Here is a 57671-nt window from a genome sequence, read left to right on the forward strand (position 1 = left end):
ACGATGTCAACAATATGATATTACTTAAAGCTAATCAAGAATATCTTAATTTTCAAGATTTTCCTTTCAGTAATAGTCAAAATATTCTAGGTAACCCAATCGCAGACACTATAACAGATTTTGCAGGAAGTAATTCCAAAGCAATTTTTGACACCGTTCTTGAAACTCAAAAGACTAGTTATATAAAAGATTTGAAATATGAGAAATCTTCAAAAGGTATAACTTACTGGGAATGTATTATATCACCTATATTTGAAAATAAAAAAATAAAATACATTTTTGTATATATTACCGATGTTACTCAAAGTGTTTTGAGTAATGAAAATATAGAAGTTCAAAATAAGATAATACAGCAGCAAAAAAAACAATTAGAGAGTCAAAATATGCAATTAGAACAACAAAACACGCGTTTAATTAATGTACTTGAAAATTTATCTGAGGGTGTACTTTTTGTGGACAACAAAGGCAAATTTTTAATGGTAAATCCAGAAGCAAAGAGATTAGTGTATAAAAACGACATAGGAAGTTATTTATATGACGCACTTAAAACCACTAAGATATTCGACATGAAAGGCAATGAGATATTTTATGAAGATTTTCCATCTGTTAGGGCTTTAAAAGGTGAAATAGTAAAGAATCTTCAACTGCTTATAGTACATCCTGAAAAAGAGTATTTCGTTGAAATTAGTTCTATCCCAGTATATGATGCTTTTGGAAATCTATCTATGGTAGTAACATGCTTCCATGACATTACGCAGACAATTAAGCAATCTAAAATAATAGATAATTGTAAAAAGGAATTAGAAGATATTATAGAAAATATAGCTGATGGTATTACACTATTTGATAAAAAAGGTAATTACACATTATTTAATAAATCAGAAAGAGAAATGTTTTACCCATATAGCAAAAACATTGAAAATATTGATGATTGGTATAACTACTCAAGACTTTATAATATGAATGGAGATAGATTGGCCTTAGAAAATACTGCCACTCATAGAATTATGAGAGGTGAAAAGATTACAAATATGAGAATGACAGTAAGTTTCCCTAATAAAACATTTGATGTAGATGTTAGTGGTACACCTATCTATGATAGCGAAGGAAACTTTTCTTTAGGTGTACTTTGTAGTAGAGATATGACAGGCTATTATAAGCGTGAAGAAGCTATAAATAGCCGTTTTCAAATTTTGAACAGAATTATAGATACTTTTGATTTACCTGTTGTCAGATTATCATGTCCAGATTTGAGCATTGTAAATATTAATAAAAAAGCATTTAATATCCTTAAGTTAATCAGGCCAGATGTTAAATCACTTGATCAAATAAGAAATACTAACATTAAAGATTTATATGATAATTTTAAAACAAGTGAATGTTATCAGTTTATCGTTGAAACCTTAAAAGAAAATAAAACTAAGCATTTAAATAAAAAAACCTATTGGATTAACGAGAAACAGGTATATTGGAATATTATTTTTGAACCCGTTGGTGAAGTAAATGGAAAAGCCCAGGAGCTATTAATTTTAATAATAGATGTTACGCGTGAGATAACATGTAATATAGAAATGGAAAAAGCTCTACAATTACAGGGAGAATTTCTCGTTAATATATCACATGAACTTAAAACGCCACTAAATGTTATATTTGCAACAGCTCAATTATTTAATGTGTATTGTACTAAAGGATCCCTAGATAAAAATAAGGACTCAATTATTAAATATATAGAATCAATTAAGCAAAATTCATATAGATTATCTAAAATGATTAACAACATAGTTGATTTATCTAAAATTGAAGCAGGATTCTTTAAATTGAACTTATCAAACAAAAACATAGTTGAATATGTAGAAGAAATAGTGACGTCCGTAACTAATTTTACTGACAGTAAAGGCTTAAATATTACTTTTGATACAAATATAGAAGAAAAAATTATTGCTTGTGACCCTGAAAAAGTAGAAAGAGTAGTTTTAAATCTTATATCGAATGCTATAAAATTTACAGATGTGGGTGATGAAATACTTGTAACTGTAAAGGATAAAGGTAAATTCGTGGAAATATCAGTTGAAGACAACGGCATTGGTATTGAATACAAATATTTGAATATGATATTTGATAGATTTAAGCAGGTAGACAAATCGTTATCGAGAAATGCTGAAGGTACAGGTATCGGTTTAAGTTTAGTTAAATCAATTGTAGAATTACATGGTGGTACTATACATGTTGAAAGTGAATTTGGTAAAGGTAGTAAATTCACATTTACACTTCCATCAATTAAGGTACTTAATGAGGATAACTTATATAATAGTGAGGTCAGAAGTGGTAATCAAAACATACTAGTAGAACTTTCAGATGTTTAATCTTACTACCCCAAGTAACAAAATAAGAAACAAGCATAATCATGCTTGTTTCTCACATGGATTTTATATATATTTAGTTTTCGTTTTATCTATAATATCCGTGATCATATCTTCTTCTTCTTCTTCTCCTAAGTAAGTTCCTAACAATTAAGATTCTTGCAAGATCCTGAAATCCACGTCTTCTGCCATAGCGACGTCTTTGCCTTGTATCATTATCTTCATTCTCATCATAATCTTCTATTTCATCGCCTCTATGATGCTCCTCGCATTTGTCAGCTATATCTTTACACATACGCTCCATATCAATCTCGCTAGGGCAATGTCTATGCCCGTGCTTAGCTTCCATCATATCACAATGAAGTTTTACCATAGGATACATTCTAATATAAATCCTAGGATACATGGATTTTAAATCTTCTTCATTATCCATGCATGGCATCATTGGCATCATTGGCATCATTGGCATCATTGGCATTGACATATCCATCATTGGCATATCCATCATCGGCATATTCATCATTGGGTTATCCATCATCGGCTTATCCATCATTGGCTTATCCATCATTGGCTTATCCATCATCGGCTTATCCATCATTGGCTTATCCATCATTGGCATATCCATCATTGGCATATCCATCATTGGCATATTCATCATTGGCATATTCATCATTGGCATATTCATCATTGGCATATTCATCATTGGCATATTCATCATCGACTTACATTTTTCCATCTTATCACAATTTCTACAAGGGTAGTAATACATAAGTACCTCCAAAATAATATTTACTATCCATATTATTCGGAAGTTCAATGTTTTGTTACCATTAATTATGTATTAATCATACTAAAATTAAAAATCGAATACCTAACAGTAATCGATCTTTGTTTCACATAAATATTTTAACATATCTTTAAACACTAACTATATCTACATCTATCTATATATTATAACTATATAATATTTTTAAACTACAACACTGTCACAATCTAAATTATCTACGGTATTTTCAATCGCATCTACTTCATATTCCTTACATAACAATGCTCTAATATATCCCCTATCATTGTTTGTTGATTTAATATAAAAATGTCTTCCATAATAAAATCTTATAAGTGAGAACATTCTTGATGAAGTATGAAGATATAAATAATGAACATTTAATTCTTCCATTAAGTTATCAACTGCATTCATGAGTATCTTCCCAATACCATTGTTTTGGTGGTCTTCTGAAACACCAAATCTAGTTAAATAAGCAGTATTATCCGTTTTAATTTCTATTCGAACAGAACCAATAATTTCATTGTTAAATAAAGCTACAAAAACATTAGTATTCTCTACTGCCATTAATACATCATCGTATGTTTCCTCAAAAGGCACAACCAACCCTGCAATTGATGCACTCTTGGCATACATATCAAAAGATTTTTTTGAAAGTATTCGTATTTCTTCAATATCGCTTTTAGCAGCCCTTCTAACTTCAAAGAACATGTTTTCCATGTATCTACCCCCCAATATCATATTAATTTATAAATTAACTAGTCATATTATTGTATCAAAAAACATCCTATTGGATTGTTAAGAATGTGTTAAAAGTAATAACCAATAAAACGATTAATCTTTCTTTACTATTTTTTTAATTAGTACCTTGCTTATTCTTTTACTATCACACTTTAGTATAATAAATTCGTACTTCTCATATACAACTTTATCGTAAATTTTTGGATAAGACTTCAACTGTGAATAAATCCATCCGCCAATTGTATCTATATTTTCAGACTCTATTTCTATATCTAATAATTCAATGGCATCCTCAATAAGAACTTTTCCATCTACAAGGTAGCTACCATCTTCGGTCTTAATAATTTCATTTCCTTCTTCATCAAACTCATCCTGGATTTCGCCAACGATTTCTTCTAAAATATCCTGAACGGTTACGAGTCCAAATGTTCCACCATATTCATCAATAATTATAGCCATTTGCATTTTTTCTATCTTGAATACTTTTAGCAATTCACTTATAGAAAGTGACTCTGGAACAAATTTAATTTCACGAATAATATCTGCTATATTTTCACTATTACCTTGGATTTTCTGTTTATACAAATCCTTAATGTGTATAAACCCGATAACATTATCCTTATTATCTTTACATACTGGATACCTTGTATGTTGCTGATCTATAGTAAATGCAATAACATCTTCAAACGAATCCTCAACGTAAATACAATTCATATCAGTTCTTGGTATCATTATTTCTTTTACTGTTTTCTCAGAAAAATCGAATATATTATCTATAAATGTTAACTCAGTTTTATCTATTAGTCCATATTTATAACTCTCTTCAACCAATAACTTTATTTCTTCATCAGTATGCGCAACTTCGTGTTCATCAACTAGTGACACACCAAAAACCTTTAAAACTAAACTAGTACTATGGTTAAATGCCCACATTATTGGGAACGTTATATTATAGAATATTACAAGTGGTAGCGCTGTATACATTGCTATCTTCTCTGTATTTATAATTGCTAGGGATTTAGGAACTAATTCACCAAATACAATATGAAAACCCGTTATAATAGAAAATCCCACGATAAATGAAATTGAGTGTATAGCACTTTCTTGAAGATTAAATAAGCCAAATAGTGGAGATAGCATATCTGCAACAGCTGGTTCTCCTACCCATCCTAGTCCAAGCGACGCTAAAGTTATACCTAGCTGACATGCAGACAAGTATGAATTTAAATTTTTAACTACCTTTGAAGTGTATTTTACATTTGGAGCACCTTCATGTACTAATGTTTCTATTCTAGATTTTCTTACCTTTACCATTGCAAATTCTGTAGCAACAAAAAAAGCATTCATAAATACAAGTAAAAGTACAATAATGATGTTAATAAAAGTAATCAATTGTAAAGCCCCTTCCAATTAAGCATATCTATTCTTCATTTAGTATTATCCACACTTATCACTATAATATATCATAACATACTTTTTATTTTTGCATAATATCAAATGTACCAATAAATATAAACATATGCATAAAAATGCTCTACCTTTGAAGTAGAGCATCTTTTATATACATATTTTTATTCTTTCTATTCTTCTTTGTTTAACTTCCTCTATTTTGAATATCACATCACCATACTCAATAGTTTTATTTTCATTTATCTTTGGAATACATCCCATAAGACTAATTAAAAATCCTCCTATTGTATTGTAATTTTTTGAGAACAAATTTAAATCTAGATTGTCATTTAATTCGTCTAAAGAAAGTAATCCGCTCACTATATAAGTATTATTATCAACTTTTCTTATATCAGGTTCGTCATCATCATATTCATCTTCAATATTTCCCATGACTTCTTCAACAAGGTCTTCTATAGTAACTATTCCTGAAAATCCACCATACTCATCTATAAGTAAAGCCATATGATTTTTAGATCTTTGTAAGTCTTTAAATAATTCATCTATATTTTTACTTTCATAAACAAAATAAGGCAAATGTAATATATTCTTTATATCTACATTTTCAAAACCATTCTTTCGTGCCTCGATTATAAAATCTTTCATATAAAGTACTCCTATGATATTATCAACATCATCATCATAAACCGGTACTCTTGAATACTTTTCTTCTAATAATTCATCTAAAAACTCAGTGACAGGTTCATTAACATCAATTAAAAATACATCTGTTCTTGGAGTCATAACTTCCTCAGCTGATTTATCATCAAAGTCAATAATGTTATTTATCATCTTTTTTTCAGTTTCGTTTATAATACCGTGTTTTTGTCCTACTTCTATAATTGATATTATTTCCTCTTTTGATAACTTTTCTTCTACCTTACAACTATCAAGGCCAGTAATCTTAACTAGCATATTAGTGGATGCTGAAAGTAAAATTGCGAAAGGAGCAACCACCTTAGATACATAGAAAATGGGTTTTACTGAAAACATTGCTATAGCTTCTGATTTTTGATAACCTATACGTTTTGGAAATAATTCACCAAACACAAGCGTTATAAAAGATAAAACAATAGTTATACCAACTAATGCGAATTGTCGACTATAAGGCACACTTAAATTTTTTAAGTAACCTCCTAAATAATTAGATATAGTAGTAGCAGCTATTGCACTAGATAAAAATCCAGCTAGAGTTATTCCAATTCTAATAGTCGATAGAAATTTTGTTGGTTCCTTAATAAGTTTTGCGAGTAACAAAGCTTTTTTATTGCCCGATTCGGCAAGCGTCTTAATCTTATTTTTGTTAAGCGATACTATTGCCATTTCTGCTGATGCAAAGAATGCATTTATCAGTGTTAAAATAACAATTAGTATTAGTTGCACCATTATATCGTTGGGCGCGGGGTCTGAATCCATTAAAAATTCCTCCTCTTAAATAAAAACATTTACTCTTCTAATAATATCACAAAAGTTAATTACTTTATTGATATTATGAAAAATAATTTGAAATTATATCTATATATTATATATAATTACTAATATTTGTTACTTTTATATTGTTTTTATATTATTTACGAACTTTTTTTATATTTTCTTTGTAATATTTTTATATTGTTTTTATATTATTTTTATATTATGATTAAAAGTGCTTATTTTTGTGTATTTTTTTTATAGTATTCTTAATAATAGATATCAAAATATATATTATTAAGTAAGCAATAAAAAATGCTGAAAATCCCCATAGTCCTGCTACAATATCTGAAAATTCCATATGCCCACTTCCAGTGATTTTCTGCTCGATTTCAATACCAAAAACGATAACGATAAGCACAGTTATTGTATATATAAAGGATAAGACAGAAATGCTATATTTTGAAAGCGCCTTAAATAACTTATCAACCACCAAATATATGATCATTCCAAGTACACCTATTATAATAAAATGAAGCTGCTTATCAGTAAATACTACACCAAAGCTGTCAAAAAAAGCAGTAAGAAAATCATGTAGTTTATTAATAATTACAATACCAACGTTTAATATATTAATCATATATTTCCCTAACCCCTTCACTTGTTCGATTTGTTTTTCTGTAAAATAGTATATATATCATATCAAAAATTTCTTATATTTACAACACTCTAATTCTAATAGTTTGAAAATAATAGTGTAAACTTCACAAGGTTAAACTCAAAGAAAACTACTGAATATATTTCAGTAGTTTTCTTCATTAAATCTGTGGAGTTGTAGGGATTGGCTTTATATCTTCGTAAATAAAGTCATGAATTTGGTTTATAGATGTCTTCATGTCAGTAACCAAATACCACACTCCATCTATTGTTTTACCCCAGCAATATCCGTCTACTGGAAATCTTTCTTGAACTAAGGTTGTTGATTTTGAAGTAATTACCTTGGTGCCAAGCTTTAATATGTCTACATTACTTATGCTTGTCTCAGTAAGTGGAATAAGTTTAGAAACAACGGATGGAAACTTTGTTGCCCCCAAAGACTGAATTTTTGTAAGCATTGCTGTTAATACTGTTCTTTGCCTTTCAGTTCTCTTAAAATCTCCTCCGGCAGTATAACGTACTCGTGCATATGCTACAGCCTGAAGACCATTTAAAGTTTGTGGTCCCGAACTTGTCACATGAGTTACTGCTTTATCCTCGATTTTTGCAGTTTCATCAATATAACCATTCATTAAACTGATTTCATTTTGGTCGACATCCACTGTTACTCCGCGAATGGAATCTACTATCTTTTCAAGGTCAAAAAAATCAACTGTAACATAATTTCTAATATCCAAGTTAAAATTCTCATTAATAGTTCTTATGGCAAGTTGTGGTCCACCATAAGCATATGCATGGGTAATCTTTGTTTGACCATGACCTTTTATTCCTGCATATGTGTCTCTCATAATAGAAGACATTTTAATTTTCTTGTTTTTTGTATCTATAGAAAGTACCATTATAGAATCTGAACGACCTGGTTCATCCTTGTTTCTTCTATCCACACCAAACAAAGCAATATTTGTTATACCATTTGTACTATCCTTAGTAGATGATACTGTAGAACTAATTCCTAAATCCTCATTAGATCCTGATATTTTCACTGTTTTTATTTTACTAAGTTGATAAAATGTATAACTAAGGGCTCCCCCCAAAACTAGTGCCCCAAGAATAATTACGCTTAAAACAACCTTTTTAATTTTTTTTTTCTTTCTCATGTTTTCACCCTTCCACCTTAAGTTGTATTAGAATCTCTATAATAACTTCTAAAACACTTAATTTCTCATTCCATTATGCATATTATATCTTTTTTTCCTTCTTTATGCAATAAATATAAATACTTTCAAATGGATCGTTTTACATGGTATAAATGTCCAAATCTATTTAAAAGTAAGCAATTTACCTAAGAAAATTAATTTTAATTTTTAATTAAATTTTATTAAACTATATTAAAAATACTGCAGAATTTAGAATATGTTTTATTTAACATAATTAAGCAAATCTATTGTAAAATTTCTGCAATAGTTTTATTATTGTAGATATATATTCCATATAAAAATATATATGAAAAATTGTTAATATTGATTAAATGAAAAGGGGCAGAAAACATGGGGTTAGACGTGGTTATAGAACCAGAAAAGCAAAAGAAAAAGAAGCTAAAACCTGCGAAAATAATAGCAGGAGTAGTAGGATTACTAGTGGTAGTTCAAGGAATTATTATGTATTCTACTGTATCAAAATACGAAACTAAGATATATCCAAAGGTGTGGATAGAGGACATAAATTTAAGTGGTCAAACTAAGGCGGAAGCTACAAAAGCTATTATACAAAAACATAATAATATAATTGCTAAAAAAAATATAACAATAAAGGTTAATGGGAAACAATATACAATTGATGCCTCTAAACTTGAAATGAAATATAATTATAGTGCAATTGTTGATAAAGCTTATGCTATTGGCAAACAAGGTAATATATTACAAAAATATTTTGCTATAGCATCCCCTGGCAAGAAAAAATTCGTACTATCGCATTCATACAATTATGGTCCTGTAGACACAGTTCTTAAAAATATTGTTAAAGATGTTAGTAAAAAAGCAATAAATGCTACTATTATTAGAAACAATTCCGGGGCACTAGTTGTTACCAAAGAAGCAAATGGTCGTAGTATTGATTCTGCAAGTTTGAAAAAAGATATACAGAGTAAGATTAATAATCTTGATTCAGAAGAAAACTTATTAAGCCAACCAAAGCTCATAAGTGTAGCACCTAAAGTTAAAGGAAGTGATTTAACAGGTATAAATACAGTAATATCTAGTTATACTACTAACTTTGGCACTTCAAATTATAATCGATCAACAAATATTATAATTGCTTCGAGCAAAGTAAATGGGCATGTAGTTATGCCAGGAGAAATTTTTAGCTTTAATGATGTTGTAGGCGCACGATCTATTGCCAATGGATATAAAATGTCAATAGGAATTATAAATAATCAAGATGTACCTGATATAGGTGGAGGCACTTGCCAAGTCTCAACAACACTCTATAATGCAATGCTTAGAACTGATATAGTTTCTAGGGAAAGATATGCGCACACTTTGCGTTCTACTTATATTGGTAGAGGACTAGACGCTACAGTTGCTTACGGACTTCTAGATTATAGATTTAAAAATACGTATTCATATCCAATATATATAGAATCTTCATCACAAAACAAAACTTTAACATTTAGCATCTACTCAAATGCAGCTCTTAACAATAAACACTATGAAATAATTAATGACGTAGTAGGAAGTCACGTACATGTATATAGAATAACAACCAGTGGTAACCAAACATCAAGAGTTTTGCTTTATACCGATAGCGTTGTATAATAAAACTTAATAATAACTAAACATATCTTAACTAATTAGTTGAGGTATGTTTTTTGTTTAAGTAAATTAATTGTCTAAGAGGAGTGATAAAATTGGAATTTGTAATTGGCGTTACAAGCGAATTTTATAATAAACCATCATGTTATGAAGGTTTTGGATCAATTTGGGATTACATATGACAAAGGCAAACGGTGGAATGGATAACTAAAAAAAGAAATCGCTATATAAGCGATCCCTTTTTAGTATATATTTGTATTAATTTATAATTTTTTATTTAGCCACAGGTTTTATATCGTCATATATATATTTATGAAGTTGGTTTACAGTAGCCTTCATGTCAGCAACTAAATACCATACACCACTCATCATCTTACCCTCCCAATATCCATCTACAGGAAATCTTGCCTGATCGGAGGTTGTTGACTTAGATGCAATCACTTTTGTACCAAGCTTCATTATATCTATACTATTCATGCTTGTCTCAGTAAATGGTAGGAGGTTAGAAACAACTGATGGAAATTCTGATGCCTCTACTGACTGAATTTTTGTAAACATACCTGTAAGTACTGTTCTTTGTCTTTCAGTTCTTTTAAAATCATCACCAGAAGTATAACGTATTCTTGAATACGCAACAGCTTGAATTCCACTTAAATTTTGTGGCCCAGCACCTGTAACTTTAGTGAATGATTTTTTCTCAATTCTAGCAGTTTCACTCATATAGCTATTTATTAAAGAAACTTCATCTTGCTCTACGTTTATTTTTACTCCACCAAGTGCATCTATTAACTTTTCAAGATCATAAAAATCAACTGTAACATAATCTCTAATATCTAAATTAAAATTTTCATTAATAGTTTTTATAGCGAGCTGTGGTCCACCGTAAGCATATGCATGTGTAAGTTTTGTTTGACCGTGACCATCTACTGATACATAAAAATCTCTCATTAAAGAAGACATTTTTATTTTCTTATGCTTTTGATCTATTGATAAAACTATCATAGAATCAGAACGACCTGCATCACTCTTATTTCTTCTATCTACACCAAATAAAGCAACATTTGTTATATCAGTACTCTGTTCTACTTTTGTAATTGCTGTACTTTTTATACCCAAATCAGCATCAGTCTTTGATATCTTTGTAGTGCTCATTTTACTAAGCTGATAAAATGCGTAACCAAATCCACCCCCAACAACTAATACACAAATAACAAATAAACTTAAGACAATTTTCTTCCATCGTTTCATGTTTACATCTCCCCAAATAACATAATTAACCCTAAAGTTTTTAATCCCCCTATTTACCCATGTAACTATAAATATACTTAATTTGTTGCGAGTCCTAAAATTTTAACTGTCCCACCTTTATTTACAGATGTTACTTGAATTTTAATTTTGTGTTGTCCTACTAAATTCTCAGATATTAATTCTGAATAACTTGCTGTATAAGTTGAATTAGTATCTATTTCTTTTACAAGATTACCATCTAAATATACATTGAATTTTCCACCATTTGGTTGACGTAAATAATGTATAATTGCTAAACTATTAGTTGTATTAAACGTTAAAGAACTCGTAAGCTTGTCCCCAACTATCTCATCATTTATAGTAAATCCATTATTTAAGTTCGGAGTTTTATTAAAAATAAATGCATTTAATTTACTAGTATCCTTGTATAAAACATTATATTTAATATTTGTTTTTTTCTTAGCCTTATAATTATCATCAATAACTTTTTCAACTGTTTTTGCATAGTAACTATATCCTTTGTCATTAGGAATTTCTACATCTGTTGTTAAGTTTTCATATGACTCTGATGCCCCAATAAATGTAAGTATAGTATCTGCAACTTGAAGATTATAATGCTTTGATAATTCTTCTATAACCTTTGAATAATTATTATGTTCTCTAAACGAACTTTCTATGATTGGTATTATTTCTATGTTTGGATTCGTTTTTTTAAGTTTGATTATAATACCTTCGTAGAAAATTCCAAATTGTTCAGGAGTCATACTCCATTGATCCTTTTGTCCGAAACACATATATGCTACGTCATATTGTTTTGTCGCCTTATCATTATTTAACTCAACCCAGGCACGTATTCCTGTAGTACCCCCGCCTGTAATTAAATCCGTTGTTATTGTTGATTTATATTTGGTTTTAACATCTTTTGCTATTAGATTATACCACTTGGCATTATCACTAGATGAACCATTACTTTGGCCTATACTGTCTCCTATTACCAAAGCATTTATGTCTTGTTTTTGCGTAAGATCCTCGTAAACATTCATATTTGACGCTACTTCATCCTCAATCTGTCCTTCCTCTCTGTGCTGTTGTGCAATTGCCGTAAGTCTTTTTTCATTATTCTTTTCACGAGTTACGCCAACTCCAATTCCATAAATTGCCACCATAATTAAAAGTATAGATAAAGTTACTAAAATTTTCTTCATATTCTATCTCCCCTTAAATACAAAATACCTACAAGCAATTATACTGTTTTTTTTACTAATTTACTATTATTTTCCGAAGAATTTGTAATATTTATCGTATTATGGGTTAATATCATACTAACATGAGTCTTTTCACAACAAATATATAATAAAACAAGAACTACCCAAATCAATAACTAATCATTGTGTGAAGTATGAGATACTACTTTTTCACCATAAAAACCACTAAACTGAAAATAATAATATCAGTTTAGTGGTTATAATAGTCATTAAAATTATTAATACTACCCTATATTAATCATGTATATCATTTATGGTTTTGCATGTACTATATTACTCCAATAATTTCCGTACACTCTTGCTTTTCCAACATTTCGGTATGACCTAACTTTATAGTAATAAGTTCTACCTCTTACCAAACTCGAATTTGTATAGTACGAACTTGTCATTCTAGATAACATGCTATATTTCCCTCCACTTGAAGTAGCTCTAAATACTTCATAACCACTTGCTCCAGGTGTGGATTTCCAAGTAACTTTAATACTTTTAGAACTAGTACGAGTCGCTTTAACATTTGTTGTTGCTGCCGGTACTGGCTTTGAGCTTACTATTGATGATAGATAACTGTAAACTTTAACAGTTCCAACCATCCTATATGCTCTAACTTTATAGTAGTAAGTACTATTTGTTGTAAGTCCAGTATTGTTATAATTTCTTGCAGTAATCGTTGATATTAAATTGTATTTACCCTTACTGGACGTTGATTTGTAAACTTCATATCTACTGGCTCCATTTACACCATTCCAGCTAATATTAATGCTATTGTATGAAGATGATGCTGCTTTTAAACCTGTTGGTATTCCAAGTGTAATAGCTTTCCACTTTGCGTATAAAGTAGTATTTGCTATTACTTTATTAGTTGCAAAATTCCATGCATTTGAGCATCCAGCTTCTTTGTACCAACCACCAAATGTATAGCCTGTTTTTGTTGGTGAACTCGGCGCTGTTATTGTGCTGTTATACGCTGTTGTCTTACTGGTTACTGCAGTTCCACCTTGACTATTAAACTTAACTGACATTTTAGGTACTGCTATAACCTTAACAGTCATAAAAGCTGACTTTACTGAAGTAACTTCTGCGCTGCTCGCTCCATATAAGTCTGTTGTTGCTTGTATAATTGCATTTGCAGCCCCTTGAAAATCTATGTCATAACTAAGATAATTATATGCATTATAATAAATTTTAGCCGTTTTCGCCATACCTATAGATTTAGCTATTAAATAAGCTGCCTTATTTGTTATACCACTATTTGTATGAACTCCTCCGTTATCATTATAATCATCATCTGGAAGATTGTTATAGTTACTCATATTGTCCGGTTGCTCATAAAGAGTAGGATTTGCTAAGCTTCTTAAAGCATCCCCAGAAGTATAAGGTGTATAAATATCATCTCCTATTACCCAGTCTGCTGCGTTAAATTTCCATGTACCGTTGTTTTTAACATTGTATTTGTTATATGTCTCAATTAAAACACCAAAAACGTCAGACATTGACTCGTTTAATGCTCCTGATTGGTTATGATAATATAGATCACCGTTAGCCTCCGTTACTCCGTGAGTCATTTCATGTCCTACAACATCAAGATCTCCACTAAGATAAGTAAACCTCGATCCATCTCCATCACCATACCACATAGCAGAACCGTCCCAAAATGCATTATTATAATAGTAACTCAAGTGTGCTACAGAATATATTGGCATTCCATTTCCATCAATACTGTTTCGATTGAAGAGATTTTTGTAAAAGTCGTATACTATACCAGCATTATAATGTGCATCCACAATTGCTTTACCATACTCCGATGTAAACGCTCTAGAAGAAGAATAATACCTATACAATACACCTCCATATCCGTTGTCTGCAGTAAGTGTTGTAATATTATTAGAGTTTGACATTGGTTTAGTCAAATCTGTCATGAAATAATTTACTCCGTCAACTAAATCTAGGTTTAGTTTCTTAACTTTTCCATCTACCCCTATACCCGTTCCTTCTGCAGGAGCATCAGAGTACCTAATATTGCTCTGCTTATCTATTACTTTTCCTGAACTTGTTTCCACATAAACATTCCAATTTCCTATAGTTGGGGTTGTATATTTTATATTTACTGAATATACCTCATAAACTTTCTTGTTTATAACTAAAGCTATTTTTTTCACTGTTGGTTCGAGACTTAGTATAGATGCAGGAGCCTTTAACAATTTTTCTATATTTTTAGTGGAAGAACTTAATCCTGATTCAACCTTAGAAGTTGAACTATCAGTCATCTTGAATTGACTTTTGGCAATTGAGATAGCCTCACTTTCAGTTATCTTCTTATTAGAAGATTTTTCAAGAGACGAAACAGAAGATGAACTTCCTGGAACTGCATTTCCACTAACTGAGGTTATAATACCTTCTTTGTTAAAGTGAACTGTTAACTGCTTGCCCTCAACTGGTGACCCAGATAAATATTGGTGTAATTTTACATGGGTATAACCCGCACTATCAATTGTTATTTTAGCATTTTTAAAATTATTAGTAACATTTCCTAATCCAAGTATTACTTTGTTTTGCTCTAAAAATTTCAATGCTTCTTTTTCGCTAGGAGATTTCTTATCTGATAAGATGCCCGATATAAAAAGTTGTCCATTATTTTGATTGCTCACATCTACCTTAACCTTACTTTTATTATACTTTTTCAAATTATTTATTAGATTATTCTGTAACTCACTATCTGAGGAATTCTTAGATCCAGTATCAATCTTTGTAGCCGCCGACACCACATAACTTTGCATCGTAAAGTTTGATAAAACCATTAACAAAGAAATAGAAATAGCAATAACATTTTTGACACATTTATTTTTCCCCATTCTCCCACCCCTGATTATTATTTAACTCAGTATAACTATGATAACCTTTCCTTAATTATGCATTATATAAAATTAACTGTAAATTTTACTCATTGTAATATTGTATTGGGGGGTTACTTCTTTGGTACTCTATCTTTTATAAAAGATCATTTTTCTTATATGTTGATAGTTATAATAGCTATTTCAGTCTTACCAGGTTTGATACTGTTTATTAAAGAGAAAAAAAATAAAGGGGAAAATAATATCCCCAATACAGTAAACTAAAACTTTATTTAATTATTTTAAAGGTTCTACGTTGCTTATCGGATCGGTATCTGAATTTGTTGTCGTAGAACTTTCTATTTTAGAGCTATCCGTAGTAATTTTATCCACAGTACTTTGCGTATTTGTTGTCTTATCCACATTATGTATTAACATATCCCCAATAAGGTCTTGTTTATCCACATCTGTTATCTCATCCAGAGATGTACTAACTATGCTTTCTTCAGGCTTACTTACATTTATTGTTTTTTGATCTGGTGTAATAACTTTACTACCAATTCCCGTTTCTTTCTGATTATTATTAGAATTGTTTTCCTGAGAACAATAACTAGGGGTCAAATGGTCTTTTCCTGAAACATAGCCTTCGCCTTCATTAATACCTAAATTCAACTCTTCTAATTTAGTTAATCCCTTTAAAGTTTCTGTATTATCAATTTTATTAGTAGATAGATCCAAATCAGTCAAATTAGTTAATCCTTTTAATGCTTCTATATTGCTCATTTTGTTAGATGCTAAATCCAAATCAGTAAGCTTTGTTAATCCTTTTAATGGTTCTATGTTACTCATCTCATTAGTATCTAAATTTAAGCTAGTAAGCTTTGTAAGTCCTCTTAACGCTTCTATGTCACTGATTTTATTAGTATTCAGATCCAGATCAGTAAGCTTTGTCAGTCCTTTTAATGATTGTATGTTACTAGCCCTATTAGTATTTAAATTCAAACTAGTAAGTTTTGTTAGTCCTCTTAGAGGCTCTATATTACTGATTCTATTAGTAGCTAAATTTAAATTAGTTAAGTTAATTAATTCCTTTATTGGTTCAATGTTACTAATTCGATTACTACTAAGGTTTAAGCTTACAAGGCTAGTTAAATTTTCTATCCCTGAAAGATTCTTTATTTGTCTGTTTTGAGCGTTTTGAAGGTCCGTTATATTATCAACATCATCTTTTACAATATCACCAATCGGATATTGTATTTTATCTCTTATTGATCTTTCTAAATTCTTATCTGGGAATGTAATAACTGTACTCTGCGTAACTTGTACACTTACTAATTGTTCCGGATCATTATTTGAAGACACACTTTTTAAGGAACTACACCCAGAAATACTAATAGTTAATAAAGATATAACTAAAAAGTATGCCCACTTAAATTTAATATAAAATTTATTTTTCAATTTGTAATCCCCCAGTACTAATAATTAAACTATAACTTAAAGTGAATAACATCTGAGAGTTCCACTCGTATGGTTTCATCTTCATCCCTAATTTTGTTACTAATTATATCTTTCTTAAGTAATTTTACTGAAGGAATTGTAACTGTAAATTTACTTCCTTTCCCAAAAATACTTTGCGCATATATTCTCCCACCTTGTAATTCTACAATTGACTTAACTAAACTTAAACCAATTCCCGTACCTTCTGCATTTCTTGATAATGATTTATCTACCTGTTTAAATCTATCGAATATCTTACTTATGTTTTTTTCTTCTATGCCAATGCCATTATCTTTGACTGATATTTCAACGTACTCGTTTTTATCCTTAACATCTACAAATATCTCGTCACCTTTATTTGAAAATTTTATTGCATTTGATAAAAGATTTAATACTATTCTCTCTATAATTTCTGGATCACAAGCAATATATTTTTCTTCTATGTCCGTATCAAAAACAATGTTTAAGCCTTTACAGTCACCAAAAGCAGTTACAGACATAACAATTTCCTCTGTAACTTCAACTATATTGTTATTTGATAAGTTTAGCTTAAAAAAACCTGCTTGAATTTTTGAAGTATCAACTATATTATTTATAAGTTTTGATAACCTATAAGAATTCACCTTCATTGAGTCAAGATATTTTATAAATGTTTCACGCCGAGCGTCTAATGAACCAGTATCGCAATACATCTGAAATAACTGTATTGCAGAAAAAATTACATTTAACGGTGTTTTAAGTTCATGTGAAATGTTTGCTATAAACTCTTCGTGTGATAACAGTAAACTTTGTAATTCTTTGTTTACTTGATTTTTTTTCTCAACTTCTTCATACATATATTTATAAATATATCTAATAAATATAAGATTACCTGACATAAGTACAAAACCTAAAAAAGCTAATAAACATCTCTGAACTATTTGAGTGTTTGCAACCTTGTTACGAGAGTTATTTACCTCTAAATCAATTTTACTTATTAGTGCATTGTCAGTTACTCTAAATTTATCAACTAAAATTTTACCTTGAATCAAATTTTCTTTTGCTTGGTTTGATTTACCAGTAGAAACTAATATTACTTGCTGCTTATAAAATATTTGAATAGATTTCATTTGCGCATTGAGTTGATTTGTAGTATCAATACCTAATTCTGTGTTTTTTAGATTATTAAGTGAATTGTAATATCCTTCTATTTGTTTACTCCCCAAATAATAGGATTCTAAGAAATCTTTATTATTTGTTATAATATATCCCCTGATACCTGTTTCCTGATTAATTAATGCTGTTAAAATTTCCGTTGAAAATATTTTTGCTGGAAGTATTTTTTTTATAATAAAATCCGATTGAATACATACTTTATTTAAACTATATATACTAAATAATACAATAACTAATGACAAACATCCAATGGAAAAATACCCCATTATCATAGTTCGTCTGCTTTTACTCCTACTCATAACAATTATCCCCACTTTTTTAAAAAAAACTTCTACTACAATTTTATAGAAAGTACTTATTGTAGTAAAGATATACTAATAAAATTACATCCTGAAAAGAACATATCCCCTATTCCTTAATAATTTCGAACACTTGTAACATATTACCACAATATGTTACATTTTACAATATTCTATTTCGACATTATACGGTATTGTTTCCTAGTCTTTTTCTAAAAATTCTTACCACAAGCAACTATTCTTTTATCACTTTTTATTAAGTTGCTTTTATCTACTCCAACTATTACCTTTATTCTCTTTATGTTAATAGACTCGACATCATGTATAATGGCGCTTGTAGTGCTCATAAAACACCCCTTACTTTAATTATATTTTTATAGTATTCGACATGTTTCTCTTAATTCCTTTAAAATATTACATAAATAAAAAAAAGTGCTATTTCGCACTTTTAAAATTTTCTTTATATGTATACATACGTATACCCTTTTTAGCCGTGAACGCTTGGAAAATTTTCACTTATTTAATTCCTTGCTCAGCTTCTTAAGCACTCTCTTTTCAATTCTAGAAACATAGGATCTTGAAATTCCTAGGATAACTGCAATTTCTCTTTGAGTTCTAGGGTTACCATCAACTAAACCATATCGCATTTGTATCACTACTTTCTCTCTATCGTGTAGTGATGCATTTATCTTATCATAGAGCCTTTTAACTTGTATTTTACTTTCTACTATATCAATAACAGAATCTTCATCACTACTTAATACATCTATAAGCGATATCTCTTTTCCCTCTTTATCAGTACCAATAGGATCCTGTAGATAGACTTCTCCTTTTGTTTTTTTATTATTGCGCATAAGCATAAGTATTTCATTTTCTATGCACCTTGCAGCGTAAGTCGCAAGTCTTGTCCCCTTACCCGTATTAAAAGAATCTATGCCCTTAATAAGACCCACCGTCCCTATAGATATGAGATCATCTACATCCTTTCCAGGGTAGGAGTATTTCTTTACTATATGCGCAACAAGCCTTAGATTTCGTTCAACTAATACGGCTTTAGCTAGTAAATCTCCTTCTTTTAATTTTATTAGATAGGATCTTTCTTCTTCCTCGCTTAGTGGTTGCGGAAATGAACTACTCCCAGTTATATAAGCTGTCAAAAACGTAACATTACCAATCATATTTAATAAACAATTTATGAAAAACACAGATGTTCCTCCTAATAGAGCTTCTTAATATACTATGTTTTATTTCATTAATAGTGCCTGTACACTGAAAATATATTTAATTATATTTTTCGGACTGTATTCTATTTTTTAAATACTTAATAATTTTCTATAAAATAAGCTGGCATTCAATGCATTAGATTTTAGAACTTAAAATAACATTTTACATATTATAAATTAGTAAGCTACTAGATACAAAAGAAATAGGTTGGACTATTACATTATAATGTTAAAGCAAACATATAGTTAGTATTAGTTCTTAGGAGGAATGTACCCTATGCTAAGTCAGAATTGTGAACAGGAAGCAACTTACATTATAGACTCAAAAAAAAGGTGTATTGAATTAGGTATGAACCCTAATAAAAGTAATCCGCCCAAAAATATCATGTCACCGCTCGATCTCGCAGAAAAAAAAGAATCTTATAAAGAAATTTTGGAAGTTGTAAGATTTTTTAGTGAGAAAATAATAAAATCACTAGAAGGTACCCCCATAATAATAGTTATATCAGACGAAAACGGCTATTTATTGGATACTCTAGGAGATGAAACAATAAAATCAACCATTGCTTTATTGGGCATTAAGACCGGCATTCAATTTAGCGAGGATGACATGGGAACAAATGTGGTTAATTTAACATTAAAACAAAATCATCCAGTGCAGTTAATAGGAACTAACCACTTTCATACGGTTTTACATGACAGTGCTTGTTATGGAGTACCATTTCATCATTCGGATGTTAATAATCTACTAGGAAGTATATGTATTATGACTGGTGTAATACTTCACAATCCATTTTTCTTATTAACATTAACTACTGTAGTTGATTCAATAGAACGCGAATTATTACTTAGGAAACAAAATTACAAGCTTAATATACTGAACCAAATTATGCTAAGTAAAACTAGAAATGCAATTTTCATTACAGATACTAGTGGAGAGGTAATAGATTTCAACGAATTTGCTGAAAAGATATCTGGATTTAAAAAGGAAGAGATTATAGGAAAAAGTATTTATGACTCACAAATAACCAGTAACCTTTTTAAAGATGTTTTAAATAATGAAAAATGTTATGAAAATGTTGAAGTGAAATTTATAAATAATATCAATGTAGAATATATTTGCCTTGCTGATATATTACCTATTCATGATGAGAAAATGAACATGATAGGAGCTTTTGGACAATTTAGAGATATTACAGAAAGATATTTGGCGGAAGAGAAATATAATTATTTGGCATATCATGATGAGTTAACGGGACTTCCTAATAGAAGACGTTTTAAAGATATATTAAATAATTACATCGACAATTACACTTCCATCTCAAAGGACATGTCACTTATCTTTTTAGATATAGATAAATTTAAAAGGGTTAATGATACAATTGGTCACTCAAATGGTGATTTATTACTAAAAAAAGTTGCAATTTTATTAAAAAATTGTTTAGCTGCAAGTGATCATGTTTTTCGTTTTAGTGGAGATGAATTTGTATTATTATGTTTTGGTATAAGAAATAAAGAACAAGCAATTAAACTTGCGGAAACCATTATAAATGCTTTTGCTAAAGCAATTGTAATTGAAAATCATGAACTTCACATAACAATAAGTTTGGGAGTTTTGTTATATCATGAAAGCCCAACAAATTACGAAAATTGTTTAATTTATACTGACAATGCTATGTATAAAGCAAAAGAAAATGGGAGGAATGGTTATGTTATTTATAATCCACTTTTAGAAGAAATCTTTAAAAATAAATTAATTCTAAAGATGGACATTGAAAATGCAATAGAAAACAATGAATTTGTACTGTATTATCAACCACAAGTTGACATAAAAAACGGCAATATAATAGGTGCTGAAGCATTAATTAGATGGATGCATAAAGAAAGAGGAATGATTTTTCCAAATGAGTTCATTTCTATAGCAGAGGAAACAGGATTAATTTCTAAAATAGGTGAATGGGTACTAATTGAGGCTTGCTATCAGCTAAAAAAATGGCAGAAAATTAATTTAGGTCTAATAAAAGTAAGTGTAAATCTATCAGCACAACAATTCTTAAAAAGTGATTTAATTAAAGTTGTTAATGATGCGTTAATAAAGACTGGACTTGATCCCCAATGTTTGGAGTTAGAAATTACTGAGAGCATGACAATGAAAGTTGATTATACAGTCAAAACATTAAGAGAATTATCTAACTTAGGGGTTAACCTTAGTATTGATGATTTTGGGACTGGATATAGTTCCTTAAGTTATTTAAAAAAATTCCCTGTTAATTATCTAAAAATAGATAAATCTTTTGTAATGGACATTATGAATGATGAAAGTGATGCAAATATAGTTGGAACTATTATCTCCATGGCCCATAATCTTGGTTTAGAAGTTATTGCCGAGGGCGTTGAGGATAAGGACCAATTAAGATTTTTACAACTACGTAATTGTGATTTTGTACAAGGCTACTATTTTAGTAGACCAATACCTGCAGATGTTTTTGAAAAGGAATTTTATAATCTACAAAAGGAATTTAAAGATAAATATTAAGGTGGGTAAACAAAATTGAAAAGTATAGCGTCTATTCTAGCAGCTCATTTAAGGCGATGGGGGATAAAATATGTTTTTGGTATACCTGGAAAACCTATTGTTCCTTTGATTATGGAATTAGATAAGCAAAAAATCAACTTTATATTAAATAAACATGAGGGCGGTAGTGGTTATGCTGCTTCAGGTTATGCAATGATGAATAGAAAATTAGGTGTGGCAATTGCAACTGCAGGACCTGGTGGAACAAATTTATTAACGTCTGCAGCTCAAGCTAAGGCTTATCATTTACCAGTGTTGTTTATCACCGGTCAACCACCTATAAGTCATTTAGGCGAGGCCTTAGGTCAGGATTCTACACCCTTTGGGACTGACTTAGTTAAAATGTTTCAACCTGTTACTAAATTTAGTGCTCAGGTAGGAAGATCCGACCAATTTAAGCTATATTTACGACATGCATTAGAAAAAGCTCATTCTGGCGTCAAGGGCCCAGTTCATTTATCTATACCTTTAGATATACTAGTTGAGGAAATAGAAGAATTTGAACTTGATTTACCTAATATCATGTGTGAATCCATCTCATCTAAACTAGATGAATTTATTAACAAACTTGATAATGCAAAGAGAGCTGTAATTTTGGCTGGCAAAGGTGTTCATTCAAGTTTAGCTTATGATGAGTTGAAGAAAGTTGCTGAGCTTTGGAATATACCAGTTATGACAACGCCAGGAGGTAAAGGCACATTCATAGAGAACCATCCATTATCACTTGGAGCATTAGGACTCGGTGGCACGGAAAGAGCAAGTCAATATATTAAAGATGGCATAGATTTAATGATTGTTATTGGAAGTAAATTATCAGACATGTCTCTAGTTGATATATCCTCCGAGAACTACCCAAAAGAAGTCATACATTTAGATTATGATCTTACTTTTATAGCCAAATCAATGATAGTGACCACATTACCTATTATCGGCGATATTAAGATTAATCTACAATTCTTATTAAATAAAGTTTCAGAGAGAGTAAAAAATAAATATGAAATGTTAAATGAAGAGTTTAAAATTATAAAGAATAATAGTGATTCTTATATTTCAGCCGTAAAAGCTATAAAAATTATAAGGCAAGAACTTCCTGATGATTCAATTATTTTTGGTGATGATGGCAGTCATACATTTTATGCAATAAAATATTTTAAGATTCGAAAACCGGGTACATTTTTTTTCGATGATGTATTTGGTGCAATGGGACATGCCATAGGCTATTCCATAGGTGCACAATTAGCAAGAGATGATGCTCACATTATTTGCTTAACAGGCGATGGATGTACTTTTATGCATGGTGCTGAAATGTCAACAGCAGCTAATTATAATATTCCTGTTACTTTTATAGTATTTAATAATGGAAGACTAGATATGGTTGATAAAGGAATGCAAAATCATTTAGGCAAGGCCGTAGGGACCACATATAATATACCATTAGATATTGAAAAGTTTGGGCAATCTATGGGAATAAAATCATTTAAATGTCTTAATGAATTTGATTTAAAAGAAGCTCTAGAAATTTCAAAATTGCATAACAAAACGATTGTTATAGAGGTTATGGTTGATCCATATGAAATACCACCAACAATAAAAAGGGGCTAGTAAGATGAGTATAGATTTCGAAAAAGGAATTGATGTACTAAAACAAATGACAGATGATGAGGGAATGAAAACAATTAAATATTTACAAGATATATTCCCTGACTTTGGAGAGAAACTCGTTGACTTTGGATTTGGACAAATATATTCAAGACCAAATCTGGAATTGAAATTAAGAGAGATTGTAACTATAACTGCTCTTATAACGCAAGGCCTATTTGATCAATTAGATTTCCATATAAAAGCCGCCCTTAAACTTGGGTTAAAACAGGAAGAAATATTGGAAATTATTCTGCAATGTGCAGCTTATGTAGGATTTCCCAAAGCGTGTAGTGCTCTAGTTGTTGCGGGTGAAACTTTCAAAAATAATAAAAATAGCCACTCTCTTTAAGAGAATGGCTATTAACTATCGCTTACTCAATTCGTACGCTATACAATATAATATGCAATGCATGTCTAAAAAATTCTATACTTTAAATATATTAATATTGCGGTATCATTTTTAATTAACTTACGTATAATATACTAAATAAATCTAAGGAGCGATGTTATGTCAAAAATTGAAATAAAAGATAATGAGGCTGAGAAAAGTATTGAATTAGATGACGTAAATACTAAAAAAATTTATACTGGTGAAAATGATGAAGAGGTTTTAAATTGTGAGGGAAATCCCTGCAACTTTGTATACGATGAAGACACAAGTGGGACTGATTAGTTAGTTAACTTGTTATTACTCCTACAACATATAAGATTTGAATTTTTTAAAATATAATAATGGCGCGCCAAAATTGAATATATGAATCCAGATAAATTTTCATATATTAACAATAAAAAGGTGTTCTTAGTAAACTGGTTTTTATTAAATCCAGTTTACCTTGAACGCCTTTTTTTAATTAGACTCTTTTCTATTATATTACATTAGTCTAGAATGGGTATAAAAAAGAGGATCCTATTATAGGATCCTAAACATACTTTCGCATGTGTTTTAGTGCAGTTTTTTCAAGTCTGGATACCTGTGCTTGTGATATACCTATTTCATCAGCCACTTCCATTTGGGTTTTTCCGTCGAAGAACCTTAAATTGAGAATTAGCTTTTCTCTGTCCTTTAATTTTTTCATGCCTTCTTTTATTGATATATTTTCAAGCCAACTATCATCTAGATTTTTAGTATCTTTTATTTGATCCATTACATAAATCTCATCTCCACCATCGTGGTATATTGGTTGAAATAAAGATACAGGATCTTGTATAGCGTCTAGTGCAAATACCACATCTTCTCTTGGTAATTCTAATTCTTTTGCTATTTCAGTAACTGTTGGTTCTTTATTGTTCTCATTTACCAATCGATCTCTAACCTGTAATGCTCTATATGCAATATCCCTTAATGACCTACTAACTCTTATTGAGTTGTTATCTCTTAAGTATCTCCTAATTTCCCCAATAATCATAGGAACTGCATATGTTGAAAACCTAACATTTAAACTAAGATCGAAATTATCAATGGACTTCATTAAACCAATACAACCTACTTGAAATAAATCATCTACATTTTCTCCTCGATTATTAAATCGCTTAATAACGCTTAAAACTAGTCGTAAATTTCCTTCAATAAATATGTCCCTGCAACCATGCTCACCATTTTGTATCCTAAATAGTAACTCTTTCATCTCTTTTTCTTTCAATTTAGGTAATTTCGAAGTATTTACCCCACATATTTCTACTTTATTGAACATCATAAGGCCATCATTCCCTTCAGAGTAATTGCATTAAAATTATGTCCTTATAATTTACCTTTTATACTACAGACAACCCTACAATATTAAATTAATTTTTTGCCGTTGATTTTACTGACTTTAGAGCAATGCAAAATAGTTGTAAAGTTTGAATTTTTTCTAAATATACTAAAGGTATAGGTATAATTTTACATGCAAATCCTATAAATCTATGAGGAGGTAATAATATGGTAATTTCGATCTCATTTAATAACATTTTAATATTTGTGATCTCTATTTTAAGCATTACTTTACTAATATATTTAATTGTGGTAGTAAAAAACATAAATAGTGTCACAAAGGATGTTAAATATATATTTACTAAAGATAAAAATAGTATAGACAATACTATTACATCATTACCTAAAATAGCATCGAACATTGAAACTTTAACTGAAGACGTAAAAGAAGGGGTTCATTCCATAATAGTTACTTCTAAGGACAGCGAGGAAAACAAAGCTCAATCATCAGTTTCAACTGCAAAAAAAGTTGAAGTTGCATTAGATTACGTACTGATATTTAGTGAAATAGTCAAAGTGGGAATAAATTATTTCAAGAAACCTAAATAAATGTACATTATTAATACAAAGTTATACTAGGTTTGCAAACAAACTAAAAATAGCTGTTTCAAAACAGAAAGTAATCTCTGTTTTGAAACAGCTATTTAGTATTATTTTTCTATTGGTACTGCATAATATAAGCATACTGAAATTCCTATAACAATTAATAACCCTAAAATTGTGGGTAACCCCATAATCTCCACCCCTTTTTTCTTTTAATCTACTATAGATATTATTACCATATTTTATAATTAAATACAAATCGCTCCACATTATTGCATACTTATTTTATTTTTTTTCCTTAATAGAAAACTTAAGAGTAGAATATTTGTGAATTGGTTAAAATTAATGTATGTGTTTAATTTAAGTAAATTGTGTGGGAGGCATAAATGAAAAATGAAGCTATTTCTGAAAGACAAGCAACTATATTAATAATACTTTTCTTACTTGGGAATTCTCTTTTGATAGGATCTGGGAATCAGGCAAAACAAGATGCCTGGATAGCAATAATTATTGCTATCCTATGTTCTATTATACTGGTACTTATGCTTTCTAGACTTTTATCTTTATATCCCGGAAAAGATTTTTTTGATATACTTCAAATCGTCATGGGTAAGTTCATAGGGAAAACTTTAAGTATACTAATGATATATTTTTTCTTTCATGATGCGGCCTTAATTTTTAAAGTCATAGCAGAATTCACCTATACTTTAGTTTTAGATAATACACCTATAATATTACCAATGTTTTTCTTTGCTGTGCTCGTCATATGGAGTTTAAAAGCAGGTATTGAAGTCTTAGGAAGATGGGCCGAGTTGTTCAGTTGGATTATAATTTTTATAGTTATAACTGTGCCTGTATTATCAATTCCACAAATGGATTTTAGCAGATTAAAACCAATACTAAGCAATGGTGTAACTCCCTTGTTAAAAGGTGCTTTTTCAAGTTTTACTTATCCCTTTGGTCAAATCATAGTTTTTACAACGGTATTTTCAAATATATCTAAAGTGAAAAATTACAAAAAAACCTTTATAGTAAGCTTAATTATAGGTGGAGGACTTATAGTTTTAACGGTGTTAAGAAATCTTTTAGTATTAGGTAGTGAAACCGTATCTGTATTATATTTCCAATCTACCATGGCAGTAAGCCTTATTAGCCTAGGTGGACTTCAAAGACTTGAAATGACAGTAATTATTGTATTTTTCGTGTGTGGATTTATTAAAGTAAGTATAACTACTTTTGCAGTTTGCAATGGAATTACAAAGGTTTTTGGATTTGATGATTACAAATTTATTGCAACACCTGTAGTTCTTCTAATGTTAAACTTCTCTTTTTTTATTACCCAAAGCACCAATGAATCGAATTTCTGGATTTCAAATATATGGCAATATTTTTCCTTTCCTTTTGAAGTTATAATACCTTTAGTTATTTTTATTGTGGCGGAGATTAGAAGTAGAAAATCTACACACGTCAATGCAACTTAATTAGTAAATGTAAAAATAAGCCATATGTTGGATATTAATTCCATCATATGGCTTCAGTTGAGAAAATCATGAATTATCGGTACTTGTATGTAAGTAATATTTTATGATGCTTTCAACATGTATTTGGGTGGTATTAAAAAAAGGTATACCTAATTCGCTTTTTGTAAGTATTAATGGTAATTCTGTACAGCCAAGTATTACTCCCTCAATTGAGTTATCTTGCATCATTCTTCTAATTATATCAACCAATCCTTTTCGGGTTTCATCAAGAAAGTTACCAAGTTCGATCTCAGTCATTAGCTTATTATTTATATAACCCTGATCTTTTTCATTTGGAACATATATCTGTATATTATTTTTATTACATGCTCTTTGATAAAATTCACTTTCCATGGTGAATTTTGTTCCTAGTAAACCAACCCTTTTAGCCCCTATTTTTTCAATATGATTGCATGTTTCATCTACAATACTTAATAGTGGAATAGGTGATAATTCATTAACTCTGTCAAACACTATATGAGGAGTATTAGCAGAAATAAATCCAAAATCTGCACCTGCTTTATGTAGCACTTTGATGCCATTAACTAACCACTCGACAAGAACATCCCATTGTTTATTTTCTACTAATTTCAGGAGAATGTTAATATCCATACTGTAAATAATAATTTCAGGACTACTTTCATTATTCGTTTCATGCCTATACGTTTCTATAAGCAACCGATAATATTCCAAAGTGGACTCTGGTCCAAAACCACCAATCATTCCAATTTTATTCATAAACTTTCCTCCTGTTTTATAGAATATAATTTAACCTTATTAATTCTCAATTAAATACCTATTTGACTTATTGCTTATCAATATTGTACCATTAGATACTATTTATATAAACTTGTGGAATATATTAATACAGACTTATAGTTTTATTATATGGTTGGTTCTAAATCCATTAAGAATTTTGGTAATCCCAATACTTGCATTACACTTATTACAACCTGATTGATGGATGCATCTATATTAGTCTGCCCGCTTTCGTCATATATAGGTTGATGCGCATCTACCAATGATATCATTGTACTTCCTAAATAATCTTTCAAATAATCAATGCAGGGTTGTACCTTCTCTATGTAGAATTGATATCTACTCTCTAAACTTTTTTGTGTATCGTCAATTCTCCCCCTGCTTAAAACCCTAACTTTCATTTGCTCTTTAGTTATAAAAAGATGAAGAACCTTTATTATAGGTATATTTAATTTGTTAAGTGTTTTTAGTAATTCTTGTCCAGCATTTACTGTTCGGGGATATCCATCTAAAATAAATATCCCTTTATGTAATTCTGGCGAACTTTCTAACAATGCATCTATAATCCTCTCGGTCCATTCATCCGGTATCAATAATCCATTTGCCACACAAAACTCTAACCAGTCAAACTGTGAAACAAAGTTATTAGCCAAATCTAAGAACGATATTATATCGTTATGATAATTTTCTGCCTTTTTCATAACTCCATGTCCATTTTTCTGTATATCCGAGATTGAAACATCCTTACTTATATTGTATTTTTGTCCCAATGTAATCATAAACTTTTCATCTTCTTTTGCTTTAATAACTGTTTTCCGCAAAATGTCTCCCATCGATAAATGTCTTATCTTTGGAATAGATAAAAACTTACATAATGCTTTAGCAATTTCTCCCTTGCCACACCCAGAAGGCCCTGTAAGAATTATTACACCGTTTCCATCAACTCTGACTTTTTCAACGGTAATCTTTATATTTTTTTTCATAATCTTCTCCTTGTTATTTGACCTTTTATGTTTAAATACAAAAGTACCTTAGGGTAGATTTTTTTCATTACTATTAATTCTAAAATATTCATAACAGATCCAAAAGGTTACTTATAATTAAATACAAATCAAAAAGCATACAACATAATTATGTTGTATGCTCTTTTAATTTTAAACTTAGGGTACACTGCTCTATTACATTATTCCATTGTATCTGCAGTATTTGATTCAACATCATCATTCATAATAGCCACATTAGCTAAATCAGCGTTTGTAAGACTATCAGCGTGTTTTTTATCAGTAAAGTCAGTAAAGTCAGTATTTGATTGTCCTGTTACTTTTGATTCAGCATCATTAGCTATTGCACTCATATTATCATTTGAAATATCAGTGTTTTTTTTTGTTTTTTCTACTTTAATACTCATAATTATTCTCCTTTTCAATATCGAAATTACACTGTGTTCATTCGGTGTATTAATAGTGTACCCATTATATTAAAAAAACACCCTCTCGGATGTCTTGCTAAATTTTACAATTAATATTATCTAAAACTTCTTTATATTTTAAATCTTTTAAATACTTTTGTTCATATAATTGTTGTGTATGTTTTATTATTTTGTCTTTGTCTATTTCACTTAAAACTGCTAACGATAATCCCATAAGTGTTACTATTACGATAAAACCAAAAATAAATGTAATTATAATAATCACCCCTTTAAGTTATTAATATTATTATACCATATTTTGTAAACTTATACAATTAGTGAAAGTATTATATGAAAATGTTAAAATAAAAATAATAATATCGCATATTACAGTGCTTTTTTATACTTATTCAAAGTAGAAATGGAAGTGATTTCATGATAAATGAATATCTGAAAGTTCCACTTTTATGTTTCCATTTTTACTTGATATTTTGTTACTGTGTATCACCTTTTCATGAGGTATATTTCTTGAAGGAATGTTAACTATAAACTTACTTCCATTCCCAACTTCACTTTCAGCATAGATGCATCCACCATGTAGTTCTACAATTGACTTAACTAAACTTAGCCCTATACCTGTGCCTTCTGTATTTCTCGATAATGATTTATCTACCTGTTTAAATCTATCAAATATTGTATCCAAGTTTTTTTCTTCAATGCCAATGCCATTGTCCTCGACTGACATTTCAATGAATTCATTCTTATCTTTAACATCAATAAAAATTTCATCACCTTTATCTGAAAATTTTATTGCATTCGATATAAGATTTAAAACTACTCTCTCTATCTTCTCTGGATCACAAGCAATTATTTTTTCTTCAGTATCCGTATCAAAAATAATATTTAGGCCTTTGCTGTCAGTAAAATCAGTTACAGACGTTACTATATCCTCTACAACTTCGACTATATTGTTATTTGATAAGTGCAATTCAAAGAACCCTGTTTCAATTTTTGATGAATCAACTATGTTATTAATAAGTTTGGATAATCTATAGCAATTTTGTTTCATTGATTTTATATATTTAACAATAGAACCTTTCATTTTGTCTAATGAACCACTATCATAGTACATACTAAATAACTGAACTGTCGCAGACAAAACATTTAGAGGCGTTTTAAGTTCATGGGATATATTAACTATAAATTCTTCCTGGCATTTCAATGCTTTTTTCATAATTATATTTGACTTTATTTCAGTAGCAATCTTGTTATCTTGTTTACCTATAAATTCCTTTAGTCTTTCGATCTCGTTATTTTGTTCACGAATAATGTTCCTAGCTGATACTATTTCTTCTATCATTCTGTTATCATAAGCGCAGACCACGATATTACCCCCATTTTTTTCACAAAAAAATCATTAATAAACATCTGAAAATTCTACTTGGATTTTTATCAAAAACAATATGTAATCCTTTACTTTCAGTAAATTCTATATATTTAACTGTTGAATTTTTCCTTTTATCTATTATACCACTATCACAATACACATCCAATAACTGAGCTGCTGAAACTTTTACTCCAATTTTACAATTCGTTACAATTTATTGTAACTGTAACATAATATTACCATAATATGTTGCAATTTAGTATGTTTTTCTTTCTCTTTAACCTAAAATTTGTCTTAAAAAAGAAGAATACATGTAAAACCACCGTGTGGCAATTTTTGTATTGCATTAAATTTATTTACAATATTTCAATAATTAAAGGATATTATAGTATTATGTAGAACTTTAAAGAATAAGAAAAGTATTATAAAGGAGGGGTTAGTATGAAAGTGTTATTTGTAGCTTCTGAGGCGTATCCTTTTATAAAAACTGGAGGCCTTGGAGATGTAGTATATGCACTACCTAAAGCTTTAAGAAAGCTTGGGATTGATGTTAGAGTAATTATACCTAAATATAGCAGCATTCCTTTGTCTCTTAAAAATTGTATGGAAACTATAGCTACTTTCAAAGTGAAAGTTGGATGGAGAAATCAATATTGTGGTTTGGAATATTTAACTTATGATGATGTACCTTACTATTTTATAGATAATGAATATTATTTTAAGAGACCTCAGACATATGGATATTACGATGATGGTGAAAGATTCTCTTATTTTTCAAAAGCAATACTAGAATCTATAAAATACATGGGGGATTTTACACCAGATATAATTCATTGTAATGATTGGCAATGTGGAATTATACCCGTTTTACTTAAAGCAAACTATAGTAAAGACGCCAAGTTTAATAAAATAAAAAGTATATTTACTATACACAATCTAAAATCTCAAGGAATATTTCCAAGAGAAATATTAAATGAGTTATTAAATTTAGATGAGACTTATTTTAATGAGGATGCACTAAAATTTTATGATTCTGTATCTTTCATGAAGGGTGGAATTGTTTTCTCAGATGCAGTAACTACTGTAAGTAATACTTATGCACGAGAAATACAGACTCCTTTTTATGGAGAAGGTTTAGGTGGTTTATTGTCCTTAAAAGCTGAAAAACTATATGGAATAGTAAATGGTATAGACTATGAACTCTACAATCCTAAATTGGATAAAAAAATATTTTGCGAATATGATTCACAAAGTATAAAACAAAAGGTTAAAAATAAATTAAAGTTTCAAGAAGAACTATGTTTTACAGTAAACGAAGATATACCAATGATAGGCATTGTTACTAGCCTAGTGAAGCAAAAGGGCATAGATTTAATTATAGATAAACTCGAAGAATTACTTAGCCTTGATATTCAAATAGTATTACTTGGTAATGGTGATGACTATTATGAAGATATATTTCAATTTTATGCTTCAAGGTACCCAAGTAGGATATCTACAAACATTGTTTTTGATGATAAACTAGCACAACAAATATACGCTGCTTCAGATATGTTTTTGATGCCGTCGTTATCTGAACCTTGTGGTATAGAACATCTCATAGCATTAAAATATGGAAGTATTCCAATTATCCACGAAACTGGAGGGTTAAAAGACACCATTCTTTTCTATAGTAAATATACAGGTAATGGCAACGGTTTTTCTTTTAACAATTATAAAAGTGAGGAATTATTAGATGCAGTAAATAGAGCTCTAGATTTATACAAAGACAAAGCGTCCTGGAATAAATTAATACGCAATGCCATGCTTTCAAACAATAGTTGGGAAAATTCGGCTAAAAACTATATGAATTTATATAGTAAAATATTAAAAAAGTAAAATAATAAGTCTGCACTTCTTTAAAGATAATACTTTTAAAGAGTGCAGACAAATTTTAATGATGAAATAACCTTACACTTGAACAAGCCATTGCTATATTATATTCATTACATGCCTTTATTACTATATCATCTCTTACGGAACCACCAGGTTGAACAATATATTTCACACCACTTTGGAATGCCCTATCAATATTGTCTCTAAACGGGAAAAACCCATCTGAGCCTAAAGATACCCCCGATAAATTAGATATCCATGAGTCTTTTTCTTCCTTTGTTAATCTACAAGGCATCTCATTAAGCACTTCACTCCATTCTTTCATTTCTACTAAAGTAGTATCATCCCTAAGATATTGATCTATAACATTATCTTTATTCGGTCTTGAAATTCCTTCTTTGAAGGATAAATTGAGAACACTTGGATGCTGCCTTAAATACCATATATCAGCTTTTGATCCAGCCAATCTTGTACAGTGTATGCGAGATTGCTGTCCTGCGCCAACGCCAATTACTTGACCGTCTAAAACAAAACATACGGAATTGGACTGAGTATATTTTAATGTAATCATTGAAATGAGTAAGTCTCGTCTTGCATCATCTGTAATATTTTTATTATTAGTTACTATATTATTAAGCATCTCCTGTTTTAGTAGAATACCATTTCGTTTCTGTTCAAAGGTTATACCATATATCTCTCTCTTTTCGATATCTTCAGCTTCATAATCAGGATCCATTTTAATAATGCAGTAATTTCCTTTTTTCTTTTTCATCAGAAGTGCCAAGGCTTCCTCCGTATACCCTGGGGCAATTACTCCATCTGAAACAGATTTTTTTAAAATCATTGCGGTAGGTAAATCTACGATATCACTTATAGCTGCCCAATCACCAAAGGAAGACATCCTATCTGCACCCCTGGCTCTTGCATAAGCAGAAGCCACAGGAGATAGTTCGATGTCTTCAACAAAATATGCTTTCTTTAGTACATCACTTAATGGAATTCCTACTGCTGCACCTGCTGGACTTATATGTTTAAAAGAGGCTGCTGCCGGCAATCCTATTGTTTGTTTTAATTCTTTCACTAATTGCCATGAATTAAAAGCATCCATGAAGTTAATATAACCTGGATTACCATTTAGAACTTCAAATGGCAAAGATTTATTTTTCATATAAATTCTTGCTGAACCTTGATGTGGATTACACCCATATTTAAGTATAATTTCTGAATTTCTCATTACAAACCTCCTAAATAATTAAATATAAAAAACCGCCTGGATAAAATTTATTTTTACCCAGGCGGTCGATATCTTTCTTTAATTATGCTCCCTATGGTAAACACCATTTCCGCCAGTTACATAATTATATTATTCATTTTTATTAAATTATAGAGTAGATTGATATTTATGTCAAACTTAAAAAATTAAATTCTTTAAGTATTTTAAACATATTCTGTTTTCAAAATGAAAATTAATATTTTACAATACAAAAATAGACTTGATGCGAAAATAAAAGATTTATATGAAACGTTTATTCATCATTTTTAAATCTGTATCCTTTGCCTCTTATGGTCTCAATAAACTTAGGGTTCTTATCATCATCTTCGATTTTTTGCCTTAAATGTCTAATATGGACATCTACAGTTCTACTTATTCCTTCAAATTCAAAACCCCAAATTTCATTTAAAAGCAATTCTCTCGTCATTAATCTTCCTTTATTTTTTATAAGCATCTCAAATAGTTTAAATTCCTTAAGAGTAAGTTCTATCTTTTCATCACCTTTAGATACTATATGTTCTTCAAAATCTATAGTTAAATTACGAAAAGTATAGGACCTCTGTACCGATTCCAATCTAGTCCTTCTAAGTATTGCTTTAACTCTTACAAGTACTTCTGCAATTGAAAAAGGTTTGGTAATGTAGTCGTCCGCACCAAGTTCAAGCCCCAGAATTTTATCAAATACCTCATTTTTTGCTGAAAGAATTATTATAGGAGTCGATGAAATTTGGTTATTTTTTTTGATTTCCTTGCAAACTTCATATCCATCCATTTCAGGTAGCATCAAATCTAGTAAAACCAGTCTTGGTCTTTGGTCCTTAGCTATTTTCAGAGCTTCAAAGCCATTTGCAGCAGTGATGCATTTGTAACTGTTCTTTTCAAGATTATATTTTAAAAGTTCCCTTATGTGTTCTTCATCATCAACTATTAGTATTTTTTCATTAGCCAACTTAGTCCCCCTATTATTTTAAGATAATATTTTTTATGAACGGGTTTGCTTGCGATAATACTCTGCAAAAACTTATTAAAAGGTTTTCAATATCACCAAGGGGCATCCTCACAATTAGGGCTAATGATTATATGTACCTGACTTGGTTTTAGTGTATTTGAAATTTTTCTTTGCATAACTCCATTCAATAATAAGGTTAATGTTAAACAAGACATACATAAACTTAATGTTTTTATCAATTTGTTTTTTATATTAAACACCACCTATATTTTTATACATTATAACCTATAATGCAACATTTTGCATCTGTTTTAGTGACATTAATAAATATTCTTTAGCATCTTCAACATTGTTTTCATTCAAATATATAATTGATAACTTGGTATACACTGAAACTAATTCACTATATTTATTTATTATTTTTAAAAAATCAGCAATATTTAAATAAGTTTTCTTTAAATTTAAAACATCATTTAATATTTCATATATACGCACAAGTTCGTAATTTCCCTTTATTAAATACTCATAATCCATATTATCCTCAGCTAGTTTCAATCCTGATTCTATATATGTAATAGCATCATTATAAAACCCTTGCTTAATAAAAACACTTGATTTCTCTATGATAGTATGACAAATATTTGCTGAATTTATCTTAATTCTTAGTTGTTCAGCTTTATTAAAATATTCCAAACTATTATTAAAATCATTTTTGTCTAAATAAGCTAACCCTAAATTATTATAAATATATCCTAATACAGGATTATTACAATCTATATTTTCAATTAGCAGAGAATCATATATATCTATAGCAGTATTAAATTCTTCCCGAGCCTCAAAGCAGTTTGCTTTAAGAATATTTGCATAAATGTAACTATTATAGTCTTCTTCTTTGTTACATAGGATTAAGAATTTTTCAATGTTTTCAAGGGCTAGGTTTATTTTGTTTAATTTCATATAGCATTTAGCTATGTCATATATAGATCTTTTTTCTGTTTTTTTATCGTTATACATTATTGAATATCTTTGAGATAGGTAAAAAAATGATAAAGCTTCTGCATACTGTAGTGCTTTAGCTTTACAATATCCTATTTTAAAATAAATATAAGGTATTGTTTCATTTTGTTTAAGATTTTTAAAAATGTCTATAGCATATATATAATTAATAAAAGCTTCATCGTAATTTTTTTTATTAGAGCAATAGTCACCCAGTCTACTATATCCCAAGGCTTTAACATTTAGTAAATTAAACTTATTAGCTATTTCAAGAATTTCTTTAATATCTTTATCTTGTTTTATTTGTTCAAGTTTTTCCATACAATATAATTCCGCATCTTCACTAGGAGAACGTAATAAAAAACCATTATCTATTTTTAATTCAATATGGAGTTCTTTCGCTCTTTGTTCAAATTTTTCAACAAGTTTTAAAGCCACCTTGTTGCTTAGTTCTCTTTTTCCTATTTCAATCATACTAATAAGGCCCCTGGTAAGGTTTTCATCAGTTAAATCCTCTTGCTTCATTTTTAAATATTTTCTTGTCGATTTAAGTTTTTCTCCCTTAGTTAAAAATTTCATTTTATTGGCTCCAATCAATGTTAAATATATTTATTATATATGCAACAATTTTAACACAATTAGTGTTGCTTTAATATTTTTTTAGATGTAATATAAAGGTATAAGTGCTAAGTACTAATTTTATCTACATACTTGTATTTTAATTATTTGAAATTTTCAGATAAAAAGAGAACCAACATCACTTATAAACCCTATCTAGTATAGCGTTGCCAATCTAAAAAACGTTATACATTCATATATCTAGATTTTAAGAAATACACGTTTACCAATTTTACCATAATATAGTCAAATACTCTAATTTAAAAGCATATTTATTATATATTTTTAAATTAGAGCGACTGAAAAAGTGTTTTTATAACTGCCTTAGCACTTAGCATGAATTTATAAGTAATGTTGGTGAAATGTTGGTAAAATGTCTAAATTTAAATGGAAAGAGGTGGTTGTATTTATTATTAACAGGATTAAGGTATAACTTTCAATAGAGATGATTTTTTAAATTTATCAAAATACTTACTAAGAAAGGATTGATTAATTTATGAAAACAATTAATAAGATGAGATTTATATCACTACTAACAACACTAGCAACATTTGCTATGTTTCAATCACCTACAGTGACCATGGCAAACCAACGGAGAGTAATTGCCAACCAGAAGTTTGCAGTTTTAGCGGGCACAACAATAACTAATACTGGAAAGACCGTAATCAACGGAGATGTCGGACTGTTCCCTGGTACAGCGCTTACTGGACAGTCTAGCTTATTATTGAATGGAAATGCACATCTTGCTGATGCTGTTTCAAATAAAGCTAAAACAGATCTTGTAACCTCATATAATGGTGGTGACGCAAGTATTCCTGCTACGTGTATACCAACTGAGCTTGGTGGAAAGACTTTGACTCACGGCAAATATGATTCAAGCTCTGGAACATTTGGAATAACAGGTACCCTTACACTCGATGCTAAGGGAGATCCAAATGCTTACTTTATATTTAATACTGCATCCACTCTCATTACGGCAACAGGGAGTAATGTTAAGCTTATCAACGGAGCTAATCCAGATAATGTAATTTGGAGGGTGGGAAGTTCTGCAACACTCGAAACATATTCTCATTTTGTTGGACGAATCTTCGCTTTGACATCCATCACAGTGAATACTGGTGCGACTGTTCGAGGACAACTACTAGCACGAAATGGTGCTGTTACGCTAGACAGCAATACCATCACAAATTAATTCAAAAAATAAATTTCATATCCATAACACTATTATGAGCCTATTAGAGCTATGATATTTTAAGTAGTTTCCACTACCTAAAATTAATTATCATGTGTCTAGTAGGCTTATATTCTTTATAAAATAATGTCATCTTATGGGGAACTAAAAACATACTAAAATGCAATATACTGTGGTAGTATAATATAAACTAGTATTATGTGTTACCAAATTTTGCGAATAATGATTTCTGCGAATAAGAAAGTTTATAATTATTTATTTACTGCAATTATTGATTCTAAATTATTGCAATTAATTTACAGTAAAATTCCCTAACAAGAGAGGATAATTATTATGAATAAAAATAAAAATATAAGTAGACAAGCTGTAGTATTGGGATGTCTTTCAATGGCTTGTTTCTCATTAATTATAATATTCTTTAGTGTTTATAATATGTATAAGGTACGTAAAGAATCAGATTTTATTTCTAATGAAATGCTTCCAGCAAAAATGCTTTCAATAGAGATTTTAACATCAGTAATTAATCAACAAACAGGTATCAGAGCTTATATAATTTCAAAAGATAGAGCTTTTTTAGATGCCTATTATTTGGGGAGTAAAAAAATGCAAGGGTATTCTGAGTCTATAGATAACCTAAGAGCTATCGGAATAGACGCCGATACTACTAATCAACTCAATAATGAGATGCTATTAATTCAAACTTATTTTAAACAGCAAATTGTGTTAATCAATAATGGTAAATTATCCGAATCAAAATTGGACTTAAATAAAGGTGAAAATCTAGTTGATAAATTCAGTGCAGCTGATAAAGAATTGATAAATGAAATTGATTCAAAAATAAATAACTCACGTAAAGTGGTTGCCAATACTCAAACAATTCATCAACATTTATTGATTTTTTTAGGTATTATTCTTATTGCATGCAATTATATATTTATAAGTCATATTTGGAGTGGTATGCATCAACAAATTAAAAAAAAGAATGAAATAAATGAAGATTTACAAAAGTTGCTTAGTTTACAAGAAGAGTATATTGCAAATATATCTCATGAATTTAAAACACCATTAAATGTTATATTGGCAGCCGCTCAGTTATTAGATGTGTATTGTGATGGTGGGTTATTGGATGAAAAGAAGAATTTAACTGTTAAACATATAGACTCAATTAAGCGAAATTCATATAGATTATCTAAACTTATTAATAACATAGTCGATTTATCAAAAATTGAAGCAGGATTCTTTAAATTAAACTTATCAAATAACAACATAGTGGAAGTTGTAGAAGACATGGTGATGTCTGTAACTGATTTTACTGAAAGTAAAGGATTGCATATTATTTTTGATACAGATATAGAAGAAAAAATTATTGCTTGTGACCCAGAAAAGATAGATAAAATAGTATTAAATCTTATATCAAATGCAATAAAATTTTCGAATAAGGGTGATGAAATATTTGTAGATGTTAAAGATGAAATCGAATACGTTGAAGTATCTGTGCAGGATACTGGTATTGGAATTGAACATAAGTATCTGGATACGATATTTGATAAATTCAACCAGGTAGACAAATCGCTATCAAGAAATGCAGAAGGTACAGGTGTTGGATTAAGCCTAGTTAAGTCAATTATAGAAATGGCTGGTGGTAGTATAAATGTTGAAAGTGAAATTGGGATAGGCAGTAAGTTTACAGTTAAATTCCCTTCAAAAAAGGTACTTCAAGAAAATATACAATTTGATAATGTAATGAGAAATGGAAAGGAAAAAATCAAAGAAGAATTTTCAGATGTTTATTAACTGTAATTATAAGCAAAAATGTCTGTCTCATATATCTTGTTTTGTGATTAAAATCAGTAATAGGCAAAGAAGATTTATATTCTTTGCCTATTACTGATTTAACAATAAATTTGATATAGATACCATAAAACAGTTTAAAATATGAACGCTAAACCGGATATTTTTCATCCCTATCTTTTAAAGAATAAACGTTGTATTCCTCCCATATGTCCTCCAATGTAGAAAATGTTTTTGATATTTTTTCTTTTTCTCTTAATCCCACAGCTATGATTAATGCATTTATTACACTAAGTGGCGCTACTAACGAATCAACAAAGGAAGTTATATTACTTTGTGCTATTAATGTATAGTTAGCATTCGTCGCTAATGGAGATAATAAACTATCCGTAATTGCTACAATGTTGGCCTTTTTGCTTCTGGCGAAGGCTAGAGCTTCAACTGTTCTTGTAGCATACCTAGGAAATCCTATTCCAATTAACATGTCTTGTTCATCTATATTAAGCATCTGCTCGAATATATCACTAACACCGTAGGCAACTACCTTAACATTATCTAAAATAAGATTTAAATAAAAAGCTAAAAATTCTGCGAGTGCTGATGATCCTCTAAGTCCAATTATATATATTTTTCTAGCTTTAAATAATGAATTAACTACATCCTCAAAAGTTTGATGATTTATTTTCTCTAGAGTTGCTCTAATATTTTCCATATCAGCTCTTAATACACCTTTTAGTGCACTTTCTTGGGTCATAAAGTCATTAGATAATTCAATTCTTTGCACAGTAGTTAATTTATTTTTAATTAATTCCTGAAGAGATTTTTGTAGTTTAGGATAACCACTAAATCCTAGCTCACTTGCAAATCTTACAACAGTTGATTCACTTACTCCTACACTATTACCTAATTTATCTGCTGTCAAAAACGCTGCTTTATCATAGTGTTTTAGAATATATTCAGCTATCCGTTTTTGACCCTTACTTAAACGGTGAAACTTGTTTTGAATACACCTCATCAAATCTTGTTTATTATTTTCCAATCAACTCAATCCTTTCTATGCTAATCTCAATTCCAATTCAAGCTATCATTCCTTAGAAAATAAGGAATGATAGCTTCTATAATTGAATTGTAGTTTATGCACTTTTAGTTAAATCTTTTTTCTCATCATTAAACACATCAACATTTAATTCTTTTTCTTGCTTAGCTATTATAACGGTGCAAATAGCATCTCCAGTAATATTGACAACTGTTCTGCCCATATCTACCAATCTATCTACACCCATTATAATTCCAATCCCTTCTAAAGGAAGACCTACAGCTTGGAATACCATAGAAAGCATTATAATGGAAGCACCAGGAACTCCAGCCGTACCTACAGAAGCGATAGTTGAAGTTAGAACTACTGTTAACATCATACTTATTGTAACAGGAATTCCATATGCTTGAGCTACGAAGAATGTTGCTACCCCTTGCATAATAGCAGTACCATTCATATTAACTGTTGCACCTAATGGAATAGTGAAAGCAGCAATTCCCTTTGAAACTCCTAATTCCTTTTCACATACATCCATATTTACTGGTACCGTAGCATTACTACTAGCTGTTGAAAAAGCTACAGACATAACTGGAAAGAATTTTTTGTAAAATTTCCTTATAGATAACCCAGTGAAACCTTTTAGAAGACTTGCATATCCTAGTATTGAAATAAGTATTAGACCAAGATATATTGTAAGGATATATTTCATTAAAGGCATCATGGCTACAAACCCTACAGTGGCAAAGGTCTTAGCTATAAGTCCGAATACACCTATAGGTGCAAATGTCATAACGATTTCTACTAATTTCATTATAAGATCGTTTAGATTTTCAAGTAAATCAATTAAAGGCTGACCTTTTTTACCTAATAAAGATAACCCTATACCAGTTAATACAGCAAGTACAATAATTTGAAGCATATTTCCTTGAGACATAGCTAAAATTGGATTACTTGGTACCATTTCATATAACGTTTGTACCACTGGGGTTTTAGCAACAACTACAGTTTTTACTGCTTTTGCAACTGTTAAATTTAAACCTGCTCCTGGTTTTATAAAATAGCCTAAAGCTAGTGCAATAGCAACCGCAATTGCTGTAGTTGATAGATAGAAAGCTACAGTCTTGCCCCCAACCCTACCAAGTTTCTTTATATCTCCCATACTGGCCGCACCATTTGCTAAGGAAATAAATACGAGTGGAACTACAAGCATCATTATTCCTCTTAAAAAAACCTGACCTACTAATTGGAAAACTCCATTTATTAAAATAGTATTCTTGACAACTCCATCTGGAAATTGGAAAACAATAATTCCAGTTATTGCTCCTAATACCAGAGCACCAAGGATCTTAGTTGTCAAACTTATCTTTTTTTTATGCATTCAAAATTCCTCCTTAATATATTTTATTAGCTGGTTGCGCAATGTCACAACCAGCTTAATACTATATTTTCAACTAAATTCAGCTTAGTAATATAATTAGTAACCGTTTTCTTATTCTTCAGATGAAATAATTTATATAGCCATTAAATGTTTTGCTGCTATTCCTGGTTCAGTCATTGCTATTGTATCTAGTATTTCATTAAGTTGTAATTTTGTTAAAATTTTCTCCTTAAGTAATAGTTCACTTATCGGTTCACCTGTTGCAATAGCTTTATCCGCAATTTTCGCAGCTGCCTTATATCCTACATGAGGTACTATGGCTGTAATTATTCCTACACTATTATCCACCAAGTATTTACATCTTTTTCTGTTAGCTGTAATACCTTTAACACAATTTTCTCTAAGGGTATTAACTCCATTAGCTAGTGTTTCTATTGATTCATACAAGTTATAGAATATAACAGGTTCAAATGCATTTAATTCTAATTGTCCAGCTTCTGCAGCCATTGTTATCGTAACATCATTTCCTATAATATTGAAAGATACTTGACTCATAACTTCTGGAATTACAGGGTTTATCTTTCCTGGCATTATTGAAGATCCATTTTGTTTTGCTGGAAGATTGATTTCTCCAAAGCCTGTTCTTGGACCTGAAGACATTAATCTTAAGTCATTTGATATCTTAGATAAACTTACCGCACAAGTTTTAAGAGCTGATGAAACATCTACAAAAATATCTAAATTCTGTGTTCCATCTACTAGATCTTCTGCTTGATGCAAATCTAGATTAATAACTTCATTAATTGCTGGTACGATTTTTTTAAAGTATTCTGTATCCACGTTTATTCCTGTTCCTATGGCAGATGCGCCCATGTTTACACTCTTTAAACCTGCACTAGCTTTTTCAATCCTATCAATATTTCTTTTTATTACTGAGCTATATGCATGGAATTCCTGGCCTAATCTAATAGGTACGGCATCTTGCATTTGAGTTCTTCCCATTTTAATAACATCATCGAATTCTTTAGACTTTTCAATAAATACATCGTCAAGTTTTCTTAACTCCTCTAAGGTTCTTGGCATAAGTTTTAGAGCTGCCATCTTACCTGCTGTTGGGAATACATCATTTGTAGATTGTCCCATATTTACATGATCATTTGGATGAACTTTATCATATGCACCCAATTTACCGCCCAATATTTCATTTGCTCTATTAGCAATTACTTCATTCGCATTCATATTACCTGATGTACCTGCTCCACCTTGGATGGGATCAATTATAAATTCATCATGTAATTTACCGGATATTATTTCATCACATGCTTGCACTATAGCATCTCTGATTTCTTTATTCATTAATCCAGCTTCATTATTTGCATTAGCTGTTGCTTTTTTTACTTGGGCAAGGCTAATTATTAGGTCCCTGTGCATTCTTCTACCTGTAATATTGAAGTTTTCTGCTGCTCTTAGTGATTGAACTCCGTAATATGCTTCTATAGGTACCTTCTTAGATCCAACGGAATCGCTTTCCATTCTATATTTTTGCATGTTTTCATTCATAATAATTCCCCCTTATTTGTTATAATATACAAACAATAACATCTAAATCAAGTATTGTCAAATTCATAATTATCTTTTATAGTGTTATAAATAAATAATGCAACTAAATAAAAATTAATATTTTCCGCCGTATTCCCTTTATATGAGCCACTTCAAGGCAAAAACGACTGACTTTTATTTTTGATTTACCACAGATGAAACTAAATATTTGTAATATTATGAATATTACAAATACCGCAGGAATTCTTTTAAACGTGTATTACATTTCATCTCCCCCCAGATAATCTGCATAAAAAAATAAATGCCCCAAGGTTACTAGGACACGACTAGAAGTTAACGCCTTGTTACATATTTATAGGCAGGCATTAACACAATGCATGAATTCATCTGTTATCAAATCATATTTATAATATTTAATAATATTTTAAAAAATAAAAAAAAACACTCTTTCGAGTGCCTAAATGTTATGATTTATTTTCTTAATTAAGCGTTTTTCATATATCTTATAATATACTAGATAAAACAATCCTAGGCCTATTAAAGATCCTGCGAAGTCTATTAATACGTCACTTACTAATGAGGTCCTACCTAGAACAAACTTTTGGTGGAATTCATCTGTTACTGCAAATAATAAACATGCAAACATTATAGCAGTTAATGCATTCTTTCCCTTAAGCCCAAGTAAGAACAATAAATTTGCAACAGTCACCGCTAATATACAATACTCAATTGCATGAGCATTTTTTCTGATTATTAAATTTATTTTTTCATCTCTTTTACTTGTGGGTAGTACCCCCGACTTTACTTTAGCTTTATTAGCTTTATTAGCTGTATTAGCTGTATTAGCTGTATTAGCTGTATTAGTTTTATTAGTTTTTCCCTCTAATTTATGCTTATCGTTTCTTATCGACTGAACAATTCCATAACTTCTTAAATTTGATGTTGAACCAGGTCTAGAAGAATTATAGAATATAAATCCAAGGGATAACAAGCATAATACAAATCCTATTTTTTTCAATATAACACCATCCATTTTTGTAATAACATATATTATAACATCTTATAATCTTTATTTCATCTTTTTATCTTAATATTATTATTGTGTTTATATTACTCTCCGTATTTGCGTATATATTCTCATTTGTGTTATATTATAGTATAATGTGTATATTTTATTAATGTAAATAATTACATAAATTTATTTATTTTGGAGAAAAGAGGTGAATTATTAGTGACTATGAATACAGAATATACTAACTGTTATATCACTAATTTAAATAATGAAGAACTATAGATGGGTCTTTTCTGTTATTTTTATAATTCTGCTAGTTGTTCTAGTAATTATTGTTGGAATTAAAGTAAGTAGTAAAAAGTCAGTTAATTTACAAATTATAATAGTAACTAAAAGTGAAATGACTATAAATGAAGTAGAAGAAATAATAATTGATAGTTTAGAAGGATCAGATCCAAAAATAAAAGTGGATGTCCGAAAATCTAGTGATGAAGTAGTAACCCTCGCTAACAATTTTGTTGGAACACTAAATACAACATTAAATAATGATGAAATTATAAAGATGCTTACAAAATCTAAACGTTTTAAGCATGTTCAACAAAATTACATATTTAAAATTCAAAATTAAATTATGAACCGTAGTTAAAAATATTTAATAGATACAAGGGAGATTATATAATGGAAAAAAAATATTTAAGATTAATGTGTACAAGCCTAGCATTAGTTTTTTTACTATTACAAAATACTGGTTTTTATGTGTTTGCTACTTCACTGGCTACCCTAGCACCTGATACACCGGCCACTGCTATTAGCTTAACACCTGGTAAAAGTTACACAAAAACAGTTAAAAGTGGCGAAGAATTGTGGTTTAAAGTCGATCCTTCAAAAATAGTTAATACAAAAACTCATATTAAATTTGAAGTTAAGGGGATAAGCTATTATGAAAGTATTTATAATAGTCTAAATACCGCAAGCACGAATAAAACACACAGTGATTATACAAATAAAAGTTCATACATATCTTATCCTATTGCCTGGGTAGGACCCTATTATGTAAAGGTTAGAGCTGCCAGCAGTGGAAGCATGACGTTATCATCGACACCAGAAATAAATCCACCTAGCATGCCAACTACTAAAGATTCTTTTTGTTCTTCAGAGGCTTTAGCAAAAACAAATAAAATGGTTTTAGCTCTACTACCAACTCTAAGAAATTTTAGAGATAAAGTGTTAAAGGACTCCGCTTTGGGAAAAGAGATAACCAATGTATACTATTCGGCTTCTAGTTCCATATTAGATGATGTTGTATTTGATAAAAGCTTTAGAAATAACATCACATGGGAAATACTTAAAATTTCCAACTTATTAAAAGAATTAAACACAACTTCTAAAACAGGTACAAGTAATTATATATTAACTAAAAGCGATTATAACGCAATATTTAATATATACAAATTAGTATCGTCAAAGGTCGATGGCGACTTAAAGAGCAGAATTGATAAAATATGGACAACTATAAATATGAAAGAATATGTAGGCTTAAATCTAGTTAAGTTTATGGGCGACTCTGGTATTTCAAATCTAGAAAGTTCAAAGTGTGAAATATTAGTGGATACTAAAGATACTTTAACAATCGACGAGATTAATGCAAACATTAAGGGCTTGCTAAGAGCCGAAGGATTAAATTGTAGTGTTAGTGCAAGAACTGTAGAAGATACAAAAGTAAAAATTGATAAAAGTTATGTTGTAAATATTGATGGTTGCTCAGATAAAGACAAAATAATAAATGCAATTAAAAAAGGCTCCGAATTTAAAAATGTTTCTTCTAACATTTCTATAAGTGCTTTAAGCTCCGATATACAATATCAAAGCCAGTGGAATTTACAAAATGATATGCAAAAAGTTCCTACTAACACCACTAATGGCCCATTAGATGTTGCAGGTAAGAAATCCGCAGATATAGATTATAAAGGTCTTAACAAATTTCTTAATACTAAATCTATCCCTAAAACATTAATTGCGGTTGTTGATACAGGCGTAAATTATGAATTAGCGGATTTAAAGGATGTAGTACAAGTTAAAGATGGTCATGATTTTGTAAATAATGATAGTGACGCAATGGATGACAATAATCATGGTACACATGTTTCAGGGATAATTGCTGCAGAAAACAATAATGGATATTCAATTGCCGGTGTTAATAACGCAACAAATATATTACCTGTAAAGGTATTAGACAGTAACGGATCAGGTACTCAAGAAAATGTAGCAAAGGGAATAAAATATGCAGTAGATAATGGTGCAAAAGTTATAAACCTAAGTCTAGGCATTAGAAAAAGTGATGGTTCTCCAGTAGCTCCAACAGATGTGCCTCAAATTGAAACACAACTTAAATATGCTTATGATAAAGGTGTAACAGTTGTTGCAGCCGCTGGAAATGAATCAAAGGGAAACCTTTCTTACCCAGCAAATTCAAACTATGTTGTAAATGTAGGTGCTACAAACAACAAAGATCAGTTAGCAAGTTTTTCAAATTGGGGAAGCGGACTAGATATTGTTGCACCAGGAGTTTCAATTCCTAGTTTGCTCTCAAATGGTCAAGTAGCATATTTGAGTGGAACCTCTATGTCAGCTCCTCATGTTTCTGCTGTAGCTGGACTTCTATACTCTATTAATTCTAAAATAACTCCAGTAAAAGCAAAGGATATTCTTCATAAATCAAGCACTGACCTAGATAAAATAGGATATGATACAAAATACGGTTATGGAAGATTAAATTCTTCAAAAGCTGCAAATGCAGCACAACATTAAAATAGAAATACTATAAAAGTAGATAGAACAAATAAAGCAGCATTGTTAAAATAACAATGCTGCTTTTAATTTGTTCAATGTAATCATTTGCCCCCAGCCAATATAAGCCAACACTCATAAGCTCTACCCTCTCTTGTGTTATGAGATTAGTATATTAATGGTGATTATAATCACATCTTATTTAAACTTAATCATTTATAATGTAATCATCAAAAATAACTTAAGATGGAGGGTTCAAAATGTCTTATAACCTAAATGTTGATAGGGATAAAAGCAAATTAAATGCTATTGAAATTATGAAACTTGAAAAGGATGGTCTCGATGTAATTGAAACCATATTAGATAAATATTCTAATCAAGGATATGATTCCATAACTAAAGATGATATGGATCGATTTAAATGGGCTGGTGTTTATCAGCAACGTCCTAAAGATGGTCACTTCATGCTTCGAGTACGAAATACCGGAATTTTAACCTTAGAGCAAGTAAAAACATTAGCTAAAATCTCAAAAGATTATGGACGAGGCCTAATAAACATAACCACAAGAGGTGCAATACAATTTCATTGGATTTGCGTTGAAAACTTACCTGATATTTTTAACAGATTAAAAGTAGTGGGCCTAAGTTCTACCGAAGCTTGTGGGGACTGTACAAGGACTATTGTAGGAAATCCACTTGCTGGAATTGATAAAGATGAACTTATGGATACAACTGAACTTATTAATAACTTAAATGAATTTTTTCTATTTAATCGTGATTTTTCAAATTTTCCACGCAAATTTAAAATATCAATATCCTCAAATATATTCAATGCAGCTCATGCAGAGATAAATGATCTAGCATTTACCCCAGCCGTTAAAAATATAAATGGAGAAGAGAAAATCGGCTTTCATTTATGGGTAGGTGGTGGGCTCTCAACAACTCCACATTTAGCTAAGAGGCTAAACATTTTTGCGTTACCTGAGGATGTGCTTAAAGTTGCTATAGGCGTTGCTACGATCTTTAGAGATTATGGGTATAGAGAAAAGCGTAACCATGCTAGATTAAAATTCCTAATTGAAGACTGGGGCGAAGATAAATTCCAGGAAAAACTACTAGAAATAATTGGTGCCATGGAAGGCTTAGGTGAAGATAAGCTCGCAAACTGGAACGCAGCATATTTTTATGGGGTTCATAAGCAAAAGCAATTAGATAAAAACTACATCGGCATTAATGTTCCTTTTGGAGAACTCAATGCAGATCATTTTTTTGAACTTGCAAGAATTTCAGAAAAATATGGAGACAGTAACCTTCGCACAACCTTGTCTCAAAACCTTATCATTTCAGGGGTTACAAATGAACTTGTTCCATCTATATTAAATGAACCAATACTTAAAAACTTTTCACCAGTACCAAGCCCATTTATCGGGCATTCAGTTGCATGTACAGGTAAAGAATTCTGCAACTTTGCAATTGTTGAAACAAAAAAGATAGCTAGAGATGTTTGTTGTTATTTAGATAAAAAAATAGAATTAGATACACCAATACGAATTCACTTTACAGGTTGTCCAAACGCATGTGGACAAAAACAGATAGGAGATATTAATTTACAAGGTGCACTTATTAAAACTTCAGCAGGCCTTGTTGAAGCCTTCGATATTTTTCTTGGTGGAACTTTAGGACCAAATGCTAAGTTTAGTGAGAATCTTAAGTGTAGAGTGAAGTCATCAGATGTAGCTGAAACACTTAGATCATTAATATTATTTTTCAAGAACAACAGAAATATTGAAGAAACTTTTAACCAGTTCGTAAATCGGGTTGGAGTAGAAACGTTCAAAGAAAATATGTAAGTAAAGAAAATTAAAACTTCCATCATGGATTTACTCATGATGGATAATCCTATGTTTCATAAACTTTTGGCTGTCAAGTAATTTAAATATCTCATCAACACATTTTTTATATCCCCCAGCTTCTCTTAGCGATTCTCCAATTTTCTCACTGTTTAGCTTAAAATTTTTATCTGAAAGTACCTTGATTACTGATTCTTTCAACAACTCCGAAGTAACTTTATCTTTTTCAATAATAATACCTGCACCCAAGTTTGCTACCCTACTGGCAACAAGTGGTTGATCAACAGATTGTGGAATAAGAATTAATGGGATATTATAATAAAGACATTCATTTGTACTATTCATACCTCCATGAGTAATAAAAACATCACTATATTTTAAAACTTCAAGTTGAGGAATATAATTACGAACGATAAAATTTTTAGGTATATATTTAAATACGTGAATATCTAATTTGCTACCTATAGACATAACAACCTGCACATCCATATCTTCAAAAGCTGTAAAACAGTTTCTATAAAATTCAACACAATTATTAAATATACTACCCCAAGCTATATAAATAACTTTTTTATTTTGAAGTTTTTCAAAAGGAAAACTTATATTTTCCTTTCTATCTATTATTGATGGGCCAATAAACTTATAGCTTTCATCAAATTCTTCAACATTAGGTTGAAAATATCTAGATGTATAAACAATGTTAATCATTCCTTTAACCTTAAACATATTTGAAATATTCGGAAACTTTATTGGATAATCTTCTTCTATTTCCTTTATAATATTCATATAATTTGAATTACGCATAAACAACTCCAGCTCGTGTGAAGATATTTTATTTATTTTAATATTACTGTTCGTTGCAAATGTAGTAATAGAACAAACTGTTGGTATATTAAACACTTTTCCTATTTTTTCCCCTAACATAAATGCTGAATCATAAATAATACAATTAAACTTTTCCTTTTCATTAAATACAGCCCTAGCTATTTCTTTAAAACTTTCCATTCTCAAATCCAATAAGAACTGAATATTTTCCGATCTATGATTTATATTGGCTAAACTATTGATGTTTAAAGAAGTTTTATAGCCTCTAAATTTAGCTCCTGTTTTTTCTATCTTCTCTCTAAATTCCTCTCCTGCCAAATAAGTAACTTGCTCCCCTCTTTTTATTAATTCTTTAACTAGTCCTAAGGTGGGATTAACGTGACCATCACCTAACATATTTATAAATAATATTTCTGACATTTTTATCCTTCCTTTACACTGTACTATTAATGTGTCATTTGTTCCTTATAGTTGTTTATCTGTAGTTGATACCGATGTATGCTTTTTATCTTTCATTAGCAAAGTTAATATTAAAGCTATTAATACAAATACCATACATAATGATAATGCAAAATCTATGGCATCTGTATATGCCTGTTTTTGAAGCAAGCCTACCTTTAAAAAATCCGTAGTGGATTGCTTCAAAGGTGTTACTTGTTCTGCAAGCCTATGATAATTTAATTTCGTCTTATTTGTAATAGTAGTTGTCATTAGGTTTATGCCAATAGCGATTGCTATTTGCTTAACAGTATTTTGAATAGCTGATCCTTGTGGTACTAAATTTTGTGGTACAGCATTCATGCCTGCATGCGTTATGGGCATCATGGTAAGTCCAAATCCAAGTCCGCGGAGTATTAAAAGCCAAGTAATCATCTCCACAGATGTATTTAAGTTGATTTGTGATAATTTGTATGATGACAAAGCCAATATAATCAAACCCGGAAACATTATAATTTTTGCACTTATCTTATCAGCAAGTTTTCCACTTATAAGCATCATGATTCCAGTCATAATTGCAGATGGTAAAAGAATCATCCCAGTTTGTAAGGCTGTATATCCCTTAATATTTTGTAAAAATAAAGGTACTACATATACTCCCCCCATATATGCCGCAGCTAAAAAGCATAGAGAAAGTAAAGAAAGAGAAAAATCAAATCTCTTTAATAATCTGAGCTCTAGCAAAGGCTCTGAAATAGTTAGTTCATTTATAACAAACAATATCAAGCTAAAAACTCCTAATGTTATGAAAAGAATATTCTTTATATCTCTCCAATCTATAGTTCCTTTGCCTAAAATATATAAAATGCTTACAATCCCAACTGTTGAGGATATAAAACCAATATAATCAAGTTTTTTTGCAGGTTTATGAGGAACTTCTTTTAATAAAATTGCTGACAAAATCACTGCTATAACCCCTATTGGAACATTAACGATAAAAATTAATCTCCAATCTAGCCTTTCAATAATGTACCCACCAAAGGTAGGTCCTATGGCAGGAGCTGCCATAGTTGCTATTCCCCAAACTCCTAAGGCCATTCCACGATTTTTGGAAGGGAACATTTGTAATATAATAGATATACTTACAGGGATAATCATTCCGCCGCCAATCGCTTGTATTATCCGGAATAGTATCATAGTTGTATTACTCCATGCAAAACCACAAAGTAAAGATCCTAATGTAAATATAGCTAATGAATAAATGTATAATTTTTTACTTCCTAATTTTCCCTCTAGAAACCCAGTAAGAGGAATAATGGCCCCTAAAGTAAGCGTATAGGCAGTTAAAACCCACTTTATATCATCTAATGATACGTTAAATACTGCCATCATTTTAGCTATGGCAATATTTACTATACTGGTATCAAGTGCAGCCATGAATGTACCTATAACTATTGCCCCAAGAGCGAACCATTTATATGACACTGATTGATTATTCTCATGCAATTAAATTTCACCCCTTTTCATCTGATATGAATTTATTTTTTTCTATCACAATATTGTCCCCTTTCAAAATATCTCTACTTGCATTATAATTAAATCTAGAATATAAATCAGTTACCATAGTTACTAATTTGAAAGGGAGTTAATTATTATATGTTAAACTATATACCCTTACTAAAAAAAGTTGATTTATTTAAAGGCCTTACTTTTACAGATTTAGATTACCTATTCACCAAAGATTTATATGAAATTAAAAACTATAAGAAGAACTTTATGATATATCTTCAAAATGAAAAATGTACAACCTTTGATATAATTTTAAAAGGAACTATAGTAGTTCAAGGTATTGATTCAAAAGGCAATGTATTAACTATTAGTGATTTTACCATTGGTGATGTTATAGGTGGAAATTTGCTCTTTTCTCACAAGAATTTTTATCCTATGACAATTATTGCAAAAACTGATGCTATTATTCTTCATATAAAGAAAGATTTAACTTTGAAACTTTGCCAAGTTGATATAAATTTTTTGAATAATTTTCTTCAGTCAATATCAGACAAAACTTTAATATTAACAGATAAAATTAAAGCATTATCCATGAAAACTATAAGACAGTGCATAATTGATTTTTTAATATATGAAAGTTACTCTCAAAGCAGTAAAACAGTGAAATTAGAGTTTACTAAAAAGGAACTTGCTGAAAAGTTTGGAATACAAAGACCTTCTCTTTCTCGTGAATTAAATAAAATGAGAAGGGATGGTTTAATAGAATATAATGCTCATTCTATAACAATAATCGATATGGAATCATTAACCTATTCTGATTAATAGATTATTAGAAATACTATGAAAGCATTGGGAACAAATAAAGCAGCATTGTTAAATAACAATGCTGCTTTTAATTTGTTCACTTTCCTGGCTCATTCAGTCTATACTCTATGCCTTTGCATAGACTACTGCACTCCATTTGTCGCTGTATACTCTTGTATTTCCAACAGTTCTGTATGACCTTACTTTATAGTAATAAGTTCTTCCAGCTGTTAAACGTGAATTTGTACAATACAAGGATTCCGTTCTCCATAGCAAGTTATAGGTTCCATTAATTGAAGTAGATTTAAATACTTCATAACCATTTGCTCCGGATGCAGTGCTCCAAGTAAGTTTAATACTTTTAGAACTAGCTCGTATAGCCTTAACCTTTGTAGGTGAAGATGGCACTGGTTTTGAACTTGCTATTGATGATAGATAACTATAAACTTTAACAGTTCCAACCATCCTGTATGCACGAACTTTATAGTAGTAAGTCTTATTTGTTGTAAGTCCTGTAGTTACTACCTTTTAAATTTTGCTAAATAAACTCCGCACAAAATCCAGTACTATCATATATATTTAGTGAAAACAAAAAAGGAGTGATTAGCATGGCAGTTATATCAACAAAAGTATCAAGTGCATTAAAACTTACAATGAAGGTAGGAGTAGACACTAGTGGCAATGACAAATACGCAACAAAAGTACTAGGTAATTTAAAAGTTTCTGCATTGGATGAGGATATATTTGCAATAGGGCAAGCTATCTCAGACATGAAAACTTATCCATTATTCGGTCTAGACAGACAAGATCAGTTCAGCTTAGTTAATGCTTAATCACTGCTTAGTTTATTAGTTTGGATCAAAGACTAGAATTAATCAATTAAAAGGGGGACGAATAATATGCATAATTTAGTTATGAGATTTTTAACAAATACAGAGGGTAAGTATTTTACTTTAACTGTAGATGACATCAAATCCGATGAAAATGGAGATGCTATTGTAACAGAAGAAGAGGTAGTTGCTCTTATGGATTTAGTAATCGCAAAGAATATATTTATATCTACAAATGGTGCTATAATTGGCAAGAAAGATGCTAAAGTAGTTACTACTGATACTAATATAGTTGCTGTAGCTTAGAAAAAAAGTGCCTCGTAAGGGGCACTTTTTTTCGTATAGAACAATGATTTTAGCATAATTTTCTATTTGCCTTTTCTAGTATCTTTTTTAAGTCTTTCAATAAGATAAATGAGTATTTTTTGAAAAACGGTCTGTTTTCTTCATCTTTAATACACATTCTTTTACCATTCTTCAGCTCAATTATAGCGGTATAACCAACATACTCATCTTCAAAGAAGTCATCCCATATTTGCTGTTTAAACTCAACAATTGTACCAATGAAGTCTTCGTCTAATGTAAAATCACTTTTCTCATATTCTTTCTTTTTATATACATAAACCTTATCATCTATTTTATAATTAAACAATTTTGTATTCTGCCTTGTATTAACTTCCATCAAATTACACTTCCTCATAAATATAGTATATTTATAATACCATACCTTTTTTTGTTTTTCAATAATTAATCTATAAAAATTGGCATCTTATAATTTGTTATTTGATTTCAGATTCGTTATTATTGAATAATTTAGGATAAGCCATCAATTTGTAAGAAAGCATAAGATTAAAAACAGTTTCACTACAGGAGAGATCAATATTTACTAAATTAAAAATCTTTTTAATCCTATAGCTCATTGTATTTCTGTGAATAAATAGTTCGCTTGCGGTTTTTAGTAAGTGTTGGTTATTTTTTAAATATATATAAAGTGTATTGAATAAATCCGAATTGTTTTCACGGTCATATTGCCTTAATTTAATTAGTGCTGGATGATAAAACTCCAAGTAATCAATTTTTTTACATGTTAAAGAAACCAAATCGTAAAATTGAATATCAGAATAAAAAGTATATGGATTTTCAGGATCAATTATTTTTCCAATTTCTAATGCTCTTATAGATTGTTGATAATATTTTTTAAAATATAAGATATCCGAAAAATCCTTGCTTAATCCAGCCTTAAGTCCATTATTCTTTAAAAAATTTTTGAAGTCCTCAAAAACCTTTGATTTCACATTAAATTTATCATAATCACAAATAATGATAATATTATCCTTATAGTACACAGTATTGCTGGTAGAAAAATATAAGCTCAAATTATCAGTTAAATAGCTGGTATATTTTTTTGCGGATTTATATTTTGAAATATCTATGGCAAGTGTAGCAAATCTTTTGCTTAATATTATATCAGAGCTCTTTATATATTCATTTAACACTTTACTGCTAATAATCTTGGACTCAAGAACATCATAAATCAATTCTGAAAAAGCCAAATTATCAGTATTTCTATGAAAATTATTCTTTTTCATTTCCTCACCAATAATTGTGCTTGTAAGTGATAATAGCTCCTTGTCTTCTAAAGTATAAGCTTTTCTACTTACTAGCAATATTATGCTACCAATATGTTTTCCATCAGTAACAACTCTTGAAACAAGCTTTAATGTGGGGTTGTCAGTACACTTTACTTCAAAGACATTATCTTCTTTAATTGATTTTTGCACACTTTTTAATTTTTTTACTCCTGCTATAAAATCATAGGTGCAGTGATTATTTTTTAAGTTTTCTAACCATAATGGGTCTGTAATGTATTTAATATCTGAATGGGCAAGTATTTTATAGTTAGAGTCGATAAAAATCAATGGATTATTTAGTATAGAAGCTGCAACTTGAATTATTCCATCAATCCCTTTTCCGGATAAACCCGATTTTAATAATAAAGAAGTATTTTGCTTTTCTATAGTATCCTCTATAAATAAATCACTTGTCATATTAAATATCTCAAAGATATCTTCTGTACTTTTTAATTCAATTATATTAAGTCCATTAGAAGTAAAATCTTTACAGTACATTCCATTATCATTTGTTAACACAAAGGTATTTTCTTTAAAGTTATTTATCAATTCTTGAAAAGTGGAAGTCTTTCCAACATAAATTGTGTCTTTAACAAAAGTATGCTGATTACTAGCAAGTAATTTTGCATCATTGAATAAAGTGTTAATTTCACCACCTATATGGATATTAATTGAGTCTTCTGAAAATTGCTTGCAAATGCTGTTAAAACTAACACTCATGGTATTCACCTCAATACTATTATAGTGCATCATGCACAATAATCACATTGATTTTCATGTGTTACTAACATATTAAATTAAGGTTTTGATATGTTATATTGATGTTAGTTATTTATGGGAATGTTGCAGCAGAAATAATAAATAACTACAAAATATAAAATACATGGAGGTACTGTTAATGAATAGTTTTATAAAAAATCCAAGTGATATAAAAAAATATAGTAGTCAACCTACAACTTTTTACGATGCGCAGATGCTTACGACTTATTGGGAAACAAAACCTGAGATTATCGCACGTATACTTCCACCACCTTTAAAGCCTGCTAAAAGACCTTTGGTAAGTGCATTTGTAGCTAATTATCCTAGAACCAATTTTTGCCCTGCATACAAGGAAGCAGCTTTATTTATATTAGCAGATTTTAATGGCAAACTCGGAACCTATTGTCTTTCAATGCCTATAAGTGATGGCATGGCTATGGGACTTGGCAGAGAAATCTATGGTTTTCCAAAGAAGATGGCAGAAATTGAACTTTCGAGGGATGGGGACAGTGTTTACGGAAGTGTATCTCGACATGGAATAAACTTTTTTAATATAAATGCAAAGCTTAATGGAAAATTTAATGCTGAAGACGGGCAGAAAATACTTACTGATAATTATGGGAAAGGATTACCTATATTCAACTTCAAGTATTCTAAGTCACCAGATGGTAATGGCTTCGACTTAAACCCACGACTTATAGAACAAGGTGCTACCATGGATAACAAAGTGCTTGAAAATGGAGAATTTGAGATGAATCTGAAGGACTCACCACATGACCCCTGGGCAGAATTAGAAGTTGTAAAAATGTTAGGTTGTACTTACACTGTAGGAACTTCAGTACTTTTAAGAGGCAGCGTTCTGGCAGAAGTAGATCCAATGGCATTTATACCTTATTCCAATTCAAAATGGGATTGGTGGGAGGAGACTCTATAAAACAGTATAAAAAGGAGAATTTATTATGAAAGATTTTAAAGACAAGGTAGCCGTTATTACAGGGGCTGCAAATGGAATAGGCTTTGCAGTAGCTCAGGAATGTGCAAGAAGAGGGATTAAGATAGTTATAGCAGATATTGATGGACCAGACTTAAAAAGAGCAGAAAGACAACTTAAAGAAGAAGGCGCTGAGGTACTAGCTGTTGAAATGGATGTAATGAAATATGAAGACATGGAGATGCTTGCTAAGGAGGCTCTTGAAAAATTTCAACATGTAGATCTATTGTTTAACAATGCAGGAGTTGTAGTTGCAGG

General features: G+C 30.0%; 50 protein-coding genes and 1 riboswitch (2 of these 51 cut by a window edge). Of the genes, 19 read left to right on the plus strand and 31 right to left on the minus strand.

The genetic code is table 11. The annotated features are described in order from the left end of the window. On the plus strand, window positions 1-2363 hold the 3' portion of the coding sequence (locus LGK95_RS08385) for an ATP-binding protein (protein WP_226124044.1). Its footprint begins 376 nt before the window's first position; the window shows 2363 of its 2739 coding nt (coding positions 377-2739); its start codon lies beyond the left edge, outside the window; it ends in the stop codon at window positions 2361-2363. Between the two features lie 85 nt (window positions 2364-2448). Here LGK95_RS08385 and LGK95_RS08390 read toward each other — a convergent pair whose 3' ends face one another. From LGK95_RS08390 to LGK95_RS08415, 6 genes are all read right to left on the minus strand, one after another. Further along, entirely contained in the window at window positions 2449-3129 is a 681-nt protein-coding gene (locus tag LGK95_RS08390; RefSeq protein ID WP_226124046.1) for a hypothetical protein, read from the minus strand. 201 nt (window positions 3130-3330) lie between these two features. Then, complete coding sequence (locus tag LGK95_RS08395; protein ID WP_226124048.1) at window positions 3331-3864, minus strand: GNAT family N-acetyltransferase; 534 nt, start codon at window positions 3862-3864, stop codon at window positions 3331-3333. A 114-nt stretch (window positions 3865-3978) separates the two neighbouring features. Then, entirely contained in the window at window positions 3979-5277 is a 1299-nt protein-coding gene (locus LGK95_RS08400; protein WP_226124051.1) for a hemolysin family protein, read from the minus strand. A gap of 165 nt (window positions 5278-5442) precedes the next feature. Further along, complete coding sequence (locus LGK95_RS08405) at window positions 5443-6750, minus strand: hemolysin family protein (protein ID WP_226124052.1); 1308 nt, start codon at window positions 6748-6750, stop codon at window positions 5443-5445. 223 nt (window positions 6751-6973) lie between these two features. Next, on the minus strand, window positions 6974-7384 hold the full coding sequence (locus LGK95_RS08410) for a hypothetical protein (protein WP_226124053.1): 411 nt from the start codon (window positions 7382-7384) through the stop codon (window positions 6974-6976). A 178-nt stretch (window positions 7385-7562) separates the two neighbouring features. Beyond that, window positions 7563-8558, minus strand: coding sequence for an LCP family protein (locus LGK95_RS08415; RefSeq protein WP_226124054.1), 996 nt, complete (start codon window positions 8556-8558; stop codon window positions 7563-7565). 390 nt (window positions 8559-8948) lie between these two features. Between LGK95_RS08415 and LGK95_RS08420 the strand changes: the two genes are divergently transcribed. Continuing rightward, a complete protein-coding gene (locus LGK95_RS08420; protein WP_226124055.1) occupies window positions 8949-10214 on the plus strand; it encodes a VanW family protein in 1266 nt (421 codons plus the stop codon). A gap of 270 nt (window positions 10215-10484) precedes the next feature. Here LGK95_RS08420 and LGK95_RS08425 read toward each other — a convergent pair whose 3' ends face one another. The 7 genes from LGK95_RS08425 to sigK all read right to left on the minus strand — a co-directional run bounded on the left by LGK95_RS08425 (window position 10485) and on the right by sigK (window position 19708). Continuing rightward, entirely contained in the window at window positions 10485-11459 is a 975-nt protein-coding gene (locus LGK95_RS08425) for an LCP family protein (RefSeq protein WP_226124056.1), read from the minus strand. A 77-nt stretch (window positions 11460-11536) separates the two neighbouring features. Continuing rightward, the gene (locus LGK95_RS08430) at window positions 11537-12664 is read right to left on the minus strand and encodes an SGNH/GDSL hydrolase family protein (protein WP_226124057.1); all 1128 of its coding nucleotides are present in this window, start codon (window positions 12662-12664) and stop codon (window positions 11537-11539) included. A 311-nt stretch (window positions 12665-12975) separates the two neighbouring features. After that, window positions 12976-15573 (minus strand): M4 family metallopeptidase, encoded by a 2598-nt coding sequence (locus LGK95_RS08435; RefSeq protein ID WP_226124058.1) that lies wholly within the window; start codon window positions 15571-15573, stop codon window positions 12976-12978. A 276-nt stretch (window positions 15574-15849) separates the two neighbouring features. Further along, the gene (locus LGK95_RS08440) at window positions 15850-17010 is read right to left on the minus strand and encodes a leucine-rich repeat domain-containing protein (RefSeq protein ID WP_226124060.1); all 1161 of its coding nucleotides are present in this window, start codon (window positions 17008-17010) and stop codon (window positions 15850-15852) included. 29 nt (window positions 17011-17039) lie between these two features. Further along, window positions 17040-18503, minus strand: a complete 1464-nt coding sequence (locus LGK95_RS08445; RefSeq protein ID WP_226124062.1) for a sensor histidine kinase — start codon at window positions 18501-18503, stop codon at window positions 17040-17042. A 212-nt stretch (window positions 18504-18715) separates the two neighbouring features. Beyond that, window positions 18716-18850, minus strand: a complete 135-nt coding sequence (locus LGK95_RS22380) for a hypothetical protein (RefSeq protein WP_264174508.1) — start codon at window positions 18848-18850, stop codon at window positions 18716-18718. A 165-nt stretch (window positions 18851-19015) separates the two neighbouring features. Beyond that, a complete protein-coding gene (gene sigK / locus LGK95_RS08450; RefSeq protein WP_226124064.1) occupies window positions 19016-19708 on the minus strand; it encodes an RNA polymerase sporulation sigma factor SigK in 693 nt (230 codons plus the stop codon). Window positions 19709-20003: 295 nt separating this feature from the next. Here sigK and LGK95_RS08455 point away from each other — a divergent pair, with 295 nt between their 5' ends. The 4 genes from LGK95_RS08455 to LGK95_RS08470 all read left to right on the plus strand — a co-directional run bounded on the left by LGK95_RS08455 (window position 20004) and on the right by LGK95_RS08470 (window position 24615). Beyond that, window positions 20004-22262 carry an EAL domain-containing protein gene (locus LGK95_RS08455; RefSeq protein WP_226124066.1) on the plus strand — a complete coding sequence of 753 codons (2259 nt, stop codon included), beginning with the start codon at window positions 20004-20006 and terminating at the stop codon, window positions 22260-22262. A 15-nt stretch (window positions 22263-22277) separates the two neighbouring features. Then, window positions 22278-23903: a thiamine pyrophosphate-binding protein gene (locus tag LGK95_RS08460; RefSeq protein WP_226124068.1), complete on the plus strand. Its 1626-nt coding sequence runs from the start codon at window positions 22278-22280 to the stop codon at window positions 23901-23903. Between the two features lie 4 nt (window positions 23904-23907). After that, complete coding sequence (locus LGK95_RS08465; RefSeq protein WP_226124070.1) at window positions 23908-24291, plus strand: carboxymuconolactone decarboxylase family protein; 384 nt, start codon at window positions 23908-23910, stop codon at window positions 24289-24291. A 159-nt stretch (window positions 24292-24450) separates the two neighbouring features. Beyond that, entirely contained in the window at window positions 24451-24615 is a 165-nt protein-coding gene (locus LGK95_RS08470) for a hypothetical protein (protein ID WP_226124072.1), read from the plus strand. 247 nt (window positions 24616-24862) lie between these two features. Here LGK95_RS08470 and sigG read toward each other — a convergent pair whose 3' ends face one another. Continuing rightward, on the minus strand, window positions 24863-25636 hold the full coding sequence (sigG, locus tag LGK95_RS08475) for an RNA polymerase sporulation sigma factor SigG (protein ID WP_226124074.1): 774 nt from the start codon (window positions 25634-25636) through the stop codon (window positions 24863-24865). A 224-nt stretch (window positions 25637-25860) separates the two neighbouring features. Between sigG and LGK95_RS08480 the strand changes: the two genes are divergently transcribed. Together LGK95_RS08480 and LGK95_RS08485 are read left to right on the plus strand one after the other, a co-directional pair. Continuing rightward, on the plus strand, window positions 25861-26241 hold the full coding sequence (locus LGK95_RS08480) for a hypothetical protein (RefSeq protein ID WP_226124076.1): 381 nt from the start codon (window positions 25861-25863) through the stop codon (window positions 26239-26241). 380 nt (window positions 26242-26621) lie between these two features. Further along, window positions 26622-27716: a GerAB/ArcD/ProY family transporter gene (locus tag LGK95_RS08485; protein ID WP_226124078.1), complete on the plus strand. Its 1095-nt coding sequence runs from the start codon at window positions 26622-26624 to the stop codon at window positions 27714-27716. 66 nt (window positions 27717-27782) lie between these two features. Here the strand turns inward: LGK95_RS08485 and LGK95_RS08490 are convergent, their stop codons facing one another. From LGK95_RS08490 to LGK95_RS08510, 5 genes are all read right to left on the minus strand, one after another. Beyond that, complete coding sequence (locus tag LGK95_RS08490) at window positions 27783-28493, minus strand: aspartate/glutamate racemase family protein (protein WP_226124080.1); 711 nt, start codon at window positions 28491-28493, stop codon at window positions 27783-27785. A 146-nt stretch (window positions 28494-28639) separates the two neighbouring features. Then, entirely contained in the window at window positions 28640-29497 is an 858-nt protein-coding gene (locus LGK95_RS08495) for a nucleoside monophosphate kinase (RefSeq protein ID WP_226124082.1), read from the minus strand. A gap of 200 nt (window positions 29498-29697) precedes the next feature. Further along, window positions 29698-29922 carry a hypothetical protein gene (locus tag LGK95_RS08500; RefSeq protein ID WP_226124083.1) on the minus strand — a complete coding sequence of 75 codons (225 nt, stop codon included), beginning with the start codon at window positions 29920-29922 and terminating at the stop codon, window positions 29698-29700. Window positions 29923-30019: 97 nt separating this feature from the next. Continuing rightward, entirely contained in the window at window positions 30020-30157 is a 138-nt protein-coding gene (locus LGK95_RS08505) for a hypothetical protein (protein ID WP_226124085.1), read from the minus strand. A gap of 198 nt (window positions 30158-30355) precedes the next feature. Continuing rightward, window positions 30356-31306, minus strand: coding sequence for a sensor histidine kinase (locus LGK95_RS08510; protein WP_226124087.1), 951 nt, complete (start codon window positions 31304-31306; stop codon window positions 30356-30358). A 444-nt stretch (window positions 31307-31750) separates the two neighbouring features. Here LGK95_RS08510 and glgA point away from each other — a divergent pair, with 444 nt between their 5' ends. Beyond that, entirely contained in the window at window positions 31751-33187 is a 1437-nt protein-coding gene (gene glgA / locus LGK95_RS08515; protein WP_226124090.1) for a glycogen synthase GlgA, read from the plus strand. Between the two features lie 55 nt (window positions 33188-33242). Here glgA and LGK95_RS08520 read toward each other — a convergent pair whose 3' ends face one another. The 3 genes from LGK95_RS08520 to LGK95_RS08530 form a co-directional block, all read right to left on the minus strand. Next, entirely contained in the window at window positions 33243-34418 is a 1176-nt protein-coding gene (locus LGK95_RS08520) for a phosphoribosylaminoimidazolecarboxamide formyltransferase (RefSeq protein WP_226124092.1), read from the minus strand. A gap of 48 nt (window positions 34419-34466) precedes the next feature. After that, window positions 34467-34548: riboswitch (ZMP/ZTP riboswitch) on the minus strand. Between the two features lie 162 nt (window positions 34549-34710). Beyond that, window positions 34711-35406 carry a response regulator transcription factor gene (locus tag LGK95_RS08525; protein ID WP_226124094.1) on the minus strand — a complete coding sequence of 232 codons (696 nt, stop codon included), beginning with the start codon at window positions 35404-35406 and terminating at the stop codon, window positions 34711-34713. A 285-nt stretch (window positions 35407-35691) separates the two neighbouring features. Beyond that, window positions 35692-36981 carry a helix-turn-helix domain-containing protein gene (locus LGK95_RS08530; protein ID WP_226124096.1) on the minus strand — a complete coding sequence of 430 codons (1290 nt, stop codon included), beginning with the start codon at window positions 36979-36981 and terminating at the stop codon, window positions 35692-35694. 619 nt (window positions 36982-37600) lie between these two features. Between LGK95_RS08530 and LGK95_RS08535 the strand changes: the two genes are divergently transcribed. Beyond that, window positions 37601-38212 (plus strand): ice-binding family protein, encoded by a 612-nt coding sequence (locus LGK95_RS08535; RefSeq protein ID WP_226124098.1) that lies wholly within the window; start codon window positions 37601-37603, stop codon window positions 38210-38212. 333 nt (window positions 38213-38545) lie between these two features. Beyond that, complete coding sequence (locus LGK95_RS08540; RefSeq protein ID WP_226124100.1) at window positions 38546-40006, plus strand: sensor histidine kinase; 1461 nt, start codon at window positions 38546-38548, stop codon at window positions 40004-40006. 148 nt (window positions 40007-40154) lie between these two features. Here the strand turns inward: LGK95_RS08540 and LGK95_RS08545 are convergent, their stop codons facing one another. The 4 genes from LGK95_RS08545 to LGK95_RS08560 form a co-directional block, all read right to left on the minus strand. Further along, window positions 40155-41042, minus strand: a complete 888-nt coding sequence (locus tag LGK95_RS08545) for a MurR/RpiR family transcriptional regulator (RefSeq protein ID WP_226124102.1) — start codon at window positions 41040-41042, stop codon at window positions 40155-40157. Between the two features lie 94 nt (window positions 41043-41136). Then, window positions 41137-42417: a dicarboxylate/amino acid:cation symporter gene (locus LGK95_RS08550; protein ID WP_226124104.1), complete on the minus strand. Its 1281-nt coding sequence runs from the start codon at window positions 42415-42417 to the stop codon at window positions 41137-41139. A 132-nt stretch (window positions 42418-42549) separates the two neighbouring features. After that, window positions 42550-43977 carry an aspartate ammonia-lyase gene (locus LGK95_RS08555; protein WP_226124106.1) on the minus strand — a complete coding sequence of 476 codons (1428 nt, stop codon included), beginning with the start codon at window positions 43975-43977 and terminating at the stop codon, window positions 42550-42552. A 457-nt stretch (window positions 43978-44434) separates the two neighbouring features. Then, complete coding sequence (locus LGK95_RS08560; protein ID WP_226124108.1) at window positions 44435-44995, minus strand: VanZ family protein; 561 nt, start codon at window positions 44993-44995, stop codon at window positions 44435-44437. Window positions 44996-45257: 262 nt separating this feature from the next. Here LGK95_RS08560 and LGK95_RS08565 point away from each other — a divergent pair, with 262 nt between their 5' ends. The 3 genes from LGK95_RS08565 to LGK95_RS08575 all read left to right on the plus strand — a co-directional run bounded on the left by LGK95_RS08565 (window position 45258) and on the right by LGK95_RS08575 (window position 49626). After that, complete coding sequence (locus LGK95_RS08565; RefSeq protein WP_226124110.1) at window positions 45258-45617, plus strand: hypothetical protein; 360 nt, start codon at window positions 45258-45260, stop codon at window positions 45615-45617. Window positions 45618-45667: 50 nt separating this feature from the next. Beyond that, window positions 45668-47797: a S8 family peptidase gene (locus tag LGK95_RS08570; RefSeq protein ID WP_226124112.1), complete on the plus strand. Its 2130-nt coding sequence runs from the start codon at window positions 45668-45670 to the stop codon at window positions 47795-47797. Window positions 47798-48036: 239 nt separating this feature from the next. After that, the gene (locus LGK95_RS08575; RefSeq protein WP_226124114.1) at window positions 48037-49626 is read left to right on the plus strand and encodes a nitrite/sulfite reductase; all 1590 of its coding nucleotides are present in this window, start codon (window positions 48037-48039) and stop codon (window positions 49624-49626) included. A gap of 30 nt (window positions 49627-49656) precedes the next feature. Here LGK95_RS08575 and LGK95_RS08580 read toward each other — a convergent pair whose 3' ends face one another. Continuing rightward, a complete protein-coding gene (locus LGK95_RS08580) occupies window positions 49657-50871 on the minus strand; it encodes a macrolide family glycosyltransferase (protein WP_226124116.1) in 1215 nt (404 codons plus the stop codon). Between the two features lie 45 nt (window positions 50872-50916). After that, window positions 50917-52395, minus strand: coding sequence for a DHA2 family efflux MFS transporter permease subunit (locus LGK95_RS08585; RefSeq protein ID WP_226124118.1), 1479 nt, complete (start codon window positions 52393-52395; stop codon window positions 50917-50919). Between the two features lie 150 nt (window positions 52396-52545). Between LGK95_RS08585 and LGK95_RS08590 the strand changes: the two genes are divergently transcribed. Continuing rightward, on the plus strand, window positions 52546-53220 hold the full coding sequence (locus LGK95_RS08590) for a Crp/Fnr family transcriptional regulator (protein WP_226124120.1): 675 nt from the start codon (window positions 52546-52548) through the stop codon (window positions 53218-53220). A gap of 108 nt (window positions 53221-53328) precedes the next feature. Here LGK95_RS08590 and LGK95_RS08595 read toward each other — a convergent pair whose 3' ends face one another. Continuing rightward, complete coding sequence (locus tag LGK95_RS08595; protein ID WP_226124122.1) at window positions 53329-53667, minus strand: fibronectin type III domain-containing protein; 339 nt, start codon at window positions 53665-53667, stop codon at window positions 53329-53331. Window positions 53668-53810: 143 nt separating this feature from the next. Between LGK95_RS08595 and LGK95_RS08600 the strand changes: the two genes are divergently transcribed. After that, on the plus strand, window positions 53811-54035 hold the full coding sequence (locus tag LGK95_RS08600) for a DUF1659 domain-containing protein (RefSeq protein WP_226124124.1): 225 nt from the start codon (window positions 53811-53813) through the stop codon (window positions 54033-54035). Between the two features lie 66 nt (window positions 54036-54101). Further along, window positions 54102-54338, plus strand: a complete 237-nt coding sequence (locus LGK95_RS08605; RefSeq protein WP_226124125.1) for a DUF2922 domain-containing protein — start codon at window positions 54102-54104, stop codon at window positions 54336-54338. A gap of 49 nt (window positions 54339-54387) precedes the next feature. Here LGK95_RS08605 and LGK95_RS08610 read toward each other — a convergent pair whose 3' ends face one another. Together LGK95_RS08610 and LGK95_RS08615 are read right to left on the minus strand one after the other, a co-directional pair. After that, window positions 54388-54714: a hypothetical protein gene (locus LGK95_RS08610; protein WP_226124127.1), complete on the minus strand. Its 327-nt coding sequence runs from the start codon at window positions 54712-54714 to the stop codon at window positions 54388-54390. Window positions 54715-54811: 97 nt separating this feature from the next. Next, window positions 54812-56383 carry a PucR family transcriptional regulator gene (locus LGK95_RS08615; protein ID WP_226124129.1) on the minus strand — a complete coding sequence of 524 codons (1572 nt, stop codon included), beginning with the start codon at window positions 56381-56383 and terminating at the stop codon, window positions 54812-54814. Between the two features lie 178 nt (window positions 56384-56561). Between LGK95_RS08615 and LGK95_RS08620 the strand changes: the two genes are divergently transcribed. Together LGK95_RS08620 and LGK95_RS08625 are read left to right on the plus strand one after the other, a co-directional pair. Further along, a complete protein-coding gene (locus LGK95_RS08620) occupies window positions 56562-57356 on the plus strand; it encodes an acetoacetate decarboxylase family protein (RefSeq protein WP_226124131.1) in 795 nt (264 codons plus the stop codon). Window positions 57357-57381: 25 nt separating this feature from the next. Next, window positions 57382-57671, plus strand: partial view of an SDR family NAD(P)-dependent oxidoreductase gene (locus LGK95_RS08625; protein WP_226124133.1) — the 5' end (the start) only. 574 nt of this gene lie beyond the right edge of the window; only the first 290 of its 864 coding nucleotides appear in the window; the start codon lies at window positions 57382-57384; the stop codon falls past the right edge of the window.

Origin of the sequence: Clostridium algoriphilum (assembly GCF_020443705.1) — a bacterium.
In the GTDB taxonomy this organism is placed as follows: domain Bacteria; phylum Bacillota; class Clostridia; order Clostridiales; family Clostridiaceae; genus Clostridium_AD; species Clostridium_AD algoriphilum.

Coding starts and splice junctions, on each gene's coding strand:
- LGK95_RS08485 (WP_226124078.1), top strand. CDS start 26,622: ATGAAAAATGAAGCTATTTCTGAAAGACAAGCAACTATATTAATAATA.
- LGK95_RS08540 (WP_226124100.1), top strand. CDS start 38,546: ATGAATAAAAATAAAAATATAAGTAGACAAGCTGTAGTATTGGGATGT.
- LGK95_RS08565 (WP_226124110.1), top strand. CDS start 45,258: ATGAAGAACTATAGATGGGTCTTTTCTGTTATTTTTATAATTCTGCTA.
- LGK95_RS08410 (WP_226124053.1), bottom strand. CDS start 7,384: ATGATTAATATATTAAACGTTGGTATTGTAATTATTAATAAACTACAT.
- LGK95_RS08550 (WP_226124104.1), bottom strand. CDS start 42,417: ATGCATAAAAAAAAGATAAGTTTGACAACTAAGATCCTTGGTGCTCTG.
- LGK95_RS08520 (WP_226124092.1), bottom strand. CDS start 34,418: ATGAGAAATTCAGAAATTATACTTAAATATGGGTGTAATCCACATCAA.
- LGK95_RS08490 (WP_226124080.1), bottom strand. CDS start 28,493: ATGAATAAAATTGGAATGATTGGTGGTTTTGGACCAGAGTCCACTTTG.
- LGK95_RS08595 (WP_226124122.1), bottom strand. CDS start 53,667: ATGGTTGGAACTGTTAAAGTTTATAGTTATCTATCATCAATAGCAAGT.
- LGK95_RS08395 (WP_226124048.1), bottom strand. CDS start 3,864: ATGGAAAACATGTTCTTTGAAGTTAGAAGGGCTGCTAAAAGCGATATT.
- LGK95_RS08530 (WP_226124096.1), bottom strand. CDS start 36,981: ATGAAATTTTTAACTAAGGGAGAAAAACTTAAATCGACAAGAAAATAT.
- LGK95_RS08435 (WP_226124058.1), bottom strand. CDS start 15,573: ATGGGGAAAAATAAATGTGTCAAAAATGTTATTGCTATTTCTATTTCT.
- LGK95_RS08605 (WP_226124125.1), top strand. CDS start 54,102: ATGCATAATTTAGTTATGAGATTTTTAACAAATACAGAGGGTAAGTAT.
- LGK95_RS08615 (WP_226124129.1), bottom strand. CDS start 56,383: ATGAGTGTTAGTTTTAACAGCATTTGCAAGCAATTTTCAGAAGACTCA.
- LGK95_RS08445 (WP_226124062.1), bottom strand. CDS start 18,503: ATGAGTAGGAGTAAAAGCAGACGAACTATGATAATGGGGTATTTTTCC.
- sigG (WP_226124074.1), bottom strand. CDS start 25,636: ATGATGTTCAATAAAGTAGAAATATGTGGGGTAAATACTTCGAAATTA.
- LGK95_RS08590 (WP_226124120.1), top strand. CDS start 52,546: ATGTTAAACTATATACCCTTACTAAAAAAAGTTGATTTATTTAAAGGC.
- LGK95_RS22380 (WP_264174508.1), bottom strand. CDS start 18,850: ATGAGCACTACAAGCGCCATTATACATGATGTCGAGTCTATTAACATA.
- LGK95_RS08405 (WP_226124052.1), bottom strand. CDS start 6,750: ATGGATTCAGACCCCGCGCCCAACGATATAATGGTGCAACTAATACTA.
- LGK95_RS08575 (WP_226124114.1), top strand. CDS start 48,037: ATGTCTTATAACCTAAATGTTGATAGGGATAAAAGCAAATTAAATGCT.
- LGK95_RS08555 (WP_226124106.1), bottom strand. CDS start 43,977: ATGAATGAAAACATGCAAAAATATAGAATGGAAAGCGATTCCGTTGGA.
- LGK95_RS08390 (WP_226124046.1), bottom strand. CDS start 3,129: ATGTATTACTACCCTTGTAGAAATTGTGATAAGATGGAAAAATGTAAG.
- LGK95_RS08470 (WP_226124072.1), top strand. CDS start 24,451: ATGTCAAAAATTGAAATAAAAGATAATGAGGCTGAGAAAAGTATTGAA.
- LGK95_RS08500 (WP_226124083.1), bottom strand. CDS start 29,922: ATGAGTATTAAAGTAGAAAAAACAAAAAAAAACACTGATATTTCAAAT.
- LGK95_RS08580 (WP_226124116.1), bottom strand. CDS start 50,871: ATGTCAGAAATATTATTTATAAATATGTTAGGTGATGGTCACGTTAAT.
- LGK95_RS08425 (WP_226124056.1), bottom strand. CDS start 11,459: ATGAAACGATGGAAGAAAATTGTCTTAAGTTTATTTGTTATTTGTGTA.
- LGK95_RS08570 (WP_226124112.1), top strand. CDS start 45,668: ATGGAAAAAAAATATTTAAGATTAATGTGTACAAGCCTAGCATTAGTT.
- LGK95_RS08420 (WP_226124055.1), top strand. CDS start 8,949: ATGGGGTTAGACGTGGTTATAGAACCAGAAAAGCAAAAGAAAAAGAAG.
- LGK95_RS08455 (WP_226124066.1), top strand. CDS start 20,004: ATGCTAAGTCAGAATTGTGAACAGGAAGCAACTTACATTATAGACTCA.
- LGK95_RS08535 (WP_226124098.1), top strand. CDS start 37,601: ATGGCAAACCAACGGAGAGTAATTGCCAACCAGAAGTTTGCAGTTTTA.
- LGK95_RS08465 (WP_226124070.1), top strand. CDS start 23,908: ATGAGTATAGATTTCGAAAAAGGAATTGATGTACTAAAACAAATGACA.
- LGK95_RS08505 (WP_226124085.1), bottom strand. CDS start 30,157: ATGGGATTATCGTTAGCAGTTTTAAGTGAAATAGACAAAGACAAAATA.
- LGK95_RS08415 (WP_226124054.1), bottom strand. CDS start 8,558: ATGAGAAAGAAAAAAAAAATTAAAAAGGTTGTTTTAAGCGTAATTATT.
- LGK95_RS08620 (WP_226124131.1), top strand. CDS start 56,562: ATGAATAGTTTTATAAAAAATCCAAGTGATATAAAAAAATATAGTAGT.
- LGK95_RS08610 (WP_226124127.1), bottom strand. CDS start 54,714: ATGGAAGTTAATACAAGGCAGAATACAAAATTGTTTAATTATAAAATA.
- LGK95_RS08495 (WP_226124082.1), bottom strand. CDS start 29,497: ATGAAAAAAAATATAAAGATTACCGTTGAAAAAGTCAGAGTTGATGGA.
- LGK95_RS08600 (WP_226124124.1), top strand. CDS start 53,811: ATGGCAGTTATATCAACAAAAGTATCAAGTGCATTAAAACTTACAATG.
- LGK95_RS08480 (WP_226124076.1), top strand. CDS start 25,861: ATGGTAATTTCGATCTCATTTAATAACATTTTAATATTTGTGATCTCT.
- glgA (WP_226124090.1), top strand. CDS start 31,751: ATGAAAGTGTTATTTGTAGCTTCTGAGGCGTATCCTTTTATAAAAACT.
- LGK95_RS08430 (WP_226124057.1), bottom strand. CDS start 12,664: ATGAAGAAAATTTTAGTAACTTTATCTATACTTTTAATTATGGTGGCA.